The 57,671-nt window shown below is 55.4% G+C and carries 38 protein-coding genes (2 of these 38 running past the window's edge); 31 read left to right on the top strand and 7 right to left on the bottom strand.

Features of this window, described 5'->3' with window-relative positions; translation table 11 throughout:
- The 8 genes from IDH45_RS06025 to IDH45_RS05990 form a co-directional block, all read left to right on the top strand.
- On the top strand, nt 1-992 hold the 3' portion of the coding sequence (locus IDH45_RS06025) for an ABC transporter substrate-binding protein (protein WP_190925665.1). Its footprint begins 343 nt before the window's first position; only the last 992 of its 1,335 coding nucleotides appear in the window; its start codon lies beyond the left edge, outside the window; its stop codon occupies nt 990-992.
- A 47-nt stretch (nt 993-1,039) separates the two neighbouring features.
- Nucleotides 1,040-2,392 carry an ABC transporter substrate-binding protein gene (locus IDH45_RS06020; RefSeq protein ID WP_190925663.1) on the top strand — a complete coding sequence of 451 codons (1,353 nt, stop codon included), beginning with the start codon at nt 1,040-1,042 and terminating at the stop codon, nt 2,390-2,392.
- Nucleotides 2,393-2,434: 42 nt separating this feature from the next.
- Nucleotides 2,435-4,717, top strand: coding sequence for a tail fiber domain-containing protein (locus IDH45_RS06015; RefSeq protein WP_190925661.1), 2,283 nt, complete (start codon nt 2,435-2,437; stop codon nt 4,715-4,717).
- Between the two features lie 208 nt (nt 4,718-4,925).
- Nucleotides 4,926-5,603, top strand: coding sequence for a response regulator transcription factor (locus tag IDH45_RS06010; protein ID WP_190925659.1), 678 nt, complete (start codon nt 4,926-4,928; stop codon nt 5,601-5,603).
- Complete coding sequence (locus IDH45_RS06005) at nt 5,600-7,024, top strand: HAMP domain-containing sensor histidine kinase (protein WP_190925657.1); 1,425 nt, start codon at nt 5,600-5,602, stop codon at nt 7,022-7,024. Before IDH45_RS06010 ends, IDH45_RS06005 begins: the two co-directional genes overlap by 4 nt.
- A gap of 361 nt (nt 7,025-7,385) precedes the next feature.
- Nucleotides 7,386-8,486: a Fe(3+) ABC transporter substrate-binding protein gene (locus IDH45_RS06000; RefSeq protein ID WP_190925656.1), complete on the top strand. Its 1,101-nt coding sequence runs from the start codon at nt 7,386-7,388 to the stop codon at nt 8,484-8,486.
- Nucleotides 8,487-8,499: 13 nt separating this feature from the next.
- Nucleotides 8,500-10,152: an ABC transporter permease gene (locus tag IDH45_RS05995; protein ID WP_190925654.1), complete on the top strand. Its 1,653-nt coding sequence runs from the start codon at nt 8,500-8,502 to the stop codon at nt 10,150-10,152.
- Entirely contained in the window at nt 10,149-10,808 is a 660-nt protein-coding gene (locus IDH45_RS05990; RefSeq protein ID WP_190925652.1) for an ABC transporter ATP-binding protein, read from the top strand. Before IDH45_RS05995 ends, IDH45_RS05990 begins: the two co-directional genes overlap by 4 nt.
- 76 nt (nt 10,809-10,884) lie before the next feature.
- Here the strand turns inward: IDH45_RS05990 and IDH45_RS05985 are convergent, their stop codons facing one another.
- Complete coding sequence (locus tag IDH45_RS05985; protein WP_190925650.1) at nt 10,885-11,781, bottom strand: deoxyribonuclease IV; 897 nt, start codon at nt 11,779-11,781, stop codon at nt 10,885-10,887.
- 272 nt (nt 11,782-12,053) lie between these two features.
- Between IDH45_RS05985 and IDH45_RS05980 the strand changes: the two genes are divergently transcribed.
- Nucleotides 12,054-12,911: an amidohydrolase family protein gene (locus IDH45_RS05980; RefSeq protein WP_190925648.1), complete on the top strand. Its 858-nt coding sequence runs from the start codon at nt 12,054-12,056 to the stop codon at nt 12,909-12,911.
- Between the two features lie 186 nt (nt 12,912-13,097).
- Here the strand turns inward: IDH45_RS05980 and IDH45_RS05975 are convergent, their stop codons facing one another.
- On the bottom strand, nt 13,098-13,631 hold the full coding sequence (locus IDH45_RS05975) for a hypothetical protein (RefSeq protein ID WP_190925646.1): 534 nt from the start codon (nt 13,629-13,631) through the stop codon (nt 13,098-13,100).
- Nucleotides 13,632-14,280: 649 nt separating this feature from the next.
- Between IDH45_RS05975 and IDH45_RS05970 the strand changes: the two genes are divergently transcribed.
- The 4 genes from IDH45_RS05970 to IDH45_RS05955 all read left to right on the top strand — a co-directional run bounded on the left by IDH45_RS05970 (nt 14,281) and on the right by IDH45_RS05955 (nt 21,650).
- Complete coding sequence (locus tag IDH45_RS05970; RefSeq protein ID WP_190925644.1) at nt 14,281-15,594, top strand: ABC transporter substrate-binding protein; 1,314 nt, start codon at nt 14,281-14,283, stop codon at nt 15,592-15,594.
- A gap of 213 nt (nt 15,595-15,807) precedes the next feature.
- The gene (locus tag IDH45_RS05965; protein WP_190925642.1) at nt 15,808-17,193 is read left to right on the top strand and encodes an extracellular solute-binding protein; all 1,386 of its coding nucleotides are present in this window, start codon (nt 15,808-15,810) and stop codon (nt 17,191-17,193) included.
- 190 nt (nt 17,194-17,383) lie between these two features.
- Complete coding sequence (locus tag IDH45_RS05960; protein WP_190925641.1) at nt 17,384-20,545, top strand: ATP-binding protein; 3,162 nt, start codon at nt 17,384-17,386, stop codon at nt 20,543-20,545.
- Nucleotides 20,520-21,650, top strand: a complete 1,131-nt coding sequence (locus IDH45_RS05955) for a response regulator (protein ID WP_190925639.1) — start codon at nt 20,520-20,522, stop codon at nt 21,648-21,650. Before IDH45_RS05960 ends, IDH45_RS05955 begins: the two co-directional genes overlap by 26 nt.
- A gap of 151 nt (nt 21,651-21,801) precedes the next feature.
- Here the strand turns inward: IDH45_RS05955 and IDH45_RS05950 are convergent, their stop codons facing one another.
- Entirely contained in the window at nt 21,802-24,777 is a 2,976-nt protein-coding gene (locus IDH45_RS05950) for a TIM-barrel domain-containing protein (protein WP_190925637.1), read from the bottom strand.
- Nucleotides 24,778-24,949: 172 nt separating this feature from the next.
- Between IDH45_RS05950 and IDH45_RS05945 the strand changes: the two genes are divergently transcribed.
- Nucleotides 24,950-26,305, top strand: a complete 1,356-nt coding sequence (locus tag IDH45_RS05945) for an ABC transporter substrate-binding protein (RefSeq protein ID WP_190925635.1) — start codon at nt 24,950-24,952, stop codon at nt 26,303-26,305.
- A gap of 219 nt (nt 26,306-26,524) precedes the next feature.
- Here IDH45_RS05945 and IDH45_RS05940 read toward each other — a convergent pair whose 3' ends face one another.
- Entirely contained in the window at nt 26,525-26,803 is a 279-nt protein-coding gene (locus tag IDH45_RS05940; protein WP_223836416.1) for a TIM-barrel domain-containing protein, read from the bottom strand.
- A 54-nt stretch (nt 26,804-26,857) separates the two neighbouring features.
- On the bottom strand, nt 26,858-27,703 hold the full coding sequence (locus tag IDH45_RS05935) for a helix-turn-helix transcriptional regulator (protein ID WP_190925633.1): 846 nt from the start codon (nt 27,701-27,703) through the stop codon (nt 26,858-26,860).
- Nucleotides 27,704-27,853: 150 nt separating this feature from the next.
- On the opposite strand from IDH45_RS05935, the gene IDH45_RS05930 reads away from it, so the two are divergent.
- The gene (locus tag IDH45_RS05930; protein WP_190925631.1) at nt 27,854-29,161 is read left to right on the top strand and encodes an ABC transporter substrate-binding protein; all 1,308 of its coding nucleotides are present in this window, start codon (nt 27,854-27,856) and stop codon (nt 29,159-29,161) included.
- Nucleotides 29,162-29,186: 25 nt separating this feature from the next.
- Complete coding sequence (locus IDH45_RS05925) at nt 29,187-30,935, top strand: right-handed parallel beta-helix repeat-containing protein (protein WP_190925629.1); 1,749 nt, start codon at nt 29,187-29,189, stop codon at nt 30,933-30,935.
- Between the two features lie 776 nt (nt 30,936-31,711).
- On the opposite strand, the gene IDH45_RS05920 is transcribed toward IDH45_RS05925, so the two are convergent.
- Both IDH45_RS05920 and IDH45_RS05915 read right to left on the bottom strand, forming a co-directional pair.
- Nucleotides 31,712-34,081 carry a glycoside hydrolase family 31 protein gene (locus IDH45_RS05920; protein WP_190925627.1) on the bottom strand — a complete coding sequence of 790 codons (2,370 nt, stop codon included), beginning with the start codon at nt 34,079-34,081 and terminating at the stop codon, nt 31,712-31,714.
- Nucleotides 34,082-34,388: 307 nt separating this feature from the next.
- Entirely contained in the window at nt 34,389-36,428 is a 2,040-nt protein-coding gene (locus IDH45_RS05915) for an ABC transporter ATP-binding protein (protein ID WP_190925625.1), read from the bottom strand.
- A 475-nt stretch (nt 36,429-36,903) separates the two neighbouring features.
- Here IDH45_RS05915 and IDH45_RS05910 point away from each other — a divergent pair, with 475 nt between their 5' ends.
- The 15 genes from IDH45_RS05910 to IDH45_RS05840 form a co-directional block, all read left to right on the top strand.
- Nucleotides 36,904-40,110 carry an alpha-mannosidase gene (locus IDH45_RS05910; protein ID WP_190925623.1) on the top strand — a complete coding sequence of 1,069 codons (3,207 nt, stop codon included), beginning with the start codon at nt 36,904-36,906 and terminating at the stop codon, nt 40,108-40,110.
- 150 nt (nt 40,111-40,260) lie between these two features.
- A complete protein-coding gene (locus IDH45_RS05905) occupies nt 40,261-41,349 on the top strand; it encodes a bifunctional heptose 7-phosphate kinase/heptose 1-phosphate adenyltransferase (protein ID WP_190925621.1) in 1,089 nt (362 codons plus the stop codon).
- A gap of 36 nt (nt 41,350-41,385) precedes the next feature.
- A complete protein-coding gene (locus IDH45_RS05900) occupies nt 41,386-42,306 on the top strand; it encodes a dihydrodipicolinate synthase family protein (protein ID WP_190925619.1) in 921 nt (306 codons plus the stop codon).
- Between the two features lie 281 nt (nt 42,307-42,587).
- Nucleotides 42,588-45,569, top strand: a complete 2,982-nt coding sequence (locus IDH45_RS05895; protein ID WP_190925617.1) for an extracellular solute-binding protein — start codon at nt 42,588-42,590, stop codon at nt 45,567-45,569.
- Entirely contained in the window at nt 45,566-46,528 is a 963-nt protein-coding gene (locus IDH45_RS05890; protein WP_190925616.1) for a carbohydrate ABC transporter permease, read from the top strand. Before IDH45_RS05895 ends, IDH45_RS05890 begins: the two co-directional genes overlap by 4 nt.
- A 4-nt stretch (nt 46,529-46,532) precedes the next feature.
- Nucleotides 46,533-47,408, top strand: a complete 876-nt coding sequence (locus tag IDH45_RS05885; protein ID WP_190925614.1) for a carbohydrate ABC transporter permease — start codon at nt 46,533-46,535, stop codon at nt 47,406-47,408.
- 17 nt (nt 47,409-47,425) lie between these two features.
- Nucleotides 47,426-48,919: a hypothetical protein gene (locus tag IDH45_RS05880; protein WP_190925612.1), complete on the top strand. Its 1,494-nt coding sequence runs from the start codon at nt 47,426-47,428 to the stop codon at nt 48,917-48,919.
- Complete coding sequence (locus IDH45_RS05875) at nt 48,916-49,530, top strand: YIP1 family protein (RefSeq protein ID WP_190925610.1); 615 nt, start codon at nt 48,916-48,918, stop codon at nt 49,528-49,530. Before IDH45_RS05880 ends, IDH45_RS05875 begins: the two co-directional genes overlap by 4 nt.
- A 14-nt stretch (nt 49,531-49,544) precedes the next feature.
- Complete coding sequence (locus tag IDH45_RS05870) at nt 49,545-51,872, top strand: DUF5696 domain-containing protein (protein ID WP_190925608.1); 2,328 nt, start codon at nt 49,545-49,547, stop codon at nt 51,870-51,872.
- Nucleotides 51,869-52,747 carry a carbohydrate ABC transporter permease gene (locus tag IDH45_RS05865; protein ID WP_190925607.1) on the top strand — a complete coding sequence of 293 codons (879 nt, stop codon included), beginning with the start codon at nt 51,869-51,871 and terminating at the stop codon, nt 52,745-52,747. The genes IDH45_RS05870 and IDH45_RS05865 overlap by 4 nt, the downstream gene beginning before the upstream one ends.
- A gap of 5 nt (nt 52,748-52,752) precedes the next feature.
- A complete protein-coding gene (locus IDH45_RS05860) occupies nt 52,753-53,751 on the top strand; it encodes a carbohydrate ABC transporter permease (protein ID WP_190925605.1) in 999 nt (332 codons plus the stop codon).
- 159 nt (nt 53,752-53,910) lie between these two features.
- A complete protein-coding gene (locus IDH45_RS05855; RefSeq protein WP_190925603.1) occupies nt 53,911-55,215 on the top strand; it encodes an ABC transporter substrate-binding protein in 1,305 nt (434 codons plus the stop codon).
- Between the two features lie 63 nt (nt 55,216-55,278).
- A complete protein-coding gene (locus IDH45_RS05850) occupies nt 55,279-56,604 on the top strand; it encodes an ABC transporter substrate-binding protein (RefSeq protein ID WP_190925601.1) in 1,326 nt (441 codons plus the stop codon).
- Between the two features lie 24 nt (nt 56,605-56,628).
- Complete coding sequence (locus tag IDH45_RS05845; protein WP_190925600.1) at nt 56,629-57,666, top strand: Gfo/Idh/MocA family protein; 1,038 nt, start codon at nt 56,629-56,631, stop codon at nt 57,664-57,666.
- Nucleotides 57,666-57,671 carry the beginning of a histidine phosphatase family protein gene (locus IDH45_RS05840; protein WP_190925598.1) on the top strand. It continues 627 nt past the right edge of the window, so the window shows 6 of its 633 coding nt (coding positions 1-6); it begins with the start codon at nt 57,666-57,668; its stop codon lies off the right edge, out of view. Before IDH45_RS05845 ends, IDH45_RS05840 begins: the two co-directional genes overlap by 1 nt.

Below are 57,671 nucleotides of genomic sequence, written 5' to 3'. Positions count from 1 at the left end.
CTACTTTCCAGGCTTACGATTTATTGTATGATATGACGCCGCTTGCCGCCCGGCACGGCGCAGATCTGTCCCGGTTCGAGCCGGTTGTCCTGGATTCCATCCGCGTATTGTCGGGGCAGCGGGAGCTGTACGCCCTTCCGTTTACCGTCCAGTTTAATGCGATTTACTATAACAAAGATCTTTTCGACCGGTTCGGCGTCCCGTACCCGTCAGACGGCATGACGTGGGAAGAGACGATCGAGCTGGCAAAAAGAGTTACCCGCAGCGAGGGAGGGGTCTCGTACCGGGGTCTCGATCCGGAGGCGGTATCCCGGTTGTCCAAGCCGCTCGGGATCACGTACGTCAACAGCGGGAATGAAAGGTCCGCGATCGACACGGACGAATGGAGGAGGCTGTTCGAGCTTGCCCGCTCCATCTATTCGATACCGGGCAATAAGCCGGGGAATTTCCTGAACGCCAATGCCAAACCCGCTTTCCTGAAAGACCAGAATCTGGCGATGATTACGACGATCAACCTGCTGAATCTGGCATTGGAGGAAGCGGCCGCAGGCGGCTTGAATTGGGACGTGGCCCAGTATCCGAGCTATAAGGAGAAGCCGAATGTGTACGGCCATGTCGATGCGCACGTGCTTGCGATCACGAAGACGAGCAAGCATAAGGATCAAGCGATGCAGGTGCTTCAGGTCGTTACCTCCGACGAGGTTCAATTGCTGAGCGCGCGAACGACAGCCAGGCTGTCTCCGCTGCAAAACCCCGAGATGAAAAAACAGCTGGGCGCCGACATGCCTTTCCTGAAAGGCAAACGGTTGGAGTCGATCTTCAAAAGCTCTCCCGTCCCGGCACCGGCCTACTCGCGTTATGAAGACAGCGCAGTCAATCAAATCGTGCTGAAAAGCTTCGAGGACTATTTCAACGGCCAGGATTTGAACAGCGCATTACGCGATGCTGACCAAAAAATCAACCGTCACATCGAGGACAGCAAGAGCAAGTAAGAGAGTCCGTTGTAGCTGATGAAAACATGAGGGGAGTCGGTATTCATATGGTGGGGAAAAAAAGAGCGGTTGCTTTATCCGCCATCGCGGCGATGACGGCGTCATTGCTGGCCGGATGCGGAGGGAAAGAAGCTTCAGAGGGAGGTTCGGGTCAAGGGGCCGATGCCGCGTCCGGCACACAGCCGGCTGCCGTGCAGCCTGCGAAGCAGGAGCCGGTAACGATCACTTTCGGTTATCGGCCCGGTTATTTTACAGAAAAAGAGATGGAGCGGTACGTGATCGAGCCGGTGAAAAAGAAATATCCGCATATCACGGTCAAGCCGCTGCTGATCGATAACAAAACGGTGACGCTGCCGAACCTGATCGCTGCGAAAGAAGTGCCGGATATCATTACGACGAATTCGCTCACCCTGCAGGATTTCAAGCAGTGGGATCTGCAATTCGATATGACGGAGCTGGTGCAAAGCCAAAAAACCGTTCTTAGCGGGTTTAAGGCGGATGCGCTCGAATCGATCAAAATCACGAATCAGACCCCCTATCTGGTCGGATTGCCGTATACACTGCAGTTTAACGCGTTGTACTACAACAAGGATATATTCAACAAATTCGGAGTCGAGTACCCGAAGGACGGCATGACTTGGGGAGAGGTGACGGAGCTTGCCAAAAAGTTGACGCGGGTGGCGGACAACGTGCAGTATCGGGGATTGGAGCCCGACTCGGTATTCCGTCCCGGCTCCCAGTTGGAGCTGCCTCTCATCGATCCGGCCACTTACAAATCGATTGCTAATACGGATGCGTGGAAACGCGTGTTCCAGATGGTCAGAGACATCTACGAGATTCCGGGCAACTCGGATATTAAATCGCTCGGCAACGGCATAAAAGATTTTAACCAAACCCAGACGATCGCCATGATCGCCGGCCTGAACTGGCTCAGCTTTATGAACGACGACAAAATCAAGTCGAGCTTCACGAATTGGGACATGGCTTCCTACCCGGTATTCCCGGAGAAGCCGGGGATCGGCACGCAAATTGACATTCATCTGATGCTGCTTGCCAAAACAAGCAAAAACAAAGAAGCCGCTTTACAGGTCATGAGTACGGTCGTTTCCGACGAAGTGCAGCTGGAGCTTGTGCGCGACGGCAAAATATCGGTGCTGAAGGATAAAAAGTTCGAAGACGAGTTCGGCAAAAACCTCGACATCCTGAAAGGGAAAAACGTGCAGGCCGTATTTAAAACCAAGCCGGCCAAGCCGTTCCCGCCGACGGAATTCGCAGGCAGAGCTTTAAACGACATCACCAATCTGATGGGCAAAATCGTGAAGGATCAAATCGACCTGAATACGGCGCTGCGCCAGTTCGACGAGGAGCAGACGAAGAAGTATGCGGAAGGACGCAAGTAAACCTCTCAAGGCAACACCCATCCAGTAAAGGAGTGATTCGGAATGCCTCGTCAGGATGAAGATCAACGTCAGGAGCTGCCGCCAAACGGCGGCTCCGCCCCATCGATCAGCCGCAGAAAGCTGCTTGCCGCCGCAGGGCTCGGCGGCGCTGCCTTACTGTCCTCGGAGCTGCTGAAGCTGGAGTTCGCAGAAGCGGAAGCGGGCACGGTCGGGGAGGCGGTTTACGGACATAAAGGCAAGCCTTGGGATAACGGCTTGAGGGAGGAACTGGCGAATAATGCGGACCCTGCGAAGGGAGCCGCGATGGTCGGCTACAAAGGCCGCACCGTGGCGGATAAGCTAAACGAGCTGGCGAGCGCCGCGGATTGGAACGGCGACGCCCAGCTGGCCGCAGACGCAGCCGGCGGACACGTTTATTTCGTCCCCCCCGGAGCCGATATCACGGTAGACGTGCCCTCGCAGTATCCCGATCTGAATGCGGCGCTGCATGCGATCGAGCGCTGGATGATCCCGTCCAGCTCGGTGGTCCGCATCCGTTTGGCCGCGGGTCCATATGTGATGCCGGGAGCTACCCGGATTACGCATCCGAACGCCGAGCAGATTCATATAAAAGGGGCGGATGTAACCTTAACCGCCAAAGCGGTCGGCCAGACGAGCGTGACAGGGACGGCGGGGCATTATCTCGTTACGCTCGCAGTGACGAATGCGGCAAGCTTTGCGGCAGGAGACTGGGTGATGATTCGCAAGACGTCCGGAGACGGCAACCATTACGCCCATGCGGGATTTTGGGAAGTCGTGTCGGCAGGCGCCAATCAGATCACGGTCCGCAACCGCTACCGCCAGTCGGCATTTCCGGCGCATACGCTGGCTTCCGCCGATCTATACAAGATTGGCACGATTCTTAAATACAACGATACCGACGGGATTGTTGTCAGAGGCTCCAGTGTCGGGCTCCTGGAGGATGTGGGAATCGTCGGCAACATGTACGACTATTGGAATGAAGCCAATGTGACCGGGACGGAGAAAGGAACGCATGGCATCTATGTCGGGTCCAACACGATCGTGAGCGGCTCGGCTGCACCTGGTGGAGAAAATCCGCTTGGTATTTCCGGCGGATCGATATCGCTCGGAGAGTTCGTATGTGTGAGCCAGTTTGACCAGCAAGGCATATGCGTTGCCGGCGGCTCGGGCGTGTACGGCAAAGGTGCCGTATCGACGGGAAACGGCCGAAGAGGATATTACGTAGGCACCTCCGCCGCGATCGAGATCAAATTCTGCATAGCGGCAGGAAATTATTTGGACGGCGTGATCGCGGACTACGGCGGCTGCTTTAACACGAGCGCGGCCTTCTTTATCGGCAATCGGCTCGTTGGAGGCTTTGCATTTAACGGCGGATCGCTGGTGGCTCCGAATACGATTTCCGCAGGCAATGCGGCGAACGGATTCGAGGCCAGGGCGGGCGCCCAACTCAGCGCGGATAGCGCGACGGCTGTGTACAACAGTTTAAACGGAATTCACGGCGAGTACGGAGGGAGAATATCGTGTACGAATGCGACGGCTTCCTATAACGGCCGGGACGGACTCTCGCTTGCGTTCGGAGCTGTGGCAAGGGCTACGAAGGTCAATGCCAGCCAGAATACGCGCTATGGCGTAATGTGCGACGGAGGTTCGACCGCGGTTGTCACCGGTGCGGCTACGTCCGGCAATGGGACGGCGGACCGGCTGGCGAAGCAGCTGTCCATCATTCAGGACGGTGCGTCTTATACCGCCGGTACGATTGACGGTGTATCGCGTCTGACGCTTCGCAGCGGGACTTCGACGGCGGACCAGGCGATAACGGGAGGCGGCGACGTATCGGTTTCTTTGAACGGGACACCGAGGTTTCTGTATAAAGCAAACGGCGACCTGCACCCCACGTCGGACGGCGTTCAAAATCTGGGGCAGCCGGTTTACCGGTTTAACGATATTTACGCGGCCAATGCGGTCATCCAGACGTCGGACGAACGGCTGAAGTACGACGTTGAAGCTTCCGACCTGGGACTGGATTTCGTTAACCTGCTTACTCCCGCCAAGTATAAGATGACGGACGGGCAAAGCGGGCGCGTCCATTACGGATTAGTCGCGCAGGATGTGGAGAGGGTGATCAGCCGGCTAGGGATGACAGATAACGAGTTTGCCGCCTTGACCCGTTCCTTCCCTCAGGATAATGATGGAGGTTCAACAGGCGAACCGGTTTACGGCTTGCGTTATACCGAGTTTATCGCACCATTGATTAAGGCTGTGCAGGAGCTGACAAAACGAGTCCGGGAGCTGGAGGGGAGATAACCGTTTCGATTACAAAGCGCAGCTCAGCACCCCGATTCGTGTCGTCCGGTCCGCTTAGTCCGGTCACCTGCCCGCCCAGGCTTTAAGGACGCCGCCCTTACCGCACCTCCGCCAAAGGTTGATGCGCCAGCCTTTTTCTTATACAATAACAGCAGAATGATGATAACTATTCTCACTTAATGAGATGAACCAAGGGCGGAGCTGCGGGATGAAGACCATTTTGCTGATCGAAGACGAGAAACGTTTATCGAGGTTTATCGAGCTGGAGCTGCGCCATGCCTCATTCTCGGTGACGACGGCTTACGACGGGCCGTCGGGACTGGACCTCGCCTTGAGAGAGGACTGGGACGTCATCCTGCTCGATCTGATGCTGCCCGGTATAGACGGTATGGAAGTATGCCGGCGAATCCGGACCGTCAAGAAAACGCCGATCCTTATATTAACAGCCAGAGACAGTGTTACGGACCGGGTATCGGGCCTCGACAGCGGAGCGGACGACTATATTCCGAAGCCGTTCGCGATCGAGGAGCTGCTGGCGCGCATCCGGGTCGTCTTCCGCAGGCAGGAGGACAGAGACGAGGACAACAAAGCGCTGCTGTCGTTCCAGGACCTGATCGTGAATCTGGATTCCCGCGAGGTGCGTAAGGGAGCCGGAAAGATCGAGCTGACGAAGCGGGAATACGATCTGCTCATTGCGTTTCTGAGCAACGCGGGCCGGGTGCTGACGCGCGAAACGCTGCTCGACATGGTATGGGGATATGAAGCGGCGGTCGATACGAATGTCGTGGATGTGTATGTCCGTTATTTGCGTAACAAGATCGATGCACCGGGGGAAACGAGCTATATTCAGACGCTCCGGGGTACCGGCTACGTGATGCGAAGATGAGAAAATTAACGCGTACCTGGCTGCATCTCCCGATCAAGTGGAAGCTGACTTTATGGTCGTCCTTGCTGTTGTTTTTGCTGTTCGCGGCGTATAACGCCGTTCAGTACGTGTATGTGGAGCAATGGATGATCAAGCGGGAGAAGACCGGTGTCCAGCAGACGATGCGAGCGGCGCTTAACTATTTCCTGGAAAATGAATTCGCCTTCAAGGGGGCCGATCTGGCCCCGATTCGCGGTTTTCTCGAACGGATAAACGGGCAAAATCAAGGGATTCGCGTGCTCGACGCGAACGGCAGCGTCATCGTGTCCGTCTCGAACGGGTTAAGCGGCGGCTGGGGCGAGATGCCGAGATCGGCAGCGGGCGGTGAGATCGCGGGGACGTGGCAGCGGAGCGAGAATCTGCTGATCATGAGGAGCCCGCTCACCATTTTTGAGTTTACCGGCACGATCGAGATTGTCCGCAATACGGAGGACTTCGCCGAATTAATCGCGGCTTTCTCCCGCGTCATGCTGCTGTGCGGGCTTGGAGCTGTTTTTTTGAGCGGCTTCGGGGGCTGGATGCTGGCCCGCCAAGTGCTGAAGCCGCTGCAATCGATGTCCGATACGATCCGCAAGATCAATCGGAAAGGGCTGCATGAGCGGGTGCCGCTCGGCGGCAATCAGGACGAGATTTATACGCTGATGAGTATGTTCAACAACATGATGGATCAGGTGGAGAGATCGTTTCTCCAGCAAAAACAGTTCGTCGAAGACGCCTCGCACGAGCTGCGGACGCCGATCGCGATTATCGAAGGCCATCTGGCGATGCTGCGGCGTTGGGGAAAAAACGACCCTGCCATCCTGGAAGAATCGCTGGACGCTTCCATTCACGAGCTGGCCCGGCTCAAGGGGCTCGTTCAGGAGCTGCTCGCTTTGTCGCGCGCGGAAGCGGCGCTTCCCGAAGGGGAATGGCCCGCTGCCGATCCGGCCGAGACGATCCGGCAGATCGTCCGGAACAGCGCCGTCGTTTTCCCCACGTTCCGGTTCGAAGCCGTGACGGACAAGGTAACCGGCGTGGCGGTAGGTATTCCGGAGCAGCAGCTGGAGCAGATTTTGCATATTCTGATCGACAACTCGGTCAAATATTCGCCGGACCGGAAATCGGTCCGGGTGACGGGGACGGTCCGTGACGGGCAAGTGTGCATTCAAGTGTCCGACCAGGGTGCGGGTATCCCCGCAAGCGAGCTGACTCGCGTCCTCGACCGGTTCTACAGGGTGGATAAGGCCAGGAGCGGGGAGCAGGGCGGCCACGGCCTCGGGCTCGCGATCGCCAAACGGCTGGTCGAACGGTACGACGGCACTATTAAGATCGAAAGCGTGGAGCACGAAGGCACGACAGTAACTGTATTATTACCGGCAGTACCTCCAAATAACGGTAATTAAACGCGGGTAGGTAAGTTTCTATAGAAGCTTATCTACTTTTTTTCGTTTTCACATCGTTTTCTCATTTTCATCGGTTATAATGTAAATTGTTCGTTCCAATGGTAATGATATTCATTATCAATGAGAATGGAAAACGGCTGGAGGGAAGCCATGATACATACAACGCCGACAGGCGAAGGCCGCTCCGAATCAAGGGGAAGAAAGCAGCGGCTGTTTGAATGAAGGCCCGGAAGAAGTACTCGGGTACGAAACTTGCAGGCCGCCATTTTTTTTGGCCCTCCACTGAGAATGAATATTATCATCAACGAACAAGCTAACTAATTGATTTTTTATACACAAAAGAAGAATAGGGGTAATAGCGATGAGAAAAAACAAACTTACCGGCGGCCTTGCGCTGCTGACTACGATGGTGATGATTGTGATAGCCGGCTGCGGCGGTGCCCAGACAGGCGGCAGTGCGGCCGACCCGAATGCAGGCAAGCAGGCGGACAACGCCGCCAAAGGCAAGGAGCAGGTCGTTAACATCTTTACCGCCCGCCACTATGATGTGGACAGCACTCTTTATGATGCTTTTACGAAGCAAACCGGCATTAAAGTTAATGAAGTCAAAGGGACGGCGGAGGAGCTTGTCGAACGGCTGAAGCGGGAAGGCGCCAGCACGGAGGCGGACCTGTTCGTCACCGTGGACGGCGGCGTGCTCAACTACGCGAAGCAAAACGGCGTCCTGCAGCCGATGACCTCGCAAGCAATCGACAAAAACGTTCCGAAGCAATTCCGCGACAAGGACAATCAATGGGTCGGAGTCGCTACGCGCGCCCGCGTGATCGTCTATGCGAAAGACCGCGTCAAGCCGGAGCAGCTGTCCAGCTATGAAGATTTGGCCAGCGACAGATGGAAGGGCAAGGTGCTCGTCCGCTCCTCGTCGAGCTTGTACAACCAGTCGCTGCTCGCTTCCTTTATCGAATTGAACGGCGAAGCGAAGGCGGAGGAATGGGCGAAGGGCATCGTGACGAACCTGGCCCGCAAACCGGAGGGCGGAGACCGCGACCAGGCGAAGGCGATTGCCGCCAAAGTCGGCGACGTTGCGATCATGAATACGTATTATGTCGGTCAAATGTTGAATTCGAAGGACGCCGAAGAAGTGAAAGTCGCGCAAAACATCGGGGTGTTTTTCCCGAACCAAGGCACGACCGGCACCCATCTGAACATCAGCGGCGTCGGCTTGACCAAACATGCCAAAAACAAAGAAAATGCAATCAAGCTGGTCGAGTTCATTACCGGCAAGGAAGGGCAAACGATGCTGAGCCAAGGCAGCTTCGAATTCCCGGTAAACGAAACGGCCGACAAGCCGGAGCTGCTGAAATCGTGGGGAACGTTCAAGACCCAACAGATCGACTTCGGCAAGCTCGGCGATCATAACAAAAAAGCTACCGAACTGTTAAACAAGGTAGGCTGGAAGTAGGCTGGAACTTACAATGAAGGTCAACACGTTATGGCGTACGATAAAACGGAACAGCAACGCTTGGGTCCTCCTAAGCGCGGCCGGGGCCCTTGCGGCCCTTGTTCCGTCTCTATATATTCTGATCGGCCTCTTCCGGAAGCCGAACGAAAACTGGCAGCATATCCAGGAGTACTTGCTGCTTGATTACGCGCTCGAGTCGCTTCGGCTCGTGCTCGGAACGGTCTTTTTCACCGTGCTGATCGGCGTTACGCTCGCTTGGCTCGTCGCCGCATACGAATTTCCGCTCAGGCGTTTTTTTGCCTGGGCTTTCGTGCTGCCGTTGGCGATCCCGCCTTATATCGCCGCTTACACGTACGGGGATATGCTCAGCTATACCGGGAGCGTTCAGATCTTTTTCCGCAACGTGATCGGTTGGACGCCGGATCAGAACTATTTCGACATCATGTCCGTTAAGGGCGCCGTCTTCATTTTTACTTTGTTTTTATTTCCGTACGTATACTTGATTACGAAGACGTTTCTGGAGAAGCAAAGCGCCGCTTTTATCGAAAATGCGAGGCTGCTCGGCAAAAATCCGGTTCATATTTTTTTCCGGATCGTCCTTCCCCTGTCGCAAGGGGCGATCGTCGGAGGCGCCAGCCTGGTCGCCTTCGAAGTACTGAACGACTACGGGGTTACGAAGCATTTCGGCATTCAGTCGTTTACGACCGCGATATTCAAGACGTGGTTCGGCATGTCTGACGTCGACTCGGCGCTCCGGCTCGCCGCCCTGCTCATGTGCTTCATCGTCGGCGTGTTCCTGATCGAGCGGCTGCTGCGCAGGCGCAGGAGGTACAACTCCTCTACCAGTAAAATGAGGCCGCTGGCGAGAAGAAGGCTTCGGGGAGTTCCGGCGTTTGCGGCATTTGTGTTCGGAGCGGTGATCGTATCGTTTTCCTTTATCATCCCGGTCGTACAGCTGATCGTGTGGGCGACCTGGACGTACCGGGACGTGCTGAACGCCAAATTCGCCGGACTGCTGTGGAACACTCTGTACATCTCCGTCGTATCGATCGCGCTGCTTATGCTGGTCGCCGTTATCGTCGCGAACGTCTGCCGTTTGCACCGGATGGGGTATACGCTGGCGTTGTCGAAACTGATTTCCATGGGGTATTCGATCCCCGGAGCTGTGCTCTCCATCGGGGTGCTGGCCGTGTTCATCTCGCTCGACAACAAGCTCAGCGGCCTATACGCCGGTCTCGGCTGGGGAGAAGGCAAGCTTGTACTCAGCATGTCGCTGGCGATGCTCGTGTTTGCTTATATCATCCGATTTCTGGCGGTCGGGTTTAACTCGGTAGAAGCCGGATTCGAGAAGATCGGCAACCGGTATTCAGAAGCGTCGCGCCTGCTCGGCATGGGGATGACCCGGACGTTTTTCAAGGTCGATCTGCCGATGATCAAGGGAGCCGTTTTTACCGGATGTATTCTGACGTTTATGGAAATTGTCAAGGAACTGCCGCTGACGCTGCTGCTGCGGCCGTTTAACTTCGATACGCTGGCGACGAAAGCGTACCAGTACGCAAGCGACGAGCAGATCCATCAAGCTTCGGCGCCCTCGCTGCTCATTGTTGCCGTCGGCATGCTGTCCGTCTTTTTTTATCATTGGTTAGGAGAGAAGCGATCCCTATGACCTTTTTTGAGATATCCAACCTTACTTTTCAATACGACAAAGGAAACGAACACGTGCTGAGCGGGTTCTCGATCCAGCTGGAGCAAGGCGAGGTCGTAGGCGTGCTCGGACAGAGCGGCTGCGGGAAAAGTACGCTGCTGCGGTTAATAGCCGGGCTGGAGGCGCCGCGTTCGGGCCGGATCTCGATAGGCGGGACGACGATGGTCGATTCGAATGTATTCGTCAGTCCCGAGTCGCGTGGCGTCGGGATGGTCTTTCAGGATTATGCGTTATTCCCGCATCTGACCGTCGAGAACAACATTCTGTTCGGTCTGCACCGGCTGACGAAAAAAGAGCGGGCGGCCAGACTGGACGAGATGCTCGGCCTCGTGCAACTGCGCGAATATGCCAAGCGGTACCCTCATGAGCTGAGCGGGGGACAGCAGCAGCGCGTCGCATTCGCCCGGGCGCTCGCGCCGAGGCCGTCCATCCTGCTGATGGATGAGCCGTTCAGCAATCTCGATGCGGATCTGAAAGGCAAAATCCGCGACGAATTGAAGCAGCTGCTGCGAGCGGCCAACATGACCTCGATTCTCGTCACCCACGACAAAGAAGACGCGGATGCGATCTGCGACCGGATCGTCCTGCTGGAGCGCAGAGCTGCTGTGACCGTGTAAACGGAGCGCATCCGGTCTGATCCTTCCGTGCGGCACGATTAGGGGCAGGCTGGGAGCCGGACGTATGCGGGATTTGTTATGGGGAAAGGACGTCAGCGGTTTTAGAGACAGGCTCGTCCGTCTCTCCTTTCAGCAGCGAGATCTCGTGCTTGTAGGGAGGGTTGACGTATTTCTTTTCCCCGATTGACGGTGTCTCGAGAAGCTTGGGGATCGCGAAGAGCTGCGGATGGTGGACGACGTACCGGAGGGCACGGAGCCCGATATGCCCGTGGCCGATGTTTTCGTGGCGGTCCTTCCGCGAGCCTCTGCTATGCTTGGAATCATTCACATGAACGACCTTGAGACGCGACAGTCCGATAATCCGATCGAATTGATCCAATACTCCGTCCAAATCGTCTCTCACGTTATACCCAGCGTCGTGAATATGGCATGTGTCCAGACATACCGATAAACGCTCGTTATGAACAACTCCGTCTACGATCGCCGCCAGCTCCTCGAAGGAGCTTCCGATCTCGCTGCCTTTGCCGGCCATCGTCTCCAGCGATACTTGAACCTCGCGTTTGTCCGTCAACACTTCGTTTAGCCCTTCCACAATCCGAGCGATGCCCGCCTTCGTACCGGCGCCGACATGGGAGCCGGGATGCAGCACAATCTGGGACGAGCCGAGTGCTTCCGTCCGTTCGATCTCGGATTGCAGGAAGCCGATCCCATGCTCAAACACTTGCGAAGACAGCGTATTGCCCAGGTTGATAAGGAAGGGGGCGTGGACGACGATGTCCGAGATGCCGTTTTCCCTCATATGCGCTTGTCCCGCTTGAATGTTAAGCGCCTCGATCGGCTTGCGCCGCGTGTTCTGGGGAGCGCCGGTGTAGATCAGAAACGTGGACGCGCCGTAGGACGCCGCCTCTTGGCTGGCCTGAAGGAGCATGTTTTTACCGGTCATCGATACGTGCGAGCCGAGGAGCAACGTCATCCGGGGTCGGCCCCTTTCTCATGTATGTGATCAAAGCTGTACAGGACGGTGGCTGCTTTATAATAGGGAATTGCAGCTATTAGTCTATTGTAGCTGGCGAGCAATTTGTTGTCTCAGCTCAAAATATGGGATCGGCAGACCTTTTTGTGAGGCTGAAATTGTGCAGCGTTGAAATCGTTTACAGCCCTCCGGGTATCGGGTATGATGAAGCTGACGGCCAACCGGAAAATGAAACCAGCCGGCCATGAACCGGCAAAGGGAGAGCGATCGGCATGATCATCGATTCGCATAATCATCCGAACTATTTGAACATGACTTGCGAGAAAATTGTGGAGAACATGAAGCAATGCGGCATCGACCGGACGTGGCTGCTGACGCTCGAGACGCCGGAGTACGAATACGCTCCAGCCTATCACCGGCTCACATGGGGCGACGAATTGGGCCCGATTCCGTTCAAAAACTGCCTCGCTTGCGTGGAAAAGGAGCCGGATAAGTTCGTGCTCGGCTACGCCCCCGATCCGCGCAAACCGTATGCGCTGGACAAGCTTCACGCCGCGATCGAGTCGTACGGCGTCCGCGTATACGGGGAAATTATGCTGCGCATGATGTATGACAATCCCGATGCGGTGAGCGTCTTCAAGTATTGCGGCAAACGGGGGCTTCCCGTCATCGTGGAAGTGAACTACGGCATCGGGGAGGGCGGACCGTATGCAGCGAAAGGCTACTGGTACGGGGGCGGCATCGACGCTTTCGAGCGGGCTGTGGCCCAGTGTCCGGATACCGCCTTTCTCGGGCACGGTCCCGGATTCTGGGCGCATATCTCGAACGACGAGCTGTACAAGGAGCACAGCTACCCGTCGGGCCCGGTCGTCCCAGGGGGCAAAGTATACGAGATGATGCGGAAGCGCGACAATTTGTACTGCGACCTGTCGGCCGGCTCCGGGCTGAACGCGCTGAAGCGGGATTCCGACTATACGCGGGAATTTCTGATCGAATTCCAGGACCGCGTCTTATACGGACGCGACGACTGGGACAATAACTTGCAGCAGTTTCTGAATACGCTCGGTTTGCCGCAAGACGTGCTGGACAAGGTTTACGCGGGCAATTCCTTGAAGCTTGTGCCTGTATGATCGCATTCAAGTGAATGGAGAACGGGTTCCGCACAACCGTGCCGGCCGATCTGACCGATACCCCGTAACTAGGGTTGGACTCCGTCGAACTGATTCGCTGTACTCCAGAAAAAGCGCCCTCCCCTTGGCTAAGAAGGCCGTCCGGGAGGGCGTTGGTCATTATGATGCCGGTGATAGGAAACCGACTTATTGATAGTAGGATGTGCTGAGCGGAATAACAAATCCGCCACCCTTGGAATGAACCTCGACGTAAATCTCAGAGATCCCTCCGATATCCGCTTCTATCGTTGCCATCCCGTCCTGAGCAAGGACCTTTGTCTCTTTGAGCAGCTTGAGCGATCCGCTCTCATAGATGCTGACCTCGGCGTCCTGATCCAAGGCTGCGACCTGCAGGTACAGCTTCTGATATATTTTATCAGGGACCAGCATGAAGGAGCCGGCACCATCCTCCGTATCGGTTTTCGTTTTGTTGTACAGCACTTCCTTATAGTCTTTGTCCTTGAACGTAGTCCGTCTCGGATCGCTGGTCAAATAATTGCCCGCATCATATTCCTCCCCTGCGATAGAAACTCCTTCGACCTTCTCGCCGAGCAGCACGATGGCGGTAGCGGCATCGTAGTCGACAGCCACTTTCAAAGCGCCCGCGACAGCGCGGACCGGCAAGTAGGTATTGCCTTCATAGGTGATCGACAATACGGCATTGCCCTGCTCATCCTTCAATTGGGTTTGTACGCCGTTGACTTTTACTTTCAGATCATGGGAGAGTGTTTTCGGTTTCGAAAATCAGTTTTTCGCAACATAAACCTCAATGGAAATCATAAGTAAATCACAAAAGGGAAAATTGAACGTTTCGTAAAAATAATGGCGGGTATAAATAAATCAGCATTGACTTCATGACGGAATGAACCTATAATCACGATATAAAGTAAATCAATAGAAAATCACAACTAATTCTTATCCTCAAACTTACCTCTTAGACCTCTCATGATGACATCCAACAACCATGCAATTCAAGTTCCAATTCATTTCATCAGTTCCCCAAACCGGTCCAAAGAAGAGTACGAAATCAGCGAGAATAGTTGCTGGTGTTCTTTGTCGAGCCGGAATGGAAGCGGATTCATCAGTCGCCCAATAAGAAAGCGCTTCCGAAATTAAAATTTGATCTGTGAACATGTCAACCAAAGAAATCACGAAATGGGTTTTACGCTTCTTGTTTCTATCGGAGAATCAGCGCCGCTGCTGCTTGCACGATCGGCTGGCAAAAGAGAAAGGCTGCCGTTTGCACCGGGCCATTCATTGTGGAAACAGCTTCATCCGAAGCTTTTCTAATACAACATATCAGGGGTTAATTAAGAAGGAGGAGTTCGAAATGAAAAGAAAGTCGACCTTATGGCTGTCCATGATGAGCGCCGTCATGCTGATGTCCGCCTGCAGCGGCGAGAAGGCCGCCCAGCCCGGCGGCGGGAAAGATCCGGGTGCCGAGACGCCGCCCGCAGCCGCGCCCAAGGTGAGCACGGATCCGGTAACGCTAAAGTTCGCCATCAACTTTTCCTGGCTGGGCGAAGATGAGCGGAAAATGTACATCGTGGACCCGGTTAAAAAGAAATATCCGCACATTACGATCGAATTCATCAACCTGACGGAGATGGCGCTCGATAAAGTCATCGCCAGCGGCACCGTACCGGATATCGTTCAATCGGCCAACCCGATTATGTATACGTTCTCGGACCTCGGTCTTGAGGATAATATCGAGCCGCTTATTAAAACGCACGGGTTCGACACGTCCAAAATCAACAAGGTCGGACTGGACGCCGTCAAAATCTCCAGCGGCAAAGACTATTTGACCGGCTTGCCTTGGACGATCGCCTTTAACGCGACCTATTACAATAAAGACATTTTCGATAAATTCGGCGTCGCCTATCCGAAGGACGGCATGACCTGGGAAGAGATGAGAGAGCTCGCGAGAAAGGTGACGAGAAAAGAAGGCGAGATCCAGTTCCGCGGGCTGGAGCCCGATGTGCCGAGCCGGATGGCTTCCGTGCTGTCGGCCGGATTCGTCGATCCGAAGACAAGAAAGGCGACGCTCGATACGGAAGGCTGGAAGCGGACGTTCGAGTACATGAAGTCGGTCTACGAAATTCCGGGCAACGAGAAATACGCCTGGGTGCCGAGCGCCTTCGACCAATTTATCAAAAGCCGGACGCTGGCCATGTATCCGGGCCTGAACCATTTCCCCAACTTTAAAGGCGTCGAAAATATGAACTGGGATATCGTCCAGTATCCGCAATTCAAGGACAAGCCGAACACCGGCATGCAGGTGGACGAGTGGATCTTGCACATTACGAAGCAAAGCAAGTACAAAGACCAGGCGTTCCAAGTGCTCGCCTCGATTCTGTCCGAGGATGTGCAGATGGACATGTCGCGCAACGGCCGCTTCCCGATCCTGCAAAACAAGGCGATCCAGGACGAATTCGGCAAAAACATTCCGTACCTGCAGGGCAAAAACTTAAAGGCGATCTTCCTGACGCAGCCGGCCGCACCGGTGCCGCCTAGCAAGGATGGAGCGGCAGGGCAGGCGATCTCGCAGGAAGCGTTCAAGAAAGTGATGAACGGAACGGATATTAACTCGGCTTTGCGCGAAGCGGACGATGCGCTTAACAAAAAAATAGCGGAATCCAACTAATGCCGGTTGCTGCTGTCGCCTGATTACGGAATATGCCATCAAAAAAGCTTGCCGGTAGGAACGCAAACGTACCGCGGAATGGAGTAAAATCGGAAGCAGTTCCTCCCGGGCCGGATCGCCTGTCATGTTGTCCAGAAATGTTACGCATGATATGATTTGGAGAAATATGTTCCTGTCCAGCATCCGGTTTTGAACTTTCTGGAGGTCAAAAGCATGGAAAGCCGTTCCAGCCGCAAAATGTTCCGCTCCCGATTGGATGACCTCGTCAACACGATTCGCGACGAGATTACTTCCGGGCAACGAGTGCCCGGCGAGTTTCTTCCGTCCGAGAGGGAGTTTTCCAAGCAATATAATCTCAGCAATCTGACCGTCCGCAAAGGACTGGAACAGCTTGTTGCCGAAGGGCTGATCGATAAAATTCCGAGAGTCGGCAATAAGGTGACCGGACCTTCGGCCCGCGAAAGCGGGCCTGCCCTGATCCGGATCGGCTATAACACCTCGATTCCCCGCGAAGCCGGGATCGGTTCGCTGCTGGAGCAGTTCCACGAGCTGCACCCGGACATTCGCGTCGAGGCGATTCCGATTACGAACGAGCACCCGGATGTGATCAAGCAGTTTATGGATAACGGCATCCTTGACGTCATCACGCTGAATTACAATCACTACCGCTACTTTCTGGAGAAGGGATGGGCGAACATCTGGGAGCCTGTGCAATCGGACCCGGACATTTACCCGTTCCTGACAGAGGCGTATACGTCGGGCGGCGAGCAGCACGTCATGCCCTTTATTTTCTCGCCGGTTATTCTTTGCTACAACCGGGAGCATTTTCTGGAAAAAGGCGTGCATGAGCCAGACGGGGGCTGGAAGTGGGAGCGGTTGTTCGACAACGCTGCCAAGCTGGCGATACCGGGCGAGAGACTCGGGTTTTACTACCACTTTCTGTCCGCCAACCGCTGGTCGGTGTTTCTGCTGCAGCGCGGCCGGTCGTTCGCGCGGGATGACGGCGGCGAACTGAAGCTGAACGGTACTCCGATGATGGAGGCGTTTCGCTTTTGCCGCGAAGTGCAGGAGCATTTCCCGATCTTGTCGGAGAACATCGCCAACGGCGATTCGGAGCAGCTGTTCATGCAAGGCAAAGTATCGGTCATGATGACGAGTTATTTCCACCTTAATTTTCTGAAGGACAGCCCGATTCCGTTCGATATCGCCCCCGTGCCTCACTTCGGGGACCCGGCTACGCTGCTGATGAGCATCGGCCTCGCCGTCAACCGGAAATCGCCGAACAAGGAAGCGGCTATGACGCTGCTTCGCTACCTGACCTCCTACACCGCACAGCTGGAGATCCGCCGGCATACGTATAGCTTGCCGGCCCTGAAGCCCGCAGCGGAATGGGTCGGGGAGGAGGCCGGCTACCGGCCGTCCCGGTTTTCGCTGTTCCGGGAAATCGTTCCATCGTACCGGTTCTTTACGGAGATGAACATCGGCGAGATCGAGATGCGGATGATCGAGAAGGAAGTGCGCCTGTATTGGGCCGGGCTGGAAAGCGAAGAGACGTTTTGCGCCCGGCTCGAGCGGCTGCTGTCCGCGATCGCGCCGTAAAGCGGACCGGCGGACGAATGAAGAACGGATGACGGGTCCGGCTTCGAGAACACCCCACCTATATTGACGATCTGGAAACCGGAGGCCCTGCCTCCGGTTTTTCTGCGAATGCGCCGCCAGGCAGGAAGGAATACAGCCGGTCTCTCTCGAAAAAAAGAGGGATGAACAGCTGGCAGGCAAGGAGACTTCGATGAAGAAGCAGTGGATTCTAGTTATCGCGGGGATTGCCCTGGTATTGGCTCTGCCCATCTACAGCCTGATCCAGTTTGCCGTCTCGGTCGACCGGAATCCGCGCTCCGTGCAGGGATGGCTCGATCTGCGCGAGTGGGATTTCCGCAAGGACGGGGAAGTCCGGCTGACCGGCGAGTGGGAATTTTACCGGAACCAGCTGTTGACGCCGGACGATTTCGCAGCTGCGGCAGGGACTGGCGGGCAGAAGCCGGAGCTGACCGGCATCATGCACCTTCCCGGCAAGTGGGACGATTACATCGCCGAAGACGGGCTGCCTTCCTCGGCCGGCTATGCGACCTACCGGTTACGGATTATGCTGGGAGAAGGCGAGGATGCGATCTACGGAATCCGGACTACCAATATTCGCTCCGCCAACCGCGTGTTTATGAACGGCAAGGAAGCGGGCGCCAGCGGAGATCCCGGCATATCGGCCGGGCAGGGCAAGTCGGGCAACGTTCCGTACGTGGCCTTCGCTTCGATCCCGGGCGGTCAGGTCGAGATTATTGTCCAGGTGGCGAACTATATCTATTCGCCGGGCGGTTTTTTTTATCCGATGTTATTCGGCGACCAGAAGTCGATTATGGACAGCCGGGAAGAAGCGTTGTTCGGGGATTGGGTCACTGCCGCCGGCTTTCTGATTCCCTGCATCTATTTCCTGGTCCTGCACCGTCTGCGGCGCAAGGAAACGGCGCTGCTTTATTTGGGACTGTTCTGCTGCGCCGCTCTCGTGTACGTGCTGACTCACGGGGAGAAGCTGATGGCGGGACTGATCCCGGGAATGAACTACGAGACGTTCACCCGAATCCAGACGATTTCCTCTGTGTACGTGTATTATTTTCTGCTCCGGTACGTCATGGTCATCGCTCCGTTGTCCTATTCCGGAATCGCTCTTGCGTTATCGCGGATCATGGCTGCAGGCACGATTATCATTGCCGTAGGTTTTCCGATCATTTGGATTTCCAAGTTCGTTCCGTTTCTGGCGATCTCGGTCGTCACGATCGGCTACGTGGTTGCTGCCATGTGGAAAGGAATGCGAAGCCGTTCGGAGGATTCGCTCCTTATGCTGTTAAGCATGCTCAGCATCGTCGTCATGATTGTCGTTTATCTGGTGGACCTGTTGGTCGTGTTCGAGGATCAGATTCTGATTCCGTTCGAGATGCTTTTGTTCGTCACGACACAGGCGCTGCTGCTTGCGAAGCGGTTTGCGAATTCCTTCGTGCAGGTAGAGCAGTTGTCGCAGAGACTGCTTACGCTGGACGGGCTGAAGGATGAGTTTATGGCGAACACCTCCCACGAGCTGCGCACGCCGCTGCACGGAATGATCAATATTTCCCAGTCGCTGCTGGAGGGTGCGGCAGGCAAGCTGAACGAGAAGATGTCCTCCGATCTGGCTCTGGTCGTCTCGACCGGGAAACGATTGTCGCTGCTGGTTAACGATATTCTCGATTTCGCCAAACTGCGGAACGGGCAAATTACGCTCCGCTGTCAATACGTCGATCTCAAGGCGGTATCGCAATCGGTACTGGAAGTAGTCGGACATCTCGCCACCCCGAAAAAAATCCGCTTCGTCCAGCAATGGCCGGAGGAGCTGCCTGGTCTGCATACGGATGAGGACCGGCTCCGCCAGATCTTGTACAACTTGTTCGGCAATGCCGTCAAGTTTACGCGGCAGGGCGAGATCCGGATCAGCGCCGCAGCGGAAGACGGTCACGTGCGTATTTCCGTTGCCGATACGGGCGTCGGGATCGAGCCGGAGCGGATGGCCGATATTTTCAAAGCGTTCGACCAGACCGATCCCGTGGAAAGCGATACGGCCAGCCGGGGAACCGGACTTGGGCTGAGCATCTCCAAGAAGCTGGTGGAGCTGGGCGGAGGACGAATCTGGGCTGAATCGGAGCCGGGACGCGGCTCGGTCTTTCACTTTACGCTTCCGGCCTCAGTTGACGGACCTCCGGTGACGCCCGAATCCAGAAAGCCGGTTCCCGGCGGGGCGGGCCCTGCCGCAGGCTTCAGGCAAACGGCCGCTTCGGCGGCGGATCGGGGGCCTCGCCAGGAAGGGCGGGTGACTGTCTCCACGGTGCTGCTCGTAGATGACGATCCGGTCAATCTGCAAGTGCTGATCAACCTGCTCGCTCTGGAAAACTACGAAGTCATCGCCGTCGATAACGGGAGGGAAGCGCTGGACATCGTCATCTCGGGCCGGCCGGTCGATCTCGTTCTGGCCGACTGGATGATGCCGGAGATGTCGGGACTCGAGCTGAGCCGCGCGATCCGCACCCGGTTTTCGCTATCCGAGCTTCCGGTGCTGATGCTGACGGCCAGAAGCTTGCCCGAAGATATCCGGGTCGGCTTTCAGGCGGGGGTGAACGATTTTCTCAGCAAGCCGGTCGACGCCGACGAGCTGCGCGCCCGCGTGCATACGCTGCTTGCGATGCGAAATTCGGTACGCTCGGCGGTATTGTCGGAGCTTGCTTTTTTGCAGGCGCAGATCAAGCCGCACTTTTTATACAACGCTTTGAATACGATTATCGCCCTCTGCCCGTCCGATCCGGAGCTGGCGACGAGACTGCTCGTCGAGCTGAGCAACTATTTGCGGGCCAGCTTCGATTTCCGCAACAGGGAGCAACTGACCCCGCTGCATAAAGAGGTCGCGCTGATTCAGTCGTACGTTTCGTTGGAGAAGGCAAGGTTCGATAAACGGCTGAAGGTCGAATACAAGATCGACAACGATTCGCTCGCCATGATCCCTCCGCTTACGATCCAGCCGATCGTCGAAAATGCGATCCGGCACGGCGTCATGCAGAAAGCGTCCGGAGGGACGGTGCTCGTCAAGGTGAAGGACACCGGATCTGCAATCAGCGTAACGGTTGAGGACGACGGGGTAGGCATGACGGAGGAACGGCTCGCTTCCGTATTGGCAGGCGAGCTTTCCGAAGGAGGTGTCGGCATCCGCAACATCCACGGAAGGCTGCTGACGCTGTACGGACAGGGACTGCGGATCGAGACGGAGTGGAAGCGCGGGACACGGGTAAGTTTTGAAGTGCCCAAAAGTTTGCCGGCCTCCTGGCGCAAACGGAACAGGGGGGAGAATACAGATGAAAGCCATTTTGATCGACGATGAAAAGCCGGCGCTTATGCAGTTGGAGCGGATGATTCAGACGGACGGCCGGGTCAACGTCACGGGGACCTATATGAACCCCCGCGAAGGCTTCGCTCACCTCGCCAAAGATAAAACCGACATCGTCTTTCTCGATATCGGGATGCCGGAGATGAACGGACTTCAGGCGGGGGAATACATCCAGCAGATCGATCCCGACATCCGGATCGTATACGTGACGGCGTATGCGGATTATGCGCTGGATGCTTTCGAGCTGAACGCGCTCGATTACGTATTGAAGCCGGTCGATCCGCTTCGCTTCGCCAAGACGATCGCCCGGATCGAAGAAGACAGACGCCGGAGCCTGCGTCCGGCAGCAGTCTTGCAGGAGCCGGCGGTGCTTTGCTTGAAGCGGCTTACGCTGCAGGATGCCGCCGGTGCCGGCGACAGGCTGAAGTGGAGGACGCAAAAAGCGCAGGAGCTGCTCGCGTATCTGATTCATATGCGGGGGCAATGGGTGACGAAGGATGCGATCATGGATCAGCTGTGGCCGGAGTATAAGCAGGACAAGGCGATTACGCACCTGCACACGTCGGTATACCAGATCCGGAGGATGCTGAAGGAATGGGGAGCGGTCTCGGCGGGAGTGGAATATTCCCAGGACAGCTACCGCATTATCCTGGACGGGATTGCGACCGACGTAGAGCAATTCGAGCAGGGGGAGGCGGACGAACCGGCGATGACGGAGAGCGGCTGGCAGCGCAATGACCGGCTGCTGGCCCTCTATCGCGGCGATTATCTCGAGGAGCACGATTACGATTGGGCGAAAGCGGCTAGAGGAGAGCTTTCCCGCCGTTTCGTCCAGCTCAGTCTGCATACGGCCGCGTACGAGCTCGCTACCGGCAGGGAGCGGCTGGCGATCCGCCGGCTCGGGACGGTGCAGGAGAAAGAGCCTTATTCAGAGGAATGCTGTCTGCTGCTCATGAAGGCGTATGCGTCCTTGAAAGACTACGGTTCGCTTACTAGGCAGTACGAATCGTTTGTACGGGTGCTTCACACAGACCTCGGCATCGAACCGGACCGCGAGACTGTGGAGGCATACAGACGATTTGTCCAGGAATTGGCTTGATAAACCCGAAAAACGCAAGACGGCATGCGCCGTATCTCCCGGACCTGAGGAGGACGGTGCGTGCCGTCTTGCGCTGTATTGTTGACTCTATCGCTGGACTCTTACGCCTCTGTCGCTGGGCTGTATCGCCCGGATGTCTGTTGGATTCCGCTTACAGTTTCAGCTCACCGGGCGTGACTCCCCAATATTTGCGGAAGACGCGGATAAAATAACCGGTATCCTTAAAACCGGCCATGGCGGAAGCGTCGCTGACCTTACAACCCTGCTCCATCAGTCGTTTCGCGTAGTTCATCTTTTTCTCCATCACGTAGTCCGAGAACGATTGCGACGTTTCCTGCTTGAACAGCCGGCTTAAGTGGGAGGCGTTCACATGCAGCCTTTCGGCCGCTACGCTCAGTGTGAAGAACTGCTGGTCCATCTCCTGCTCGACCATATCTTTCAGCCGCTGGACGAGCGGATGGACAGACGATTTTCGCATCTTGCCCGAGTATTCCGCTACCCGCACAGCCGCCCGGATCAGCCTGTCGTAGCCTTCCTCTTTCAGCGAGACGGAGTGGAGGTCCAGAAACGAATCGTATTCTTCCCCGACCGCCTCGTTCATCGTCCAGCCTTTGCGTTCCATAAACCGGGCGAGCAGACCGCTGAGATACAGAAAATGTCCGCGGATCTCCCCGGGCGCCGGCGCCGGGCCGAGCCGCTCCTCCAGCAGTTTCTCCATGGCGGCCCTCGTCTTCCGGGGGTCTCCCGTCTCGAGGCCGATCTCCAGCATTTTCTCCGGATCGGGCGGTTCCGCCGGCGAAGCCGCACGCTTAGAGGGCGAACCGGCACCGGTTTTTCGCGAGGCGGGAGCGGCGTGGATCAGCTCGATGCGGACCGGCTCCGAATCGTTCTCGTTTTCCTGGACATGCACCGCCACCACTCCGGATAACCGGTCGAACAGCCAGCCGGCGGCTGCGGAGCCTTTTTTGGATCGGGACGTTTCCTTGTACTCGGTTCCGTTTACTTTAACTTTCAAAGGTTTGCCTGCGCTGCGGAGATGCAGCAATACTTCGTAGCTTCGGCGGGCCGGCATGCCGTTGTAACGCCCGTTGCGGCAGCCGATCGATACGGACGTCCGGCGGTCGCTGCTTGCGCAAGCAAACTCCGTGAGGGCGAATTCTCCGTTCTCATAGCCGAAAGTAACGCCGTCGTCCTCATACAGCGTAAACCCGCTCTCCCCGTGCGGGTACAGATGCAGACTCATCGGTTCGACCGGTTTCTGCCCGATATGATCCATCTCCGGCCACATGGGTAGGATGGTGCCGGCTTTGACGAACAGCGGTCCGCCAGTATCCTTCGGCGCGTCGTATTCCAGATCAAGCGGTCCGATGTAACGTTCGCCTGTCCAATAATCGATCCATGTCCCTTCCGGCAAATAAACCCGGTTCGTAAACGCCGCAACCAGAAAAGCATCGCCGAACATATATTGCATCGTCAGGCTGCGCGCCCTCGGATCGCCTGGATAGATCAGCGGCATCGCTCTGACGATCGGCAAACCCGTCCGGGAAGCCGTATGCGCGGCTGAGTAAATGTAAGGAAGCAGCCGGTAGCGAAGCTTCGCATACTTTTTGAACAGATCCCGGAGACCAGTGTCCAGCAGCGCCGGATGTCTCCAGTACGCCCAGCTGTTTACTTTGGAACATGGCTGCAAAAAGCCGAAATGAATGCCTTCCGGAGAGTGGATGTCCATTTCGTACGTCACGCTGGAGATGCCGGATAAACTGTCATTTAAGAGGGTGATCAAGGAGTAGTCCCCGCCGACTCCTTCGCCGAGCCCGCCCGTCCACATCGAAGCAAAGCGTTGGATGCCGGCATATCCGGCAACGGTAAAGATCATAGGGCGTGTCGACGTCTGGCTCCTGAAGCCGTCGTACATCTGCTTCGCAAGCAGCAGCGGATACAGATTGTTCATCTCGCTGTTGCTCATCCCGTTGCTCCACATCTGGTCCGGCAGCCCGAGCAGCTGGCTCATTTCGCTTAGTTTAAATGCGCTTACACCCTGATCTACAAAGGGTTTCAGATGGGCATACCAGCCTTCGTCCAGCTCATCCGGCAGTTCCTCCTGACCAGGCGCGATTCCGCCGCCGACCGGAGCAAGATGCCGCTGCGCTAGAGCCTGCTCCTCGTACCGGCTCAGATCGTAGTTGCAGCATAACCATAAACTAAGCTTAAAGCCCATCCCTTTCAGCGTCCCGATAAACGTATGCTGCCCCTTCGGGCTCCAGCCGGGGATATAAAATCGTTCCGGATGCCATCTCTTGGAGGTCGAGTAATCGTAGCGCTTCTCCATCCAGGTTGGCTCCAGGCCGATCAGATCGCAGGGGATTCCTTCCCGGCGGAATTTCAGAGCATCCTCGATCAATTCGCGGGCATTGGCCTGCTCGTTGCTTATGAAGGATAAACCGTACGCCCAGATCGGAAGAAGCAGCGGTCGACCGGCAAGCCCCGTATACTCGTATAGCAGATCTGCATAGCTGCTTCCTGTGAACAGGATATAGTCCAACTGGTCTCCGGGGATGCAAAAGCGGATCAGGTCGGAATCCGTATGCGCGATATCGATCTCGTGATGAAGTGTCGTATGGATAAATAATCCCCAGCCCCGGCTGCTCATCAGGAACGGGGCCGGTGCGTGAGCTTCCCGTTTCTGGAGCCGCATGTGAGCGAGATGCCCGCGCTTCATCAGCTTGTCGCGGGTTTCGTCGCCGAGTCCGTACAGGAGCTCGTCCGGGTACAGCTGGAAGCTGGCTCCGCAGCAGGACTCCGCCCCGCTATGGGGAGCTGCGATCTGGCGGGTGAGAACTTCGTCGTCCGCCCCGTACAGCGTATAGGTACCCTCGCGGCGGTCTGCCTGGAGAGCGGCGGCTCCGGTCTTTATCGTGATCCGGTCTCCATCTTCTTCTACTTCAATCGCTGCCGGATCGGGGGGCAGACGTACGATTCCGTAACGGACCAGCGGCGGCTCCGGAAAGTGCTCCGTTTCACTCACGCGGATGCGAAACGTGCGGGGGGTAATGGCTTGCAGACGAACATAAGCCCCAGCGGCGGTCCGAAATTGAACATCAGAATGTTCGCGTTGTTCTCCGAGCACGAGATCCCCCCTTAGGACAACTGTAATTTACCGAATATTATAGCATAGAATGCGCCATTCCCTCATGAAATTACGATGCTCTGCAATCAGACTCCCTATGTGATGTAAGCGAATACATCGTATAATGGCTCTAATGTCCGAATTAACCATACATCACAGGGGGTAACCATTCATGATGAAAAAGTCTTGCGTTATTCGTCCGCGCACCGTTCTTGTTCCCGCCATTCTTGCGCTTATCCTCTCGGCCTGCAGCTCAGGAGGCGGCACCCCGGCCGCCGGAGAGAAGGACGGGAAGGCGGCTCCGTCCGTAACGGACGATCAGAAAGCGGTCGAGCTTACATTTTACCTTAATTCGATGACCAAGAAAGAATTCGATGAAATTTATGCGCCGATCATCAAGGCCAAATATCCGAATTATGTATTAAAAACAGCCGAACCGGCGGTCAAAGGACAGGAGATCCAAAATCTCGTCGCAGCCGGCTCTGTGCCTGACATCGTAGTCGGTACCAAAGGAACGATCTCCTTTGTAATGGAAGAATACGGGCTGTCGGAAGATATCTCGGAGCTGATCAAAACCCGGAAGTACGATTTGACCCGGATCGAGCCCGTCTTCATCGATGCGATGAAAGGTTACGCCGGCGGTAAAGTGATCGGACTTCCCGTCAACGCCCCGGCCAATGCGCTGCATTACAACAAGACGTTATTCGATAAGTTCGGCGTGGCGTATCCGAAGGACGGCATGACGTGGGACGACGTGTATGAGATTGCCAAAAAGATGACGCGTTTCGAGGACGGCGTCCAGTATCGCGGCTACAGCGAGCGATGGCATCAAATCTTCATGGAATTCAACCAATACTCCTTGCCGTATCTCGATCCGAAGGAAGACAAGGCGGCCGTCAATACCGACCAATGGAAAAAGATCGTCGACGGGATCGTCCGGTTCTACAAGCTGCCCGGCTTGAAATTCGACTCCAAAACCGGTTACACCGAGGAGGATTTGAAAGTATTTGAGACCGGCGTCTCCGCCATGACCGTATTTGCCCGGCCGGACAATTACAAAACGTTCGAGTGGGATATCGTATCCGTCCCGACCTATAAGGATAAACCGAACATTGGACTTGCCGGAAGCGCGCGCTATTTCTTCATCACGAACACGAGCAAGGAGAAGGAGGCGGCTTTTAACGTCATGTCGCATCTGACTTCGGACGAGGTGCTGCTAAAGCTGTCCAAGGTGGGAATCGCTCCGCCGCTGGCCCAAATGCCGGAAGAGATGAAGAAAGCGTTCAACCAGGACAATCCGCTTTACCAAGGAAAACACGTCACCTCGTTTTTCTACAACAAGCCGGCTCCGGAGCCTCTGATCCGAGCGGCGGGCCTGACGCCTTTCACCAAATCGCAATCGATCTTGATCGGCGAAGTGATGAAAATGATCGTCGAAGGCAGCGAAGTTGACGCCAATACGGCTTTACGAACGGCCGAGGAGCTGATCAACAAAGGGATCTCCGAAGCGAAAGCGGCCAAGAAGTAAGGAGGGGCAGCGCTTCCCCTTGAGCTGGGACGGGAGACTGGTCAGAGTTAGCGGGGAATAAAAGAAAGAGCGTCTATAAGCCTGCGGATGACCGCGGGCTTTTGGTCTTTGCGTGTGGGGCGGGTCCAGTTGGGAGCGCAGGTGTAACTCCAGATGGAGAGCTGCAGTTCGGGGGCGGCCGCAGGCATTTATGCTGGATATGATAAGGAAACAACTGTCTCACTTTCGCATGTGTATGGTGGAAGAGAGTGCAACTTGATCGTTGTTACCGGCTGTGGTCTCTATATCGTGATTAAGCATCCATCCGCCGACTGCTCCCGGCTCTAGTAGAAAAACATCGCCGATGTCGCCATTCTGCCCGAATGGCCGGATGAAGAACGGTCCGCCGGTATACCGAGCGCCTGTCCAGTAGTCGATCCATTCGCCGTCAGGCAAATAGATCGTCTCCGTAAAGGCGCCGACCAGCAGCGAATCGCCGAACATGTACTGCTGCAGCAAATTTCTTTTTGCAATAATTGCAGGTTTGACTAAATGAACACTCCTTTACCATTTTTACGGATTCATTTTACGATACTGTAATGGCGAGCATTGGCTCAATTTTTTAAATATTTTAATAAAATGAGAGATGTTTTCAAAACCTACATCGGCGGCAATATCACTCACCTTCATGTTGGTTTTTCTTAACATCTTTTGTGCTTCTTTGATTCGCACCGTTGTTAAATATTCTACGAAAGAAAAGCCTGTCGCCTTTTTAAATATTCGACTCAAATAATAGGGGCTAATATAAAACTGTTTTGATAACGTTTCCAATGTAATTCGGGAATGATAGTGTTGATTAATATACTGGACAACTTCCGCTATTTTTGTTTGTAAAAGGTTTTCGTTATTTTCATTTTGCTGTAATTTTTTTTCAGAACAGCGTAATGAAAAAATAAATAAATGTATTAATAATGCCTCCATAAACTCCTCATGTCTTAACGATCGAACACTACTTTCTTCTTTAATTTCATAAAATAGGTCTTCGATGTATTTTTGTTCGTGAACGTTTAATGAAAGGATAGGGCTATCCAAATTAAAAGGCGAGTGTGGATCATCAAGCAAATACTGTTTATTTCCTAATGCGGCTTGATCAAAATAAAGAACAACACGTTCATGATCGTGTTTTCCGGTCGTAGTCGTCTTATGAACAGCATTTTTTTTTATAAATACAAGGTCTCCTTGTGTAACATGGTAAAAGTGACCGTCTATGAAATAATTTCTTTCACCGGATAACAAGTAATAAATTTCATAATTGCTGTGAAAATGATGAGTTGGCATATTAAAAGGTGCTGAACGCTTATCATATTGAATGGAAAAGTAGTGTGTGCTCGCTCTTCGTATAATTGGGTTTTGATCCATTCCGGGCGTACCTCCTCGCGAACTATTTGAGCGCAAGATAAGTGGATTTTTTTAAAAGTAAGCAATTTCATTAAAGAAATTAATGTTAATATGCGCTATTCTATTCGTACATCTTATCATAATTAGTAATTAAAAGGGAGGATTGTGAAAATGAGACGATATTTGTCTGGAAGTGTCTTTATATTGATTATTTTAGGGGTTTTATCCGCGTGCGGGAACAAGGAAGGGGGGGCGTTAAACGAAGAAACCAATATAAGTGAAAACATGCAGGAAGAATTGAAACCGGTTACGTTAACGCTATATCCACAAGTGGCAGTGACTAAGGAAGATTTTCAAGTTTTATTTGCTGAACCTGTGCGAAAAAAATATCCGCATATTGAGTTAATGATGATTGATAAAAGTGGCGGAAATACGCTGCAAAATTTATTCACAGCGGGAACACCTCCGGATATGAATCTCATATTCCAAGGAGATTTACCGCAGCTCCGTAATATGGATGTGCTGGAGGATATGACAGAGCTTATTGCAAAGCATAAATTTAATCTTAATCGTTTTGAACCAGCTTATATTGAGGCAATCAAGGTGAATTCCGATACAGGATCGGAAATATACGGGATTCCCTACTCTGTTAACTTTAGCGCTTTATATTACAATATTGATATTTTTAATAAGTTCGGTGTTGCTTATCCCGAGGATGGGATGACTTGGGAAGATGCGATCAAATTGGCTAATAGATTATCTCGCATTGAAGATAATGTAACCTATCGGGGATTGGATCCGGAAAGTGTGGGGCGGATTGCGACCCTGTTATCGCCACAAAAAACAGATCCGGCGACGAATAAATCGAATTTTAATACAGACAAATATCGAAAAGCATTCGAAATGGCATACAAGATATACTCGATTCCTCATAATGGTTATGTACCGAATAAGGGGCGTGCATCGTTTTGGACGCAGCAAAATATCGCCATGCTTGCTTCGATCAACGTCATTCCCTTTTTAAAGGAACCGAGTGAAAAGGGATTAAATTGGGATATTGCTCAACACCCGAGTTTTGCAGACAATCTAAACGTATATGGTCAAGTCGATGGCAATTATATTATGCCGTTGAAAACAAGCAAACATAAGGACGACATTATGAGAGTCATTGAAGCTGTAACTTCGGATGAAGCTCAGATGGTCAGTGCCCGCCAATTGGCGAGATTAACTCCATTGAGAAATCCGGATATTAAAAATGCACTCGGAGCCGATGTCCCGCATGTTCAAGGGAAACGTATCCGTTCGATTTTTAAAAGTCAGCCGGCTCCCTATTTAAAGCAAGGATTATACGATGGGAAATCGACAAATATTTCAAACCAAGCGTTAATCGATTTGTTAGATGGAAAAGACTTAAACTCCGTGTTACGGGATGCAGAGGAACAGCACAATAAGAATTTGGAAACGGAAATGAATAAATAAATACATACGAAGGGGAGCTGGGAAAATGTCCACTAAACAAGAGCCTGCTCGTATCCATGAAAACCCAAAAGTGAATCGTAGAAAAATGCTGAAATACTTGGGGGCTGCTGGTACGGTGGCAGTTGCCGGTACATTGATGAGTAGCAAGATCGGATTATCCAAAGGTCAAGCGGTCGATCACAACTCGGGAATCATTCGGGAAATTGCAGAAGAAGTGGTACAGGACCATCTAGTCGATGTGTGGTCGGATATTCGCAGTCGGGGGATCAATGTATTGCTCCCCCCGGCCCCGTTAGTCGGGGCGAAAGGCGATGGGATCATAGACGATACCGAAGCTTTTCGCCAATTAGCTGCGCTTGGATTACCGCTATTCGTTCCGAAGCCGGAACACTTTTATAAAATTACCGGAACGATTCATTTGAAAAACTCGATGTTTGGTGTGAATATGCCGATGATCAAGATGGTCGATTCCGATGGGTCACGGGATAAAATTTTGTTGCAAATTGCAAATTATCATGGGAATGGTCTAGTGATTGAAGGATTGCATTTATTGAGTGATTACGATGGTTCATCGCCGCCGCAAGGCGATGCGGAATACGCCCATGGTGTGAAAATCATGAGTTCCAAAAATGTTTTTGTACGTAACAACAAGATTGAGTTGATGTTTGGCGATGGGGTGATGATTGGAAATTCTGGCGAGCTTCCCCGTTACAGTGAAAACATTCACGTGACCCGTAATGAAATTGTGAATCCTCGGCGTGGATGTGTAGTCGTCATCTCTGGCAAATCGATTTGGATTGAAAACAATAAAATCGAAGATAACCATTCGTATGTTGGTTCCGTTATATTGGAAACGGATAATGATAGCAACGAAATCATGGAAGACATCACGATTGCAGGGAATAAATTTAGCTCCAACGGGAATTTCATTCAAATCCATTCTAAAAATAATGAATACCATGGGATAAAAATATTGAACAATGTAGGCGCTTCCAGCTATTTTGTACGGGCGACTACGCGATACGATGACTCACCACGCATGATGCGTGATGTAGAGATTATAAACAACATTTTTTATGCTGGCAAAGGCGCCTCCCGCTTTTTACATTTACGCTGGTGTCCAGGGGTAAAGGTTGAAGATAATATTGATTACGGCACGGGGGCTAACGGGTGGACGATCGCGAACAATGAAGGGATTAAAATTCGACGTAATGATATTATGGGAACCCGACCGATTGCGATGGCATTAACGCAAGAAAACATGCTCATTGAACATAATTATATTAAAGATTCGACGGTCGCTGAACCATATGGAGCCATCCGTTTAACCCGATTTTCAGGTTCAATTGTGCGCGGGAATACAATTAGAACAGCGAAGTGCGGTATTTCGTGTGAGGATGAAAATCCAGTGAAAGATGTGTTGTTTGACGGGAACTATATTCACGCGACGAATCGACATATTAATTTAGCGGGAATGCCTGCGAACAATGAAATCGTCATTACTTCAACAAATGTTTATATAGGCGGCGTTGCCGACAATGCTGTTTTTAACGGCGAGAAGCTCAAGCAATGGCACTCCCCGATTAGCAATAAAAGCATCATCGGTGTGAAGTGGGCAGAACAACAGCCGACAGAAGGCGTTTGGGTGCAAGGAGATTTAGTATATCGTGTTCATCCTTCCTCAGGAGGTTACTTAGGCTGGGTATGTGTGCAATCTGGTGATTATGCCGGGACACCACCGGTTTTCAAGCAATTCGGACTTATCGAGAGTTAAGAACAAATGTCGACTTCTTGTAAAGAGCGGCAAGTTGACAGTTTTCAAATTGACCTACAATGGAAAAATGACGAGCTTCGGGATGTCGCACGGCTTGACGGGTTAACGTGCTTCATCACAAACATGAATAAGAAATTACTGCGACAAAACGCAAAATGCTTAAAATTCAAGAAATAACAGATGTGCAGCAAGCTTTCTTAACGGCTCTGGAATGTGAAAAAGCAAATGACCCCAAGTTCAAAAAACAAGTCCTTGAACATGCAGAAAACTGCTTGTAGTACCAAAACCAGCATTCAAAAACCTGCAAAGCCTTGCTACGCCTGATGCTGGAAAATTATGTCGCCAAACTCGGGTTATTAAATTTAAAAATTACTTTTCTAAAAAATAAGAGCTACTAAAATAAATACTAAAAACTCTTATTGTCGGCATATAGAGGCTGTCGATTCAATGTGTAGAAGGGATCGCAGGGCGTTCCAAGTGAAAAGTTGCCTTCTTCTGCTCAAACAGGTTGCCCGGAATCCCTGGATGGAATCAGGATGGTAAGGTAGGGGATTCCAGACAAAACTCGCCAGAAGCTCATCTTTTCCCTTTTGGTTGTCCACATGGTATCGACAGCCTCATCTAACAGGCGAGCAGTGGTCGTTAGCAGAAGTTTCATTTCCTCTATACGGAGGTTTCCTCTGTATTTTAAGCAAATTTGCATAAATAACGGAAGTAATCGTTCCGCTATCCACCTTTCTGGACGGTTTCAGGGCGGCTCTGTCGGTGGCGTCGGCTCACTTCTGCAGAAGCTCGACGGTCACGTCCGCCAGCCTCGCCGGGTCCTCGGTGACGAGCAAGCGGACGGCAGCTGCTACCTCGTCATACGTCCATGCGTTCGCCGGGCTGTCCGCCGATTGTTCCTCGCCGGATGTCCGCTTCGGCTCCTCCTGCCACGGCTGGCCGTTGACCGTGACCTGTGCAGGCTTTGTGCTCACATGCACGAACAGCTCGAATGTGCGGGTGTCCGGCATCCCCTCATAGCGGCCTTCCCGGGGGCCGATCCCGATAACGGTGCGCCCGCCGGCGTACTGGCTCCGGATGCGGGTGACCGCCACCTGCTCCTCCAAATACTGGTATGTCGCTCCGTCGTCCTCGTAAAGCGTAAACTCGCTGTCTCCGTACGGGTAGACGCGCAATCCGATCCGCTCCAGCGAAACTTCGCCGACATAGTCCATCTCCGGCCATTCGGGCAAAATGGCGCCGGCGCGGATGAAGAGCGGTCCGCCGGCATGGCCGGGAACGCTCACTTGCAGCTCTTGCCCGCCGGTGTGCCGGGCGCCGGTCCAATAGTCGATCCATTCGCCGGCAGGCAAATAGATCGTCTCCGTAAAGGCGCCGACCAGCAGTGAATCGCCAAACAGGTACTGCTGCAGCAAATTGGCGCAATTCGGATCGTCCGGGTAAGCAAGCGGCATCGCGCGAACGATCGGCAGGCCGGTCCGGGCGGCGGTATGGGCTGCGGAATAAATGTAAGGCAGCAGCCGGTAGCGAAGCTTGGCGTACAGCTTGAACATCTGCAGCTGTTTCTTGTCGAGCAGCCAAGGGTGGCGCCAGTAAGCCCAGCTGTTCACCTGCGACCATGGCTGCAAAAATCCGAAATGAATGCCAGCCGGAGTGAAAACCTCCATGTCGCAGCTCGTATTCGTATGTCCCGACAATCCGTGATTCAGAACGGATACGAGCGGCCTCGGACCGCCGCCGGTATCTCCCGCCCAGGTGGCCGCATAGCGCTGGATGCCCGCATATCCGCCGGCCGAGTAGATCATCGACCGCCGCCCGGTCCGCTCCTTGAAGCCGGTATGCATTTGCTTGCCGAGCAGCAGCGGGTACAGATTGTGCATGGCGTTGTCGTCCAGCCCGTTGCCCCATTTCCGGTCGGGGTGCTCCAGCGTCTGGTTGGCGGCGTCCATCTTAAATGCGGCGACTCCCTGATCGACGAATTTCTGCAGGTGGGCGAACCACGGCTCTTCCGGCTTCGTAATTTTATCCATGTAGGTTGGCTCCTGCAGCCGCGTATCCTGCTCGTAATCGTCCGGGTGCAAGTCGGCGGGGCTGGTGTCCGCCGGGTCGGCTTCGTCCGCTCCTCCGGCCAGACGTTCTTCATGATGCGTCAAATCGTAGTCGCAGCACAGCCATAAGCTCAGCTTGAACCCTTGTCTCTCCAGTGCCCCGATAAAGGTGCCGGGTCCTTGCTCCGCCCAATAAGGGAGATAAAAGCGCTCGGGATGCCAGCTCTTGTTCAGCGAGTAGTCGTAACGGTGCTCCATCCATCCCGGCTCCAGCCCGATCAGGTCGCACGGAATCCCTTCCCTGCGGAATTGAACCGCGTCGTCGAGCATCTCCCGGGCGGTTGCCTGCTGGTTGCAGACGAAAGTCAGTCCGTAAGCCCAGAGCGGCAGCAGCTGAGGCTTGCCGGTCAAGTTCGTATAATGATCGAGCAGACCCGCGTAGCTGTCCGCTGCGATCAGATAAAAGTCCAGCTCGCCGCTGCGTCCCCAGAACCTCAATTTATCTGCCACCGTCTTGCCGATATCGACCGAATGGCGGGAGGTGGTGTTAACGAACAATCCCCAGCCTTTGCTGCTCATTAAATACGGAATCGGCGCATACGACTTCACGTTGAGTACCCACATGTCCAAGCGGTGTCCCCGCTGCTCGATCCGGTCTCGGGTGACATCGCCCAGCCCGTAGAAACGTTCATCCTCGGACAGAACGAATTCCGCTCCAAATCCGCTGCGGGTCGACCAAGGAGGGACGGAACTGGCGGTCAGCATCGTCCCGTCCGGTTTCCTTAAGCATACGGTGCCGCTGCCAGTATCGATGTCGAGCATGGCGCCGGCCGTCCGGATCGTCAGCCGTTGTCCGTCCCGGTCCGTCTCGTAATCCGCCTCATAATCCGTCTCGCCGTCCGGGTGGGTAATAACGCCGTAGCGGACGAGCGGCGGCTCCGGAAACGCGTCCGACTCGCTTAGCCGGACCCGGAACGTGTGCGGAGCGACGGGTTCGATTCGCATATACCCGCCGCCGCTCACCTGAAACTGGATAAACTTATGCGGCCGGGCTCCCTTTGCGGTATGTGGAACAAATGCAGATGGTGTCGACATTCGGTTACCCCTTTCCCTTGAATAGGCCCATTATAGGCGGAATCCGTCCGGGGAAAGTAGGCAATTCGGTTGCATCTTATCGTAATCTGATGCGTTCCTGTCGGATTATAGCGTACCGCTCTGAACCGTTTCATGTTCCGCCTGTGCATAAAGCCGCATCCGCCAAGTTGTGGACAAGCGCTTCTGTGGATATGTGGATGAAACTTGGAATATTAACGGGATAAAGGATTTTTCCCCTGTAGATAGTGTGCATAAATTTGTGTATAAGTGCATGAAAAATGTCGGATCGCGCCGCTGCTTTGTCGAATCAAACGGTGACCGGAGCAGGCTGTTGAGCCTGGGCCGCCGCTGCCGTCGCTGTCGCCGAAGCTGCCGCCACCTCGGCGATTTCCAGCCCTTCGGGCCGCATCGCCTTCAACTGCTTCTCGTACAGCTCGCGGTACAGGCCGCCTTTCTGGAGCAACTGCTCGTGCGTACCGTGTTCGGCAATATGGCCGTTGTCCATGACGAGAATGATGTCGGCTCTGACGACGGTGGCGAGCCGGTGCGCAATAATGAAGGTGGTGCGGTTTTTCATCAGATTGTCGAGCGCCTCGGTGACGACCGCTTCCGATTCCGCATCCAGGGCGGACGTCGCTTCGTCGAGAATTAATATTTTCGGATCTTTGAGCAGCGCCCGCGCGATCGCCAGCCGTTGCTTCTGTCCGCCCGACAGCCGCAGTCCGCGTTCTCCGAGCACGGTACTGTAGCCTTTCTCCCATTTCATAATAAAGTCATGGGCGTTGGCTGCCTTGGCCGCTTCAATCACTTCATTCATCGAAGCTTCCGGCCGTCCGTAGACGATATTGTCGTAGACGGTTCCGGAGAATAAGATATTATCCTGAAGCACGACCGCAATCTGCTTCCTCAAGTCGTGCAAATCGTATTCCTTAATATCCCGTCCGTCGAGATACAACGACCCCTGATCGGCATCGTAAAACCGCGGAATGAAATTGATCAGCGTCGATTTGCCCGCACCGCTCGGGCCGACCAGTGCGACGACCTGACCGGGCTTCGCGTGAAAGCTTATCGATTCGAGCGCGGTCCGTGATTCGACCGTTGTCGGCAGTACGGTCGGATTCGTCTTGGGCGGATACCAGTAGAACGACCGATCCGGCTTTTGCAGCTCGACCAGATCGGGATCGTTATGGACCGTATCGGTTCTCGGGGCCGGAAGCTCCGTCTCGTACGTAAACGAAACGTTTTTGAACCGGATATCGCCTTGGCACGATTTGAGCGGCAGCGCATTGTCCTTGTTGCGCACGTCCGGCTCGACGTCGAGCAGCTCGAAGATTCGCTCGATATTGGTCATCGCATTTTGAACCGTGACGTTCACGTCGGCGAAACGCTGGATCGGCCCGTACATTTGACCGAGGAAAGCCTGGAACGCAATCAGGGAACCGATGCTCATCTCGCCGTTCAGTACGAACGCCCCGCCGACCGCCCAAGTGATGAGCGTGCCGGAATGCCCGACGATTTCGCTGATCCGCCCCAGCAGGTTGGACAGCAGCTGAGCGGCCAGCGAATGGTTGATATGACGGCCGGTCTGCTTGTCGAACCGCTCAAGCTCCGTATGTTCCCCGTTAAACGACTGGACGACCTTCATCCCCGAGATTCTCTCGACGAGCACGCCGGATATGCGCTCCATCTGACGGTTCACCGCCCGCGACGCGTACCGGATCCGGATGTTCAGGTTCGTGAACGACAAATAGTAGATCGGCAGCAGCCAGAGCGACAGCAGGGCGAGATGCCAGTTCAGCGAGAAGAGGAAGAAGGCAGCAAAAATAACCATGACCAGATCGAACAGCACATTGATCACAGTATTTCCTACCAAATTTTGCGCTCCGTTGACATCGTGAATGACCCGGGACAACAACCCGCCGACCTGCTGGTTATCATAAAACCGCTGCGACATTTTCTGGATGTGCTCATACACTTGCCTTCTTACAAAAGCAACCATCTGGCTTCCCAGCCGCGCCGTGAGCAGGCTTTTGAAAAACGAAACGACGACGCTCATCGCATAAATCGAGGCGAAAATAACGACGACTTTTTTCAGCGTCCAACCGGAATCCGACTGACCCAGCACATCGTCAATCAAAATTTTGGTCAGCCACGGACTTGACAGCGGCACGACATACTGGAGCATGCCCAATGCGACGATCGCCGCCAAGTAGTGCCAATAAGGCTTGACGAATTGCAAATACCTCCGGATCAGCTTCTTCTTGGATGACTCCGTGCTTGTACTCGTCCCCGTTTCCGTTCCCGTTCGCGTACCCTTACCCGTTCCTGAATCGCCGCCAGTGCTCATGGCTCTTCCTCCCCTTGGTCCATCCATCCGTCTTTTTTTAGGTGATTATCGGCAAATGCGAACATGTGTGCGATTTGCCACATTTTCCCCCACATTTTATAACCATACGGGGTAATTGTTAAGAACGGTTGAAGGGGGGGAGACGCTTTATTACGTCAGCTTCGTGAACAAACGATGCTTTATCCCATCATTTCATCGAATTCCTTACTATTTTGCAATTATAGCCCGCGGGTGCCGATAACGGATGTTTGCTCGGTCCGTAATGTGTAGTTTTCGTAAAAATCAAATTATCTTTGTGAATAAAAAAATACGAGACATGGCGGAAAACGGCGCCACAAGCGGCTAAATTCAAGGAGCCCGCGGACAAGTCCGGCCAGATTTCAGGGAAAAAACCGGAAAAAACACTTTACAAAATTGAGAGTTATCTTTATGATTAAATTAATTAAATTCAGGATCGATTTTATAGGAGGGGCCTATGCTTCTAACGTTCGAAAAGCTGAAGAAACGAATCGCGCAACTGGACCAGTACCGCTATCTCGATCATCGTGAAATACCGTTTTACCGGATGTGGATCGACCGGCAAGCCGAGGTCGGCGCCATGCCGCCGGATCATGCGGAGTGGGGGGGCATCACGGTAGGCGAGCGGTGGAGCGGCTACGACCTGACGGCGTGGCTGAAGGCCGACGTTTTCGTTCCTTCGGAATGGTCGAGCCGGACTGTGGTCGGCTTGTTCGACTTCGGGAAAACCGGGGCCGGCTACAACTCGGGGTTCGAATCGCTCCTGTATGTGAACGGCTCGCCTTATCAGGGAGTTGGCAGCAATCATAAAGAAGTATTTTTCTCCGAATCGTTCGTCGGGCAGAAGGTTGAGCTTCTATTTAAAATATGGAGCGGATTAAACGGGGAGTCGGGACTGAAGACCGATCTGGAGCACCGCTTCACGATGTCGGTCCTCGCCTTGCTGGACAAGGAAACGGACGATCTGTACTACACGGCGTTCGCGGTATGGCATACGGTCAAGGTTCTGCCGGAGAACAGCTGGGAGAAGCAGGCGCTGTTGAAAGCGCTTGACCGCTCGCTGCTGCTGCTCGATTGGCGGGTGCCGGGCGACGAGGCGTTTTACGCCAGCGTCCGGGAAGCGAACGCGAAGCTGAAGGCCGAGCTGGACGCTCTGCCGAAGTTCCAGCCGCTTACGGTCCGCTGCATCGGCCACACGCATATCGACGTAGCCTGGCTGTGGCAGCTGAAACATACGAGGGAGAAGGCGGCGCGCTCATTCTCGACCGTGCTCCGTCTGATGGAGCAGTTCCCGGATTATGTGTTTTTGCAGACGCAGCCTCAGCTGTACGAATATATCGAGCACGATTATCCGGAGCTGTTCGCGAAGATCAAGGAACGGGTCAGCGAAGGCCGCTGGGAGGCGGGCGGCGCGATGTGGCTCGAGTCGGACTGCAACATTCCATCCGGCGAATCGCTTGTCCGCCAGCTGCTGTACGGGATGCGTTATTTCGAGGAGAAATTCGGCGCCAAATGCGAGTATTTATGGCTGCCTGACGTATTCGGCTACAGCTGGGCGCTGCCGCAAATTTTGCAGAAAAGCGGTCTGAAACATTTCATGACGACGAAAATCAGCTGGAACGTCTATAACCGGTTTCCGCACGATACGTTTTACTGGCGGGGGATCGACGGCACTGAGATCTTGACGCATTACATTACGACGCCGGACCCGGACCTAGCCGACAGCCCGTTCACCCGGTTTTACACGTACAACGGCCAAGTGCTTCCCGCGACGCTCGTCGGCATCTGGAACAATTACCGCGACAAGGAAATCAACGACTCCGAACTGCTGCTCTCATACGGCTGGGGGGACGGCGGCGGCGGACCTACGCGGACGATGCTCGAGCTGCGCAGACGGCTGGAGAACATGCCGGGCTTGCCGAAGGCGACGACAGGGCGGGCCGACGAGTTTTTCAACAAGCTGGAGAACACGGTCTCGTCGACGGACCGCTACGTGCACCGGTGGGACGGCGAGCTGTATCTGGAGCTGCACCGCGGGACTTACACGTCGCAAGGGTACGTGAAGCGGATGAACCGGCGGATGGAGTTCAAGCTACGTGATGCGGAGATCGTCGCCAGCTTCGGCAGCCCACTGGCAGGGTATGCGTCATATCCGCAGGAGCAGCTCTATGACAGCTGGAAAATCGTGCTGCGCAACCAGTTCCACGATATTTTGCCGGGGTCGTCGATTACGGCGGTGTACGAGGATTGCCGGGTGGAATATGCCGAGGCCGATCAGCTGGCGCAAGAGGCATTGACGGGCGGGGTCGCCCGGATCGCTTCCTTCGTAGGCGGGGACGAACGTCCAGGCTGGATCGTGATCAACTCGCTGCCCTGGAGCCGCAGCGAACTGGTCCAGCTTCCGTGGGAAGCGCGGTTCGCGGGCAAGTGCTGGCGTGATGCAGAGGGCAATCTCGTAAGCGCCGAGCGGGTCAGCGGCCTGGATGACGGGGACTGCCTGCAACTGCGGGTGAACGCCATACCGGCGATGGGGTATACGACGATCCGGATGGAGGATGCCGCTGCTCCGGCTGCGGAGGAAGCCCCGGCCTTCACGTTCGAAGGACGCTCGGTATCGACGCCGTTTTACGAGATCGAATGGAACGAAGCGGGACAGATCGCCAGACTGTACGATAAACGGACCGGCCGGGAAGTGCTCGCCGCAGGCGAGACGGGCAACCGGTTCGACGTGCACGAGGATAAGCCGGTCAATCACGACAACTGGGAGATCGACATCTTCTATACCGAGAAAGTGCGCCACGTCACCGATATCCGCACGTTCGAGGTGCTGGAGAACGGGCCGATGCGGGCGGTCATCCGCTTCGTCTGGCAATACGGCAAGACGACGATCCGTCAGGACGTGTTGTTGTATGCGCACGATCCGCGCATCGATTTCTCCACCTGGGTAGACTGGCAGGAGCGGGAAACCTTGCTGAAGGTTGCGTTCCCGGTGAACGTGAGGGCGACCGCAGCCACCTACGAGATTCAGTTCGGTCACGTACAGCGGCCTACACACTGGAATACGAGCTGGGACTTCGCGCGGTTCGAGTCGTGCGCGCACAAGTGGGTCGATTTGTCCGAGCGGGGCTTCGGCGTCAGCATGATGAACGACTGCAAGTACGGCCACGACATCCGCGACAACGTGATGAGAATCACGCTGCTCAAATCGTCGAACAAACCCGATCCCGAATGCGACAAGGGCGAGCACGTCTTCACCTACGCGCTGCTTCCGCACGACGGAGACTGGTTCGCGGCGGGGACGGCGGAGCAGGCTCACCGGCTCAACGTGCCGGTCCTGGCCGCCGCCCTGCCGGCAAGCGGTACGGAAGCCGCGTCAGCGGCGCTTCCTGCGGCACTCAGCCTGATCAGCGTCAGCGGCGATCACGTGATGATCGACACGGTGAAGAAGGCCGAGGATTCCGACGAATGGATCGTGCGCTGTTACGAGTACGGAGGCAAGCGGGGAGAAGTCACGTTCCAGGTTCACTATGGCTTGAGCAAAGCCGAGGAAGTCAATCTGTCGGAGCTGGAGCCGGTTGCGGTAGAGCATGGCGAGCATCACTTTAACGCTTATTTCAAACCGTTCGAGCTGAAGACGTTCCGGCTGGCGCTGAGCGCAGACTAGTTCAAATTCAGAGCGAAAGATGAGGGTTGAAAAGGAGAGCCGGCCACTGGCCAACATCTTTTCATCCCATAGGCTAAGCTCTGAAATTGCACGGGAAGAACAACCGCCGGATGCGTCCAAGACGAGGGTGGGAAGGGAGACAATCATTCGATGGAAGAGGAATTATTGAGTTTATCTTCCGTTCCACAATATAGCGGATTGACCCGCGGGCGGGTTATCGAGATTTTGGACCGCATCTCTACGTTAAAAGCGGGGGTAGTGGGAGACGGATGTCTCGATATGTACTGGCATGCCGACATGACGGTCAGCGAGCTGTCGCGCGAGACGCCGCATCATAACTTGCCGGTGATCCGGGAGCAGTTCGCTCCCGGCGCCGCCGGCAACGTGGCGGCTAATTTCCGCGAGCTGGGCTGCGCCGAAGTAAGCTTCTGCTCCATCGTCGGCGACGACTGGCGGGGGGCGCTGCTCAAGGAAGCGTTCCGCAACCGCGGGATCGACGATTCGTATATGCTGGCCGATCCGAACCGGGTCACCCCGGCTTACTGCAAGACGATTCTGCACGGCCTGCAGGATGCGCAGCAAGAGGCGCCGCGCATCGATTTCATCAACATGGACGCCCCTTACGAGGTGATGCAGCGGAGGCTCGTGGCGGAGCTGGACCGGATGGCCGCCAAGGTCGATATCATCGGCGCAACCGATCAGCTCAAGAGCGGAGCGATCGGCACGGCACTGCGCGACCGGCTCCGGTACTGGGCGGGCAAAGGCAAGACGGTCGTCATCGACAGCCGGGAGAATATCGGCAAGTACCGGGGAGTGACCGTGAAGCCCAATGAGCTGGAAGCGCTGCGCTGGTGTTACGGCAGCCTGAAATTCCATCCGTCCTCGGAGCACGAGATTATGAAAGCCGGCATGCGGCTCGCCAGAAGTGTGGAAGCTCCGTGCTGCGTGACGATGGGGGAGAAGGGGGCGCTCTGGTTCGAGAACGGCCACGTGACGCATATCCCGACCGCTGCCGTTGCGCCGCCGATCGATATCGTCGGTGCAGGCGACTCGTTTACGGCCGCGTTCCTGTCCGCGCTTGGCGCCGGCTGCGCCGGACCGGAAGCGGCGGCGTTCGCGCATCTCGCCGCGGCGGTGTCCGTCCGGAAGCTGGGTCGCGCGGGATCGGCAACGCCGCAAGAAATATTGAACCGGTTCGACGAAACCGCCAAGCTCCTCAAAACGTACCAATCGCAATAAAAGGTTCCGGCTTCAATAGCAGAAGGAGATGGAGTTATGTCCATACAAGCATCGGCAAACGGGAAGCAACGGGAAAGGTTCGAAGGCGTGCATGCGCTGCTGCTCACCCCTTTTGCGCCGAGCAAAGAGATCGATTGGAGTCTGTACGACCGCTACGTGGATTGGCAGCTGTCCCATGAGCCTCATGCGCTGTTCGCCGTCTGCGGCAGCAGCGAGATGGAATGCCTGACGCTGCAGGAACGTCTGGAGCTGGCCCGCCGCGCCGCCGCGAGAGCGGGGCGCACGCCGGTGGTAGCCGCCGGCAACGTGCAGGCTGACCCGGATGAACATGCGGAGGAGCTGCAGCGCATGGCCGAGACCGGGGTCTCCGGCATCGTGCTGATTCCGCCGGGCTCGATGGGAGAAGACCAGAGCAGGATCGAGTATTATTTCGCCCGGTTGGCGGAGCAGTCGCCGCTGCCGGTCTTTTTGTACGAATGTCCGCTAGCTTCCCCGCGGTTGGTAGAGGCGGCTGTGTACGGGCGCCTCGTGTCGCAGCACGGAGTTGCGGGCATTAAGGATACGACATGCACACCCGAAGGCATTCGAGCGAAAATTGAAAGCGCTACCGGGGGGATCGTGTTCCAGGCGAATATGTCCTATCTGACGGATGCGGTGCGCGGAGGGGCGCGGGGAATTATGGCTACGACCTCGACGGCGGCGGCCGACGTGCTGCTCGCTTACTGGCGGGCGGAACAGGCCGGGGATGCGGAAGCGGCGGACCGGCTGCACGAGCTGCTCGTCTTCCTCGACGGCGTGCTCGGCAAAGGGTATCCGGCGACGGCCAAATATTTGGCTTCCTTGCGGGGCGTTCCGATGGAGCCGCTTACACGGAAAGGGAAAAGCGCCAACGAATCGGCCAAGCGGGGAATGGCGGTATGGCTGAGAGCGGCGGAGCGGATGATGAAGGAAACGTAAACCGAGGCTAAAATTTACAAGGGATTAACATGCATTACAGCCATTCTCGTACTATAATTTAATCATTAAGAAAAGTTTGAGGGCTAAGCTTGCACGCGGCGCACATGCGCCTGTGGCAAGCGGCTTGCTCCGGATAAAGAATGTCGATCTTCGCCGATATCGCTGGGCGAAGGTATACATTCTTTAACGAGTAAGAAAATGGGCCGAGGTACATCAAGGATCAGCAATTAAGTTTTCAAGAAGGAAGAAATATCCCGAGTTTGCTTGTTGGGGGGAGTGTCATGCTCAAGGTGCTTCGCAAAAACTTGGTAACCCTGTTGGCGGCCGCCCTGCTCATCGCAGCGTTCGTCTGGTGGTACCAATCCCGGGGATTTAGCGATACGGCGATGGCCGGCGTGCCGGAATACGGTGATGTGGACCAGCGCTCGATTCTCGCCGAGGGCGATATCGGCTCCAGGCTGGAGCCTTCGTATCTGGCTTATTACCAGAAAGCCGGCGATGACGGAGCGAAGGATACGAAAGGCCACCAGATCGTCCTGAAGGGGGCCGATTATAGCGCGATCAGTGGCTCCGGGGCTTCCCGGCAGCGCGATCCGGAAGGACGCAGAGGAGACGTGGCCGCTCTGACCGCGGAAGGCGGCTGGGTGGAGTACGAGGTGGATATCCCGGAGTCCGGATTTTATCAGATGGGCATTCTGTATTACGCGATGAAGGAAAAAGGAGCGTCCATCCAGCGCAGCGTCCGGATCGACGGCGAATATCCGTTCTTCCAGTCAAAGCGGATCGTGTTCCAGCGGATGTGGAAGGAAGCGGCTCCGACCCGGTTCGACGAGATGGGCAACGAGTTCAATCCGAAGCAAGAGGAAGTATTCGGCTGGCAGTACCGGGAATTCCGCGATCCGGAAGCGCGGGCGGAGGAACCGTTCCGCTATTACCTGACCCAGGGCAAGCACAACATCCGGATCGAGCATACCCGCGAGTCGGCTGCGATCGGCGAGCTTCGCGTCTTTTCGCCGGTTGTTATCCCGACCTATGCGGAGGTGCTGGAAACTTACAAACAGCGGAGCTACAAGGAAATCAGCAACAGCCTGATCAAAGTGCAGGCGGAAGACGCCAAGCTGAAGTCCGATCCGACGCTGCGCCGCAAAGACAACCGCGAGCCGGCGACCGAGCCGTTCAACCGGAGCGCCACGCTGCTGAATACGATCGGGGGAAGCTCCTGGCGTGACGGCGGACAGTGGATCGAATGGGAGATCGAAGTGCCGGAATCGGGCCTGTATCAGATTGGCTCCCGGTTTCTCGCTTCCTGGCTGAATGAAATTCCGGTTCAGCGGACCGTAACAATTGACGGGATAGTCCCCTTCAAGGAAATGAACGCCGTCGACTTCCCGTATTCCCAGCGGTGGCAGGTGAGCGGACTCGGCGGGGGCGACACCCCTTATCTGTATTACTTGGAGAGGGGCAAACACAGTCTCCGCATGGAAGTGCAGGTCGGCCAGCTCGGTCAAGTGTTCGAGCGGATTCAGGACGTCTCGCAGCGGCTGTCTTACTTAAGCCGGGAAATCATCATGGTCATCGGAACGAATCCCGATCCGAACCGGGAATGGGAGCTCGAGCGGAATATTCCGAACCTGGTGCCGCGGCTTCATCTGATGGCGCTTGATCTGCAGAAGGCGATTGAGAGCATGTACGAGATGGGAACCGAGAAAGGCAGTCCGGAGCTCGCCTCGATCGCCACCGCCCGCGACCTGTTCGTCGATCTGGCGGCGAATACCGACAGCATCGCGGGCCGGTCCGACAAGTTGTCCGACACACAGTCGCAGCTGAGCGGCTGGATTACGTCGATGAACAAGCAAAGGCTTCAGCTCGACTACCTGATCGTGAAATCGCCGGACCAGCCTTGGCCGAAAGCGACGGCAGGCCTCGCGACGAAGCTCGGTGTCGGCATGTACGACTTCTTCACCTCGTTCACCAAAGATTACCGGAGTATCGGGATCACCGGCGAGGAAGACGAGGGAGAGCCGCTGAAAGTATGGGTCGCCCGCGGCCGCGACTGGGCGCAAATCATTAAGCAGATGGCCGACGAAGATTTCACGACCGCTACCGGCATCAACGTCGATATCAACGTCATCCCGGCCGGCGCGATGAACCTGCTGATGCTAGCGGTTACTTCCGGGAAGGCGCCTGACGTCGCTCTCGGGGTCGAGCCGGTCATCCCGATCGATTTCGCGCTGCGGGACGGCTTGAAGAACTTAAGCGATTACCCGGACTATCAGGAAGTGGCGAACCGCTTCCGCCCGGGGGCGCTCATTCCTTATCGGTTCCAGGGCGGCAACTACGCTCTGCCGGAAAACCAGAACTTCTCGATGATGTTTTACCGCAAGGACATCCTGCAGGAGCTCGGCATTACGAAAATTCCGCAAACGTGGCAGGAAGTCATGGACATCATCCCGACGCTGCAGCGCCACGGGATGGACTTCTTCTACTCCCACAGCACGGCCGGCGCGATAAGCGAATTCGCTCCTTTCCTGTTCCAGCAGGGAGGGGACTTCTACCGCGAAGGCGGGAAGTCGTCCGCGCTGGACTCGGCCGAGGCGCTGGCGGCGATGAAGATGTGGACGGGGTTGTATACGAACTACAAGATCAGCAAGGAAGCAAGTTTCTATAACCGGTTCCGCTCCGGGGAGATGCCGATCGGCGTAGCCGACTACTCCACATACGTGCAGCTGATGACCGCGGCTCCGGAACTGACGGGCTGGTGGGAGATGCTGCCGATGCCGGGGATTCAGCGTCCGGATGGCAAGATCGACCGGTCGGTGGGCGGCGCTTCGCAGACGGGAATCATTTTCAAAAACACGAAAAAGTCTCAGGACGCATGGGAGTTTCTGAAATGGTGGGTCAGCGCGCCGGTGCAAGAGCGGTTCGGAACCGAACTGGAAGCGCTGATGGGCGTCGAAGCCCGCTGGAATACAGCCAACGTCGAGGCGCTGATGAACTTGCCTTGGCCGCAAAAAGATATCGAAGCGATTCTCGAGCAATGGGAATGGTTCCGGGAAAGAGAAATCGTGCCCGGCGACTACTTGACTACCCGGTATGTCAACAACATCTGGAACGAAATCGTGCTCAAAGGGAAAAACGTCCGCGAAGCGATGGAGGACGGCGTGAAGGAAGTCAATCGCGAGCTGAAGAAAAAACGTGAGGAATTCGGGCTCGACCGGGAGACGGTCGGCATGCGAACCGATAAGGAGGTGGGGAGCCGATGAGCGAAGCGATAACTCGCCCGGCGGTAGAGAAGACGAAAAAGACGAAGGCCGCAGCGGGCGCAAGCCCGAGCCTGTGGACGCGCATCATCCGCCACCGCACTTCCTTTCTGTTTCTGTCGCCGTTTTTTATCCTGTTCTTCATCTTTACGGTCGTACCGGTATTCACCGCAGTTTTCCTCAGCATGACCTACTATAACATTTTGGAGCCGCCCCGCTGGATCGGATTGACCAATTACCGCAATCTGTTCCTTGATGACGACATCTTCCTGAAGGCCATCGCCAATACGCTGATGTTCGCCGTATTTACAGGGCCGATCGGGTACTTCATGTCCTTCATTCTGGCGTGGCTGATCAGTCAGATTCCGCAGAAATACCGGTTTTTGTATACGCTGTGCTTTTATACGCCGGCGATTACAAGCTCGATCGCGATGTCCGTCGTCTGGCTGTACTTGTTTTCCGGCGACCGGTACGGGCTGATCAACTATTGGCTGATCAAGCTCGGGGTCCTCACCGAACCGTTCATCTGGCTGCAGGACGTCCAGACGATATTGCCGGTCATCATCCTAGTATCTCTGTGGATGAGCATGGGGACGGGGTTCCTCGCCTTCCTCGCCGGACTCGCCAACGTGCCGCGCGATCTGTACGAAGCGGGAGTGATCGACGGGGTGCGGTACCGCTGGCAGGAGCTGTGGTATATCACGCTCCCTTCGATGAAGCCGATGCTGCTGTTCGGAGCGGTCATCACGGTCGTTAACGCGCTGCAGGTGTCCGAGATCAGCGCCCAGCTGGCCGGCTCTCCGAGTACGTTGTACGCGGGGCATATGATATTGAACCATCTCGACGACTACGCGTTCGTACGGTTCGATATGGGATACGCCTCGGCGATTGCCGTCGTGCTGTTCCTGATGATGGTCGGCCTGAACCGATTCATCTTTAATATACTCGGGGAAAGGGATTGATCGGATGTCCAGCCGCGCTGCGCTGATCAAGGGGGGCCGGTTCGATTGGAGCGGGATGATCCTGTACTCCGTCATGACCGTGTTCGCCCTGCTGATGGTGATGCCGCTCGTTTACTTGATTACAACAGCGTTTAAGCCGCTGTCCGAACTGTTTTTGTTTCCGCCGCGATTTTTCGTTATGAATCCGACGATGCGCAATTTTTTCGACCTGTTCGCGGCCACGGAAGCTTCTGTCGTTCCGTTCTCGCGTTACGTCTTCAACAGCTTGTTCGTCGCGATTGCCATCGTGGCGGCCGGCGTATTCATCAGCGCGATGGCGGCATATCCGCTCAGCAAGCATAAGACGATGCCGTTTCGCGAGCCGCTGTTCAAGCTGATCGTGCTGGCGCTGATGTTCGCCCCGCAGGTGACGCAAATTCCGCAGTATATCATCATGTCGCGGAGCGGCACGATGGATACGTACTTCGCGCTCATCCTGCCCGGGCTGGCCGCGCCGATGGGACTGTTCCTGATGAAGCAGTATCTCGATTCCGTCCCCGACGCGCTGCTCGAAGCGGCCCGGATGGACGGCGCGGGGGAATGGCGGACGTTCATCTATGTCGTCATGCCGATGCTGATGCCGGCGGTGGCGACGATGACGCTGCTGACCTTTATCGGCGCCTGGAACAACGCCGGTCCGGCGATGCTGTACACGACGACGGATCAGATGAAAACCTTGCCCTACGCGATCGGAACGATCAGCGGAGGGGCGGGATCGGTAGCCAGGGTAGGCGCGCTGGCGGCCGCAAGTTTGCTCATGATCATCCCGACGCTGGTCATGTTTATCGTCACCCAACGAAGAGTGATGGAGACGATGGCTCATTCCGGGATCAAAGCATAGGAGGGATCACTTTGAAGATGAGCCGAACCGTCGCGCTCATACTCGCTGCAGTTTTGCTCTCCGTCCTGGCTGCGCCGTCAGCTTACGCCGTGACTCCTTACAGCGGGTACGTGTACGACCATAAAGACAATCCGGTCCCATCCTTGAACGGATACGTATATCTGGATTCCATCGACGGATACGACGGACAGTCCGGTCCGTTCAAGGCGCCGCAGCATTTATTCGTCGCGGCGGACGATTCCTTGTACGTCGTCGACTCGGGCAACAACCGCGTCGTCCATCTGTCCGGCGACAACCGCCTGCTCCGGGTGTTCGGAACGGACGAAGGGGAAGGAAAGCTGAACGGTCCGAAAGGGGTATTCGTCACCGACGACGGAACCGTTTATGTAGCGGATACGAAAAACAGCCGGATCGCCGTCTTCGATTCCGCCGGCAAGTTCGTGCGGGATTACCGCGATCCGAAAAACCCGCTGCTCGGCGACAAATTCCAGTTCGTCCCCTCCAAGCTCGTCGTCGATAAGCGCGGCTATATGTTCGTCGTCGTCGACGGTTTGTACCAGGGGCTGATGCAGCTCGACCCGAACGGGGAGTTCGCCGGTTTCTTCGGAGCGAACCATGTGCCCTTCAGCGTGACGCGAATCATTACGAGACTGATTGCGACGAAGGAGCAAAAAGCGCAAATGGCTACGGAGAAGCCACCCGAGTTCTCCAACCTGTTTCAAGACCGGGACGGCTTCATCTATACGACGACGCTCGGCATCGATACGCTGCAGGCGAAACGGCTGAGCGCCGTGGGCGTCGACACGCTGAACGCCCAGGAATCGGCCCTAGGCCGCTACGGCGACACCCGCTTCCGCGTCATTACGGACAGCAAGGGCAAGCAGCAGGAGCGCAAGCACGTGTTCGTCAGCGTAACGGTCGATAACCAGGGATTCATTACGGTGCTCGATCAGATGACCGGCAAGGCGTTCCAGTACGACAGCCTGGGCAATCTGCTCTTCGTGTTCGGCGGGATCGGATCGCAGGACGGCCTGATGATTACGCCTTCCAGCATCGCCGTCAACTCCAGGGGCGTCATCTATATCGCCGACGAGACGCGAAACCGGATCGACCGTTTCCGCACGACCGAATTCGGCGATCTCGTTCACCGGGCGTCGGTCCTGTACTCGGACGGTCTGTACGAGCAATCGAAGGAACCGTGGATGGATGTGCTGCAGCGCAACAGCAACTACAATTTGGCGTACTTGGCGATCGGCAAGGCGCTATACAAGCAGGAACAGTACAAGGAAGCGATGGAATACTTCAAAACCGCGCGCTCCTACAGGGAATATTCGCTCGCTTACCTGGAGCACCGCAAAAACTATATGCGCGAACACTTTGTATGGTTTGTCGCCGGAGTGATCCTGTTCGCCGTCGTCTTCCGGATGTTCCTCGGCTGGCGCCGCCGCCGGAAGGTGCGGATGAATAAACAGTTTTATGCGGTCCGGCGGACGGAAGGAGGCGCGCCATGAGCTTTTTGAATATGACCAAACAAGTGCTCGCGCACCCGATCGATTTCTACAACGATTTGCAGGAACCGGGACGGGCGCGAATCCGCGACGGCATCCTGATGATCGCCCTCGTGATCGCCTTCCGGATGATCTCCCTGTTGTTGTCCAGCATTTTGTACCAGCAGCGCGAGGCATTCGAGATCTCGTTCGTGACCGAAGCCGTTTCGATAATTGTGCTGTGGTTGACGTGGTCCATCTCCAACTGGGGGGTCAGCACGATTCAGGACGGAGAAGGGCGGTTCAAGGAGATTCTGGTCGGCAGCGCTTACGCTCTGGCGCCATACGCCCTGCTGATCATCCCGATCTCGCTGCTGACGAACGTGATGACGCTTCAGGAGATGCCCGTTTACGTCTTTCTGACCGGCTTCCTGTTCGTATGGGTCGCTTTTCTGCTCATTATGAAGGTGAAGATCATCCATGATTTTACGCTGTATAAGCTGATCTTTATTCTGCTACTGACCATCGTCGGCATGCTGATCATCTGGTTCGTCTTCATCATGATTTACGGGCTCGTCAATCAGGCGTTCAATTTCGTGTTCGGCATCGTAAAAGAGCTGAATCTGAGGATGTAGAGGAGGGGGAGGGTATGTTAAAACGAATTGCGCGGATCTGCTTTCATACGATCCTGATCGGCACACTGCTCGGAGCCGCTCTCTCCTACGACTTTAAATTGACGCAGGAAGCCAAAAGAGCCAAGGCAGCGCGCGACGCGGGAGTGAAAACGGAAAAAGAGACGTTTTTGAACAGTTGTACGAATACGAACGACGAAGGACCGATTCAAATGGTCGGTCTGGACGGCCGCTCCAGCAAGGAAGTCAAAAAAGTGGCGAGCAATGGGAGTCTGGTGATGTACTACGACGAGAGCAAGGGGATGGTTTACCTGGAATCCCCGGCGACCGGCAAGCGCTGGTACACGTACCCGGAAAATCAGGAAGGAATCGCGAGCCATCAGAAGCCGATCGTGGAAAATCCGGTGACGCTCCGCTATACGCAAGGAACGTCGGCTTCCCCGACCTACCCGTACAAGGAAGCCGGGACGCTTACTCCGGCGCTGATCGACGGCGGGGTACGGGTGAACTACAAGCTGATCTCGCTCGGCATCAGCTTTGCCATGGAATACAAGCTGACCCCGGACGGCTTCGAAGTGAACGTCCCGTTCGATTCAATCGTCGAGGAGAACAAGTGTAAAGTGGTCAGTGTCGAGCCGCTCCCTTACTTCGGTTCGGGACATCCGAGCGAGAACGGTTTCGTGTTTTATCCGGACGGAGCCGGCGCGCTGATGGAGTTCAAGAAAGAGCATCTGGAATACTACGATCAGTTTTACCAATCGATTTACGGCGGCGACGAGGCGTTCGACAGCCAGACGAAAAGCGTCGTCACGAAAAATCCGAAGGAAGACATTTACTCCGATCCGCAGGAACGGGTGGCGCTGCCCGTCTTCGGCATCAAGCGCGGCGACCAGGGCTTCGTCGGCATCGTTACGGAAGGCGAACACGACGCGAATATTATCGCCGCTCCTTCCGGCTACCAGAACGTAGACATCTACCGCTCGTCGGTCGAATTCATGTACCGGAGCAGCGATAGCATATTCATCGGGGATTCCGGCGAAGTTCCGTTCTTCCAGGGCACGATGCTGGAAGGCGAGCGCAAAGTCCGGTACGTGCTGCTCGAAGGAGACAAGAGCGGATACGTGGGCATGGCGCAAGCGTACCGCGACCACTTGATCAAAGACAAAGGCGTGAAGCCGGTCCGTCAGGAGCAGCTTCCGCTGCGGCTTCATCTGGTCGGCGGCGTCGTCCGCGACGAGATTATCGGCAGCACCTATATCGGGATGACGACGTTTGCCCAGGCCAAGGAAACGATCGACCGTTTCGCCGCCCAAGGCGTGAACCGGCTGGAGCTGGTGCTGGAGGGCTGGTCTGACGGGGGCGTGTACGGCAAGCAGCCGCAGCATTTCCCGGTAGCCGGCAAGCTTGGCGGCGACGATGGACTTACGAGTCTGATCGAATACGCCAAATCCAAACAAATTCCGGTGTACCTGGATGCGAACTATGTGTTGCCTTTCGCCCCCAAAGGCGACTACCGGGCGTCGCGGGACGCGATCTACGGGATGAAGCGGGAAGTGCTGACGTTTTACGATCCGCATCCGGCCACCCTGCAGGTGAAGCGGGGAACTTCGTACCATATGCTCAATCCGGGCGTAGCCGTGAACGACTACTTGAAGCCGGAGCTTGCCCGGTATGCCGAGCTGGACGTCAGCGGACTGCGGCTGAACTATATGGGCGAGAAGCTGTACAGCGATCTGCGGGTATCTTCGCCGCTGTACCGCAAGCAGACAATTGGGCTGTGGCAGGAAGCGATGGAGCTAACCCGGAAGCAGCTCGGCAGCGTAGCGGTAACCGGAGGCAACGCGTATACGTTCGGGTTCGCCGACCGGATCGATGGAGCTCCGGCCGATTCGAGCCATTACACGTACGAGGACGCCACCGTACCGTTTTACCAGATTGCGCTGCACGGCCTGATCCCGTATTCCTCGGAAGCCGGAAACCTGCGCGAAGATCCGAAGAAGTCGTTTCTGCGTATGGTCGAATATGGAGCCGTGCCGAAATATCAGCTGACGCATGAAAACTCCTCCAAGCTGAAACGGACGCCGATGGACGGCTTGTTCAGCTCGGAGGCGGACACTTGGCTCGAACCTGCGGCCGAAGAATACCGCAAGGCGGCGGAAGCGTTAAACAAAGTCGTAGACGCGACGATTACAGGGCATGAGCGCGTCATGCAGGACGTATACCGGACGACTTACAGCAACGGGGTAACCATCGTCGTCAACTACGGGCAGCTGTCCCGGACCGTGAACGGTGTTACGGTCAGTCCCGGCGGGTTTTCCGTCGTACAGGGAGGGAGCGGACGATGAAAACAAAGCTGCGACTGTCGCTGCGTACGCGGACGATGTTTGAAGGATACGCCTTCGTATCGTTATGGGTGATCGGGTTCGCCGTCTTTATGGCGATGCCCCTCATCGAATCGATCATCTATTCGTTTCAGGATTTGAAGCTGACCGGAGGGAAGCTCGCTTCCACTCCGGTAGGCCTCAAGCATTACCGCCACGCCTTCACGGTCGACGTCGACTTGCTGCCGACGCTGCAGACGACGATGGTGAAGATGATCGTGCACGTGCCGCTGATCCTCATCTTCTCGATGTTCAGCGCGCTGCTGCTCAATCGACCGATGAAGGGGCGGGTCTTCTTCCGGGGCGTCTTCTTCCTGCCGGTCATTATCGCTACCGGCCAGACACTGTCGACGCTGACGAAGCAGGGGGCGGCGACGCTGCCGATCTTCCAGCAGGCCGGGCTTAAGGAGACGCTGGCCGAATACATCCCGCTGCAGCTGCTGAACCCGCTGCTGACGATGATGGATTCGCTCACCCTCGTCATGTGGGGCGCGGGCGTGCCGATCCTGATCCTGCTCGCCGGGCTGCAGACCGTATCGCCTACGCTGTACGAAGCGGCGAAGTGCGACGGAGCGACCGGGTGGGAGTGCTTCTGGAAGATTACGTTCCCGATGCTCATGCCGATGCTGTTCATCAGCACCTTGTTCTCGATCGTCGACTCGTTCACCTCGGTGACGAACGAGATGATGCGGTTTATTTACGAGCTGATCTTCAATAAGTTCAACTTCGCTTACGGCGCGGCCGTCGGCTGGATCTACTCCATCTGCATATTCGTCATCATCGGCATCGTGTTTTTCCTGTTCCGCAATACTACGGCACTGTCGCAGGAAAGGAGGTAGCGTCAATGAAGGAAGCGCAGGTCACTCTTGCCTATAAAAAGAAATCGCCCGGTTGGACGCAATCCGCCTTGCCGCTCTGGAAGACGTCGGGAGCACGCCGGACTGCGGACATCACGACCGGGGTGTTCCATTACGTGATCATCCTCAGCTTATCGTTTGTCTTCCTGTATCCGGTGCTGTTCATGATCAGTCAGTCGCTGATGACGGCGCGGGATGCGGCCGACGGCACGGTACAGTGGATTCCGAAAGGAATCAGCTTCGAGAACTTCGCCTTCGCCTTCCGGGGCATGGGGTTTATGGAACATTTCATTAACAGCATCATCTTGTCCGTCGGCGGCGCCTTGCTTCATCTGGTGGGCTGCTCGATCGCGGGTTACGGGTTCGCGCGTTACCGGTTCCCGGGTTATACGGTGCTGATCGTGCTGCTGCTGTTCACCTTTCTCGTGCCGCCGCAAGCGATCGTCGTGCCGCTGTACCTGCTGTTCAGCCGGCTGAACTGGCTGAATACGTACAGTCCGCTGCTCATTCCGAACTTGTTCGGGCACGGGCTGCGCGGCGCCTTGTTCGTCATGGTGTTCATGCAGTTTTTCCGCGGCTTGCCGCATCAGATGGAAGAAGCGGCGCGCATCGACGGCGCGGGGGCGTTCCGTACGTTCCTGTCGATCATGCTGCCGATGGCGAAGCCGGCCATCCTCGTCGTGTTCCTGTTCTCGATCGTCTGGCACTGGAACGATTCGTATTTTCCCGATCTGTACTTGAAGAAGACGAATACGTTCACGCTGAATCAGATGCTGGGCAACTTCCGGGAGTCCAACTTCGGTCAGCAGAAAGAGGCGATCTCCGAGAGCGGCGACGCAAAGGACGGAATCGGGCAGCTGCCGACGAACCATGAGAAGATGATGGCGGGCGCGCTTATGACGATTCTGCCGATTCTGATCTTGTATCTGTACACGCAGAGGTATTTCGTGGAAAGTGTCGAGAGGACCGGAATAGCCGGCGAATAACCGGTATCGAGAGGGGGGATGCGCGGCGGCGAACAAGCCGCAATTCGGCTGTGAGGTTCATTCATAAGCGGGTCTGTGTCATGAAGCAAACGTGGGTCTAGTCATGCAAGCCAGGGGTACTGAATGGGTTAGGAACTATACGGTGAAGGAGCGAAAAAAATGAAGCGTTTTGTTTTGCTCTCGGCGATCGCACTGCTTGCGATCGGATTAAGCGGCTGCGGAGGCAAGGACGAGGAGCTCGGGAACGTTGGCAAGGATAACCCGGAGGCCGCGAAGGATATTAAAGGGGATCTGCTCGTGTGGGGATCTTCCGCCGGCGATACCGTAAATGAGCTGTTTCAGAAAAAATATCCGAACGTCAAGCTTATTCTCGATACGCCGAGCAAGCACGAGGATGCCACCATCGTTGCTCTGGCCGCCGGCAGCGGCGCTCCGGACGTCGTCGAATTGTCGCAGGCCCACTACTGGAAATTCCGGACGGTCGACGGTCTCGAAAATTTGCTGGCGGCTCCGTACAATGCCGTCGATCTGAGAAAAGATTTCGTCGACGGCGCCTGGAAGATGTCGACGACGCTTGACGGCAAGAAGCTGTTCGGCATTCCGTGGCGGTATACGCCTTACGTCATGTTTTATCGCGCTGATATATTCGAGCAGAACGGTTTCCCTTCCGATCCGAAGGAAGTCGGAAAGTATGTTTCCGATCCGGAGCAGTTTTTCAGCATGGCGATGAAAATGAGAAGCAAAGGCCATTATTTCTTCCGCAGCCTGGGTAATATGTCCACGTTTACCGTCGGCGACACGTTCTTCAATAGCAAGATGGAATATATCCGCAATACCGAGTCTTACGTCAAATCGCTCGATTATCTCAAGCGCGCCAACCAACTGCAGCTCGTCTTCAGCGGAACGAAGGAGGAAACGGATCAGGCGGTCAACAACGGACGTCTCGTCGCTTACTTCGGAGGGCTCTACCGCGTCTCCACGTTCCAGGACGGCTCGAAGTCGGAAGCTTACGGCAAATGGAAAGTGACGACGACTCCATTCGGCCAAGTGTACGGGCAAGGGTACGGCACCTACTCGATCCCTTCTCAAAGCAAAAACAAGGAAGCGGCTTGGGAATATATCAAGTTCATTACGATGGGCGAAGAAGCTTTGAAGGAAAACCTGAAAACGGCGCAAATCTCGCCATACCGTCCGTCGTGGAATTTGCCCGAGTTCAAGGACACGAAAGATCCGGCGTTCGGCGGTCAGAACACGCTGGCGTTCGGCGCCTCGATTATGGACGGCATGAAGTACGAACCGATGGTCAAGGCGGACGACAGCGCATCGGACGTCTGGGATGAGATTGTAGACGAAGGGCTGAAGAAAAATATGGATTCCCGGGCTCTGATGCAGCAAGCCCAGGAAGCGATCGAGAAAAAGCTGGCGGCGGAAATTGCCGAGATGAAAAAATTTGTTGCGAAATAAGCGCAGTGTCGGCGGAAACTTGATTATCGTTTTATCCCAAACTCGTAAAGGGGAGCGAGAACGATGCATGGAGTTAAGCGAATGAAGCTGATCGCAAGCTTGTTGTTCATCTCATTAACGGTCAGCGCGTGCGGAGGGTCGGGCGGTTCGGAGAAAACGCCCGCGGACGAGGCGAAGGCGGCTGTCGCCAAAAAGGAGCTGTCCGGTACGCTAGTCGTCTGGGGCGATAGTCCGGCTGTCTCTGAAGCGTTCATGAAATTGCACCCGAATGTGAAAATCGAATCCAGCGCTCCGAAGGAGCATGTCGACGCCGTTGTCGTCGCGCTGGCCGCAGGCAACGGAGCGCCCGATGTGGCGCGCGTGTGGGAAGCCCACCTGTGGAAGTTCGGGACGGCGAGCGGGCTGGAAGATTTGTATGCACCGCCGTACAACGCCAAAGAGCTGGAGAAGGACTTCCTGCCGGCGGCATGGAACTTGTCCAAATCGATGGACGAGAAACGGCTGATCGGTCTTCCGTACACGTATTCTCCTTATGTCATGCTGTACCGGAACGACATTTTCGAGCAGAACGGCTTCCCGAGCAAGCCTGACGAGGTGAGCAAGTTCGTCTCCGATCCGGAAAATTTCTTCGACATGGCGAAGAAGTTAAGACAGAAAGGTCACTACATGTTCAGACGGTTGAGCGAAGTGACGGACATCGCCGCTCCGCATACGAGCTTTTACGATCGCTCGATGAAATATCTCCGCAACGGGGACACATACGTCAAAGCGATCGATTTCGCCAAGCGTGCTGCACAGCTCGATCTCGCCTTTACCGCTTCGAAAGAGGAGACGGACCAAGCGCTCAACAGCGGCAAGCTGATCACGTATTTCAACCTGCTTGGTTCGCTCGGCAGCTTCTATGAGAAAGGCGGCAACAAAGCGGATAATATGGGGAACTGGAGGCTGGCCCAGCTGCCGCTCGGCTCGGCGAAAGGCTGGGGCTTCGACGTCTACGTCATTCCTTCGCAAGGCAAAAACAAGGAAGCAGCCTGGGAATACGCGAAGTTTGCCGCCATGTCCGAGGTTGCAACCGAGGAATACGTGAAGTCGCTGCGCTTGTCCCCGTATATGCCGTCCTGGGAACTGCCGGCCGTGAAAAACAATTCGATCGCCGGGTTCGGCGGACAAAATGCGGCTGCTTTTGGAGTCGAAGCGATCAAGAAGTCGCAAATGTCGCCGCGCACTCCCGCCTATGCAGACGCCTCCAAGATCTGGGCGGAAATGCTGGAGGAAGGCATTAAGAAAAACCAGGATTCCCGCGCCATCTTGACGCAAATCGAGGAAACGATGGAACGTCAGCTGAACGGCCTGAAGGCGGACATTCAGAAATCGCTCGGCACCAAGTAACAGATAAAGGAGGAGAGAGCCGCTGTGGGGAAATTGAAAATCGGCATTATTGGCGGTGGAGGCATCGCTCAAGCGGCGCATATCGCCAACTACAAAAAACACGCCGACCGGGTTGAGCTCGTCGCGATCGCCGACGTTAACGAGCAGACGTTAAGGTATAACACCGAGGCGCACGGATTCGCCCATACGTTTACCGATTACAACGACATGTTCGCGCAGGTGGAGCTCGACGCGGTCAGCGTCTGCACCCCGAACAAGTTCCATGCACCGGCCGCCATCGCGGCGCTCCGCGCGGGCTGTCATGTGCTGTGCGAGAAGCCGCCGGCGATGACCGCCGCGGAGGCGGTCGAGATGGAGCTTGCCGCGGAAGCGTCCGGCAAAATACTCGCTTACGGATTTAACAACCGATATAAGGGCAGGGCGCAGTATATCAAACGGTTTATCGACAACGGGGAGATTGGCGACATCTATGCGGGGCGGGTTACGGCCATGCGCCGTAACGGGATTCCCGGAGGCGTGTTCGTCAACAAAGAGCTGCAGGGTGGCGGTCCGTTGATCGATATCGGCGTTCATATGCTCGATCTGGCTTTATGGTACATGAACTTTCCAAAGCCGGTGCAGGTCATGGGGGCTACGTACCAGGAGCTCGGCACGAAACCGTTCGAGACGGTTCCCACGCCGTGGGATTACCGGAACTACACGGTGGAGGACTTGGCTATGGGCATGGTCCGCTTCGAGAACGGAGCGACTCTCCTGATCGAGTCAAGCTTTATCGTGCATATGCCGAACCATACGAATAACACTGTTCTGCTGCACGGGACGAAAGGGGGCTGCGATTTCAAGACCGGGGCCGTCTTCCAGAACAAATTCGGCACCGTCGTGGATATTACGGCTCCGAAGCTGCCCGATCCCGATTCGCATCAGCTTCAGCTCGAAGCGTTTATCGATGCGCTGGAAGGCAAGGGCGAGATGCTGTCGACCCCTCGTCAAGGCGTCATCGTCCAACAAATCTTGGAAGCTCTCTACCGTTCGGCGGAGACGGGGGAAGCGGTGAACGTGTAATGGAG

Origin of the sequence: Paenibacillus oceani (genome assembly GCF_014705615.1) — a bacterium.
GTDB classification, from domain to species: Bacteria; Bacillota; Bacilli; order Paenibacillales; family NBRC-103111; genus Paenibacillus_AB; species Paenibacillus_AB oceani.
The sequence above is the reverse complement of the archived record's forward strand: the minus strand, read 5'-3'. Positions and strand labels throughout refer to the sequence as shown.

Bases quoted from the DNA above. Each gene is read 5' to 3' on its own strand.
- IDH45_RS06020 (WP_190925663.1), top strand. From the start codon at position 1,040: ATGGTGGGGAAAAAAAGAGCGGTTGCTTTATCCGCCATCGCGGCGATG.
- IDH45_RS06015 (WP_190925661.1), top strand. From the start codon at position 2,435: ATGCCTCGTCAGGATGAAGATCAACGTCAGGAGCTGCCGCCAAACGGC.
- IDH45_RS06010 (WP_190925659.1), top strand. From the start codon at position 4,926: ATGAAGACCATTTTGCTGATCGAAGACGAGAAACGTTTATCGAGGTTT.
- IDH45_RS06005 (WP_190925657.1), top strand. From the start codon at position 5,600: ATGAGAAAATTAACGCGTACCTGGCTGCATCTCCCGATCAAGTGGAAG.
- IDH45_RS06000 (WP_190925656.1), top strand. From the start codon at position 7,386: ATGAGAAAAAACAAACTTACCGGCGGCCTTGCGCTGCTGACTACGATG.
- IDH45_RS05995 (WP_190925654.1), top strand. From the start codon at position 8,500: ATGAAGGTCAACACGTTATGGCGTACGATAAAACGGAACAGCAACGCT.
- IDH45_RS05990 (WP_190925652.1), top strand. From the start codon at position 10,149: ATGACCTTTTTTGAGATATCCAACCTTACTTTTCAATACGACAAAGGA.
- IDH45_RS05985 (WP_190925650.1), bottom strand. From the start codon at position 11,781: ATGACGTTGCTCCTCGGCTCGCACGTATCGATGACCGGTAAAAACATG.
- IDH45_RS05980 (WP_190925648.1), top strand. From the start codon at position 12,054: ATGATCATCGATTCGCATAATCATCCGAACTATTTGAACATGACTTGC.
- IDH45_RS05970 (WP_190925644.1), top strand. From the start codon at position 14,281: ATGAAAAGAAAGTCGACCTTATGGCTGTCCATGATGAGCGCCGTCATG.
- IDH45_RS05965 (WP_190925642.1), top strand. From the start codon at position 15,808: ATGGAAAGCCGTTCCAGCCGCAAAATGTTCCGCTCCCGATTGGATGAC.
- IDH45_RS05960 (WP_190925641.1), top strand. From the start codon at position 17,384: ATGAAGAAGCAGTGGATTCTAGTTATCGCGGGGATTGCCCTGGTATTG.
- IDH45_RS05955 (WP_190925639.1), top strand. From the start codon at position 20,520: ATGAAAGCCATTTTGATCGACGATGAAAAGCCGGCGCTTATGCAGTTG.
- IDH45_RS05945 (WP_190925635.1), top strand. From the start codon at position 24,950: ATGATGAAAAAGTCTTGCGTTATTCGTCCGCGCACCGTTCTTGTTCCC.
- IDH45_RS05935 (WP_190925633.1), bottom strand. From the start codon at position 27,703: ATGGATCAAAACCCAATTATACGAAGAGCGAGCACACACTACTTTTCC.
- IDH45_RS05930 (WP_190925631.1), top strand. From the start codon at position 27,854: ATGAGACGATATTTGTCTGGAAGTGTCTTTATATTGATTATTTTAGGG.
- IDH45_RS05925 (WP_190925629.1), top strand. From the start codon at position 29,187: ATGTCCACTAAACAAGAGCCTGCTCGTATCCATGAAAACCCAAAAGTG.
- IDH45_RS05920 (WP_190925627.1), bottom strand. From the start codon at position 34,081: ATGTCGACACCATCTGCATTTGTTCCACATACCGCAAAGGGAGCCCGG.
- IDH45_RS05915 (WP_190925625.1), bottom strand. From the start codon at position 36,428: ATGAGCACTGGCGGCGATTCAGGAACGGGTAAGGGTACGCGAACGGGA.
- IDH45_RS05910 (WP_190925623.1), top strand. From the start codon at position 36,904: ATGCTTCTAACGTTCGAAAAGCTGAAGAAACGAATCGCGCAACTGGAC.
- IDH45_RS05905 (WP_190925621.1), top strand. From the start codon at position 40,261: ATGGAAGAGGAATTATTGAGTTTATCTTCCGTTCCACAATATAGCGGA.
- IDH45_RS05900 (WP_190925619.1), top strand. From the start codon at position 41,386: ATGTCCATACAAGCATCGGCAAACGGGAAGCAACGGGAAAGGTTCGAA.
- IDH45_RS05895 (WP_190925617.1), top strand. From the start codon at position 42,588: ATGCTCAAGGTGCTTCGCAAAAACTTGGTAACCCTGTTGGCGGCCGCC.
- IDH45_RS05890 (WP_190925616.1), top strand. From the start codon at position 45,566: ATGAGCGAAGCGATAACTCGCCCGGCGGTAGAGAAGACGAAAAAGACG.
- IDH45_RS05885 (WP_190925614.1), top strand. From the start codon at position 46,533: ATGTCCAGCCGCGCTGCGCTGATCAAGGGGGGCCGGTTCGATTGGAGC.
- IDH45_RS05880 (WP_190925612.1), top strand. From the start codon at position 47,426: ATGAGCCGAACCGTCGCGCTCATACTCGCTGCAGTTTTGCTCTCCGTC.
- IDH45_RS05875 (WP_190925610.1), top strand. From the start codon at position 48,916: ATGAGCTTTTTGAATATGACCAAACAAGTGCTCGCGCACCCGATCGAT.
- IDH45_RS05870 (WP_190925608.1), top strand. From the start codon at position 49,545: ATGTTAAAACGAATTGCGCGGATCTGCTTTCATACGATCCTGATCGGC.
- IDH45_RS05865 (WP_190925607.1), top strand. From the start codon at position 51,869: ATGAAAACAAAGCTGCGACTGTCGCTGCGTACGCGGACGATGTTTGAA.
- IDH45_RS05860 (WP_190925605.1), top strand. From the start codon at position 52,753: ATGAAGGAAGCGCAGGTCACTCTTGCCTATAAAAAGAAATCGCCCGGT.
- IDH45_RS05855 (WP_190925603.1), top strand. From the start codon at position 53,911: ATGAAGCGTTTTGTTTTGCTCTCGGCGATCGCACTGCTTGCGATCGGA.
- IDH45_RS05850 (WP_190925601.1), top strand. From the start codon at position 55,279: ATGCATGGAGTTAAGCGAATGAAGCTGATCGCAAGCTTGTTGTTCATC.